This is a genomic window from Providencia sp. wls1914, from assembly GCF_009706645.1.
Taxonomy (GTDB): domain Bacteria; phylum Pseudomonadota; class Gammaproteobacteria; order Enterobacterales; family Enterobacteriaceae; genus Providencia; species Providencia zhijiangensis.
The window spans coordinates 1,038,087-1,095,757 of record NZ_WLUN01000016.1 but is presented as its reverse complement, the minus strand read 5'-3'; the positions used below and the strand labels follow the sequence as shown (position 1 = coordinate 1,095,757).

At 43.0% G+C, this 57,671-nt stretch carries 48 protein-coding genes and 19 pseudogenes (2 of these 67 cut by a window edge); 51 read left to right on the top strand and 16 right to left on the bottom strand.

The annotated features are described in order from the left end of the window. From rdgC to GKR74_RS15910, 4 genes are all read right to left on the bottom strand, one after another. Positions 1-164, bottom strand: the 5' portion of a protein-coding gene (gene rdgC / locus GKR74_RS15920) for a recombination-associated protein RdgC (RefSeq protein WP_154604314.1). It extends 739 nt beyond the left edge of the window; only the first 164 of its 903 coding nucleotides appear in the window; the start codon lies at positions 162-164; its stop codon lies off the left edge, out of view. Between the two features lie 143 nt (positions 165-307). Next, positions 308-493: a carbon storage regulator CsrA gene (gene csrA, locus GKR74_RS15915; protein ID WP_154604313.1), complete on the bottom strand. Its 186-nt coding sequence runs from the start codon at positions 491-493 to the stop codon at positions 308-310. Between the two features lie 25 nt (positions 494-518). Continuing rightward, positions 519-695, bottom strand: coding sequence for a hypothetical protein (locus tag GKR74_RS18260; protein ID WP_195848778.1), 177 nt, complete (start codon positions 693-695; stop codon positions 519-521). 132 nt (positions 696-827) lie between these two features. Further along, positions 828-1,460, bottom strand: a complete 633-nt coding sequence (locus GKR74_RS15910) for a LexA family protein (protein WP_036979513.1) — start codon at positions 1,458-1,460, stop codon at positions 828-830. A 103-nt stretch (positions 1,461-1,563) separates the two neighbouring features. On the opposite strand from GKR74_RS15910, the gene GKR74_RS15905 reads away from it, so the two are divergent. The 15 genes and pseudogenes from GKR74_RS15905 to GKR74_RS15840 all read left to right on the top strand — a co-directional run bounded on the left by GKR74_RS15905 (position 1,564) and on the right by GKR74_RS15840 (position 9,886). After that, positions 1,564-1,749 carry a Cro/CI family transcriptional regulator gene (locus GKR74_RS15905; RefSeq protein WP_036979515.1) on the top strand — a complete coding sequence of 62 codons (186 nt, stop codon included), beginning with the start codon at positions 1,564-1,566 and terminating at the stop codon, positions 1,747-1,749. A 57-nt stretch (positions 1,750-1,806) separates the two neighbouring features. Continuing rightward, positions 1,807-2,274: pseudogene (locus GKR74_RS15900) on the top strand (YmfL family putative regulatory protein). A gap of 73 nt (positions 2,275-2,347) precedes the next feature. Next, positions 2,348-2,515 carry a hypothetical protein gene (locus tag GKR74_RS18255; protein WP_179897968.1) on the top strand — a complete coding sequence of 56 codons (168 nt, stop codon included), beginning with the start codon at positions 2,348-2,350 and terminating at the stop codon, positions 2,513-2,515. Further along, a pseudogene (locus tag GKR74_RS15895) lies at positions 2,512-3,657 on the top strand (replication protein 15). Before GKR74_RS18255 ends, GKR74_RS15895 begins: the two are co-directional and overlap by 4 nt. Beyond that, positions 3,638-3,886 carry a hypothetical protein gene (locus GKR74_RS15890; RefSeq protein ID WP_230089172.1) on the top strand — a complete coding sequence of 83 codons (249 nt, stop codon included), beginning with the start codon at positions 3,638-3,640 and terminating at the stop codon, positions 3,884-3,886. The pseudogene GKR74_RS15895 and the gene GKR74_RS15890 overlap by 20 nt, the downstream one beginning before the upstream one ends. Then, positions 3,886-4,530 carry a phage N-6-adenine-methyltransferase gene (locus GKR74_RS15885; RefSeq protein ID WP_154604311.1) on the top strand — a complete coding sequence of 215 codons (645 nt, stop codon included), beginning with the start codon at positions 3,886-3,888 and terminating at the stop codon, positions 4,528-4,530. Before GKR74_RS15890 ends, GKR74_RS15885 begins: the two co-directional genes overlap by 1 nt. A gap of 49 nt (positions 4,531-4,579) precedes the next feature. Beyond that, a complete protein-coding gene (locus tag GKR74_RS15880) occupies positions 4,580-4,762 on the top strand; it encodes a hypothetical protein (RefSeq protein ID WP_154604310.1) in 183 nt (60 codons plus the stop codon). After that, on the top strand, positions 4,755-5,138 hold the full coding sequence (locus tag GKR74_RS15875; RefSeq protein ID WP_154604309.1) for a hypothetical protein: 384 nt from the start codon (positions 4,755-4,757) through the stop codon (positions 5,136-5,138). Before GKR74_RS15880 ends, GKR74_RS15875 begins: the two co-directional genes overlap by 8 nt. After that, positions 5,123-5,479: pseudogene (locus tag GKR74_RS15870) on the top strand (RusA family crossover junction endodeoxyribonuclease); the annotation flags it as partial. The gene GKR74_RS15875 and the pseudogene GKR74_RS15870, both read left to right, overlap by 16 nt. Before the next feature lie 181 nt (positions 5,480-5,660). Beyond that, positions 5,661-6,485 (top strand): annotated as a pseudogene (locus GKR74_RS15865) (KilA-N domain-containing protein). After that, entirely contained in the window at positions 6,464-7,006 is a 543-nt protein-coding gene (locus GKR74_RS18325) for a DUF968 domain-containing protein (RefSeq protein ID WP_154604306.1), read from the top strand. The pseudogene GKR74_RS15865 and the gene GKR74_RS18325 overlap by 22 nt, the downstream one beginning before the upstream one ends. A 32-nt stretch (positions 7,007-7,038) precedes the next feature. After that, positions 7,039-7,434, top strand: coding sequence for an antiterminator Q family protein (locus GKR74_RS15855; protein WP_154604305.1), 396 nt, complete (start codon positions 7,039-7,041; stop codon positions 7,432-7,434). Positions 7,435-8,931: 1,497 nt separating this feature from the next. Beyond that, positions 8,932-9,252 (top strand): hypothetical protein, encoded by a 321-nt coding sequence (locus tag GKR74_RS15850; RefSeq protein ID WP_154604304.1) that lies wholly within the window; start codon positions 8,932-8,934, stop codon positions 9,250-9,252. Between the two features lie 8 nt (positions 9,253-9,260). Continuing rightward, the gene (locus tag GKR74_RS15845; protein WP_154604303.1) at positions 9,261-9,599 is read left to right on the top strand and encodes a hypothetical protein; all 339 of its coding nucleotides are present in this window, start codon (positions 9,261-9,263) and stop codon (positions 9,597-9,599) included. Between the two features lie 107 nt (positions 9,600-9,706). Continuing rightward, positions 9,707-9,886: a hypothetical protein gene (locus GKR74_RS15840; protein WP_154604302.1), complete on the top strand. Its 180-nt coding sequence runs from the start codon at positions 9,707-9,709 to the stop codon at positions 9,884-9,886. Here the strand turns inward: GKR74_RS15840 and GKR74_RS15835 are convergent. After that, complete coding sequence (locus GKR74_RS15835) at positions 9,873-10,100, bottom strand: hypothetical protein (RefSeq protein ID WP_154604301.1); 228 nt, start codon at positions 10,098-10,100, stop codon at positions 9,873-9,875. The genes GKR74_RS15840 and GKR74_RS15835 overlap by 14 nt on opposite strands. A gap of 491 nt (positions 10,101-10,591) precedes the next feature. Here GKR74_RS15835 and GKR74_RS15830 point away from each other — a divergent pair. The 4 genes and pseudogenes from GKR74_RS15830 to GKR74_RS15815 all read left to right on the top strand — a co-directional run. Beyond that, positions 10,592-10,831, top strand: a pseudogene (locus tag GKR74_RS15830) (hypothetical protein); the annotation flags it as partial. A 68-nt stretch (positions 10,832-10,899) separates the two neighbouring features. Next, positions 10,900-11,103, top strand: coding sequence for a phage holin family protein (locus tag GKR74_RS15825; protein WP_154604299.1), 204 nt, complete (start codon positions 10,900-10,902; stop codon positions 11,101-11,103). Beyond that, positions 11,084-11,653, top strand: coding sequence for a lysozyme (locus GKR74_RS15820; protein ID WP_336431345.1), 570 nt, complete (start codon positions 11,084-11,086; stop codon positions 11,651-11,653). The genes GKR74_RS15825 and GKR74_RS15820 overlap by 20 nt, the downstream gene beginning before the upstream one ends. 58 nt (positions 11,654-11,711) lie before the next feature. Then, positions 11,712-12,089, top strand: a complete 378-nt coding sequence (locus GKR74_RS15815; protein WP_154604298.1) for a hypothetical protein — start codon at positions 11,712-11,714, stop codon at positions 12,087-12,089. A 685-nt stretch (positions 12,090-12,774) separates the two neighbouring features. Here GKR74_RS15815 and GKR74_RS15810 read toward each other — a convergent pair. Next, a complete protein-coding gene (locus GKR74_RS15810) occupies positions 12,775-13,008 on the bottom strand; it encodes a DUF1161 domain-containing protein (protein WP_154604297.1) in 234 nt (77 codons plus the stop codon). Between the two features lie 130 nt (positions 13,009-13,138). On the opposite strand from GKR74_RS15810, the pseudogene GKR74_RS15805 reads away from it, so the two are divergent. The 25 genes and pseudogenes from GKR74_RS15805 to GKR74_RS15685 all read left to right on the top strand — a co-directional run bounded on the left by GKR74_RS15805 (position 13,139) and on the right by GKR74_RS15685 (position 34,988). Continuing rightward, positions 13,139-13,525: pseudogene (locus GKR74_RS15805) on the top strand (hypothetical protein). Then, entirely contained in the window at positions 13,482-13,835 is a 354-nt protein-coding gene (locus GKR74_RS15800; RefSeq protein WP_112860034.1) for an HNH endonuclease, read from the top strand. The pseudogene GKR74_RS15805 and the gene GKR74_RS15800 overlap by 44 nt, the downstream one beginning before the upstream one ends. Next, complete coding sequence (locus GKR74_RS15795) at positions 13,759-13,941, top strand: hypothetical protein (protein ID WP_154604295.1); 183 nt, start codon at positions 13,759-13,761, stop codon at positions 13,939-13,941. Before GKR74_RS15800 ends, GKR74_RS15795 begins: the two co-directional genes overlap by 77 nt. Positions 13,942-13,991: 50 nt before the next feature. Then, positions 13,992-14,462 (top strand): annotated as a pseudogene (locus GKR74_RS15790) (phage terminase small subunit P27 family); the annotation flags it as partial. Positions 14,463-14,468: 6 nt separating this feature from the next. Continuing rightward, the gene (locus GKR74_RS15785; RefSeq protein ID WP_154604294.1) at positions 14,469-16,199 is read left to right on the top strand and encodes a terminase large subunit; all 1,731 of its coding nucleotides are present in this window, start codon (positions 14,469-14,471) and stop codon (positions 16,197-16,199) included. After that, positions 16,199-17,518: a phage portal protein gene (locus tag GKR74_RS15780; RefSeq protein WP_154604293.1), complete on the top strand. Its 1,320-nt coding sequence runs from the start codon at positions 16,199-16,201 to the stop codon at positions 17,516-17,518. The genes GKR74_RS15785 and GKR74_RS15780 overlap by 1 nt, the downstream gene beginning before the upstream one ends. Positions 17,519-17,523: 5 nt before the next feature. Further along, positions 17,524-18,378: a head maturation protease, ClpP-related gene (locus GKR74_RS15775; protein ID WP_154604292.1), complete on the top strand. Its 855-nt coding sequence runs from the start codon at positions 17,524-17,526 to the stop codon at positions 18,376-18,378. Positions 18,379-18,389: 11 nt separating this feature from the next. Beyond that, a complete protein-coding gene (locus GKR74_RS15770) occupies positions 18,390-19,604 on the top strand; it encodes a phage major capsid protein (protein WP_154604291.1) in 1,215 nt (404 codons plus the stop codon). Between the two features lie 47 nt (positions 19,605-19,651). Next, positions 19,652-19,936: a DUF7210 family protein gene (locus GKR74_RS18030; protein WP_154604290.1), complete on the top strand. Its 285-nt coding sequence runs from the start codon at positions 19,652-19,654 to the stop codon at positions 19,934-19,936. Further along, a complete protein-coding gene (locus GKR74_RS15760; protein WP_154604289.1) occupies positions 19,936-20,262 on the top strand; it encodes a head-tail connector protein in 327 nt (108 codons plus the stop codon). Before GKR74_RS18030 ends, GKR74_RS15760 begins: the two co-directional genes overlap by 1 nt. 9 nt (positions 20,263-20,271) lie before the next feature. Then, positions 20,272-20,604 (top strand): annotated as a pseudogene (locus GKR74_RS15755) (phage head closure protein). Then, positions 20,591-21,067, top strand: a pseudogene (locus GKR74_RS15750) (HK97-gp10 family putative phage morphogenesis protein). Before GKR74_RS15755 ends, GKR74_RS15750 begins: the two co-directional pseudogenes overlap by 14 nt. After that, entirely contained in the window at positions 21,037-21,372 is a 336-nt protein-coding gene (locus tag GKR74_RS15745; RefSeq protein ID WP_154604286.1) for a hypothetical protein, read from the top strand. The pseudogene GKR74_RS15750 and the gene GKR74_RS15745 overlap by 31 nt, the downstream one beginning before the upstream one ends. A gap of 60 nt (positions 21,373-21,432) precedes the next feature. Next, positions 21,433-21,921 (top strand): phage tail tube protein, encoded by a 489-nt coding sequence (locus GKR74_RS15740; protein ID WP_154604285.1) that lies wholly within the window; start codon positions 21,433-21,435, stop codon positions 21,919-21,921. Next, entirely contained in the window at positions 21,921-22,301 is a 381-nt protein-coding gene (locus GKR74_RS15735; RefSeq protein WP_154604284.1) for a phage tail assembly chaperone, read from the top strand. The genes GKR74_RS15740 and GKR74_RS15735 overlap by 1 nt, the downstream gene beginning before the upstream one ends. A 23-nt stretch (positions 22,302-22,324) precedes the next feature. Then, positions 22,325-22,612, top strand: coding sequence for a phage tail assembly protein T (locus tag GKR74_RS15730; RefSeq protein WP_154604283.1), 288 nt, complete (start codon positions 22,325-22,327; stop codon positions 22,610-22,612). Between the two features lie 39 nt (positions 22,613-22,651). Further along, entirely contained in the window at positions 22,652-23,245 is a 594-nt protein-coding gene (locus GKR74_RS15725; RefSeq protein ID WP_154604282.1) for a hypothetical protein, read from the top strand. Positions 23,246-23,304: 59 nt separating this feature from the next. Continuing rightward, on the top strand, positions 23,305-26,613 hold the full coding sequence (locus tag GKR74_RS15720; RefSeq protein ID WP_336431344.1) for a phage tail tape measure protein: 3,309 nt from the start codon (positions 23,305-23,307) through the stop codon (positions 26,611-26,613). 5 nt (positions 26,614-26,618) lie between these two features. Further along, positions 26,619-26,960: pseudogene (locus GKR74_RS15715) on the top strand (phage tail protein). Beyond that, positions 26,951-27,709: pseudogene (locus GKR74_RS15710) on the top strand (phage minor tail protein L). Before GKR74_RS15715 ends, GKR74_RS15710 begins: the two co-directional pseudogenes overlap by 10 nt. Beyond that, a pseudogene (locus GKR74_RS15705) lies at positions 27,691-28,407 on the top strand (NlpC/P60 family protein). Before GKR74_RS15710 ends, GKR74_RS15705 begins: the two co-directional pseudogenes overlap by 19 nt. After that, complete coding sequence (locus GKR74_RS15700) at positions 28,398-29,003, top strand: tail assembly protein (protein WP_154604278.1); 606 nt, start codon at positions 28,398-28,400, stop codon at positions 29,001-29,003. The pseudogene GKR74_RS15705 and the gene GKR74_RS15700 overlap by 10 nt, the downstream one beginning before the upstream one ends. Before the next feature lie 56 nt (positions 29,004-29,059). Further along, positions 29,060-32,437 (top strand): annotated as a pseudogene (gene gpJ, locus GKR74_RS15695) (TipJ family phage tail tip protein). Then, positions 32,356-33,372, top strand: a complete 1,017-nt coding sequence (locus GKR74_RS15690; RefSeq protein WP_154604276.1) for a DUF6453 family protein — start codon at positions 32,356-32,358, stop codon at positions 33,370-33,372. Before gpJ ends, GKR74_RS15690 begins: the two are co-directional and overlap by 82 nt. A 65-nt stretch (positions 33,373-33,437) precedes the next feature. After that, on the top strand, positions 33,438-34,988 hold the full coding sequence (locus GKR74_RS15685) for a phage tail fiber protein (RefSeq protein ID WP_154604275.1): 1,551 nt from the start codon (positions 33,438-33,440) through the stop codon (positions 34,986-34,988). Here GKR74_RS15685 and GKR74_RS15680 read toward each other — a convergent pair. After that, positions 34,939-35,280 (bottom strand): annotated as a pseudogene (locus GKR74_RS15680) (DinI-like family protein). The gene GKR74_RS15685 and the pseudogene GKR74_RS15680 sit on opposite strands and share 50 nt — an antisense overlap. A gap of 657 nt (positions 35,281-35,937) precedes the next feature. On the opposite strand from GKR74_RS15680, the pseudogene clpS reads away from it, so the two are divergent. Next, a pseudogene (gene clpS / locus GKR74_RS15675) lies at positions 35,938-36,255 on the top strand (ATP-dependent Clp protease adapter ClpS); the annotation flags it as partial. A 34-nt stretch (positions 36,256-36,289) separates the two neighbouring features. Then, positions 36,290-38,581, top strand: a pseudogene (gene clpA / locus GKR74_RS15670) (ATP-dependent Clp protease ATP-binding subunit ClpA). 64 nt (positions 38,582-38,645) lie between these two features. On the opposite strand, the pseudogene infA reads toward clpA, so the two are convergent. The 6 genes and pseudogenes from infA to trxB all read right to left on the bottom strand — a co-directional run. After that, positions 38,646-38,861, bottom strand: a pseudogene (gene infA / locus GKR74_RS15665) (translation initiation factor IF-1); the annotation flags it as partial. Positions 38,862-39,000: 139 nt separating this feature from the next. After that, positions 39,001-39,723 (bottom strand): leucyl/phenylalanyl-tRNA--protein transferase, encoded by a 723-nt coding sequence (aat, locus tag GKR74_RS15660; RefSeq protein WP_154604272.1) that lies wholly within the window; start codon positions 39,721-39,723, stop codon positions 39,001-39,003. Continuing rightward, positions 39,711-41,474, bottom strand: a pseudogene (gene cydC, locus GKR74_RS15655) (heme ABC transporter ATP-binding protein/permease CydC). Before cydC ends, aat begins: the two are co-directional and overlap by 13 nt. Then, positions 41,450-43,243, bottom strand: a pseudogene (gene cydD, locus GKR74_RS15650) (heme ABC transporter permease/ATP-binding protein CydD). Before cydD ends, cydC begins: the two co-directional pseudogenes overlap by 25 nt. Before the next feature lie 321 nt (positions 43,244-43,564). Beyond that, positions 43,565-45,238: a DUF7057 domain-containing protein gene (locus GKR74_RS15645; protein ID WP_154604269.1), complete on the bottom strand. Its 1,674-nt coding sequence runs from the start codon at positions 45,236-45,238 to the stop codon at positions 43,565-43,567. Between the two features lie 219 nt (positions 45,239-45,457). Beyond that, positions 45,458-46,420: a thioredoxin-disulfide reductase gene (gene trxB, locus GKR74_RS15640; RefSeq protein WP_154604268.1), complete on the bottom strand. Its 963-nt coding sequence runs from the start codon at positions 46,418-46,420 to the stop codon at positions 45,458-45,460. 553 nt (positions 46,421-46,973) lie between these two features. On the opposite strand from trxB, the gene lrp reads away from it, so the two are divergent. The 5 genes from lrp to serS all read left to right on the top strand — a co-directional run bounded on the left by lrp (position 46,974) and on the right by serS (position 54,980). After that, positions 46,974-47,468, top strand: a complete 495-nt coding sequence (lrp, locus tag GKR74_RS15635; RefSeq protein ID WP_004918089.1) for a leucine-responsive transcriptional regulator Lrp — start codon at positions 46,974-46,976, stop codon at positions 47,466-47,468. Between the two features lie 412 nt (positions 47,469-47,880). Further along, positions 47,881-51,507 (top strand): DNA translocase FtsK 4TM domain-containing protein, encoded by a 3,627-nt coding sequence (locus GKR74_RS15630; RefSeq protein WP_154604267.1) that lies wholly within the window; start codon positions 47,881-47,883, stop codon positions 51,505-51,507. Positions 51,508-51,593: 86 nt separating this feature from the next. Then, positions 51,594-52,214, top strand: a complete 621-nt coding sequence (gene lolA / locus GKR74_RS15625; protein ID WP_154604266.1) for an outer membrane lipoprotein chaperone LolA — start codon at positions 51,594-51,596, stop codon at positions 52,212-52,214. 24 nt (positions 52,215-52,238) lie between these two features. After that, on the top strand, positions 52,239-53,582 hold the full coding sequence (locus GKR74_RS15620) for a replication-associated recombination protein A (RefSeq protein WP_181478275.1): 1,344 nt from the start codon (positions 52,239-52,241) through the stop codon (positions 53,580-53,582). A gap of 105 nt (positions 53,583-53,687) precedes the next feature. Then, complete coding sequence (serS, locus tag GKR74_RS15615) at positions 53,688-54,980, top strand: serine--tRNA ligase (protein WP_154604265.1); 1,293 nt, start codon at positions 53,688-53,690, stop codon at positions 54,978-54,980. Between the two features lie 137 nt (positions 54,981-55,117). Here serS and GKR74_RS15610 read toward each other — a convergent pair whose 3' ends face one another. From GKR74_RS15610 to pflB, 3 genes are all read right to left on the bottom strand, one after another. Further along, complete coding sequence (locus tag GKR74_RS15610) at positions 55,118-55,969, bottom strand: BPSS1780 family membrane protein (RefSeq protein ID WP_154604264.1); 852 nt, start codon at positions 55,967-55,969, stop codon at positions 55,118-55,120. A gap of 223 nt (positions 55,970-56,192) precedes the next feature. Continuing rightward, on the bottom strand, positions 56,193-56,927 hold the full coding sequence (gene pflA, locus GKR74_RS15605; RefSeq protein ID WP_154604448.1) for a pyruvate formate lyase 1-activating protein: 735 nt from the start codon (positions 56,925-56,927) through the stop codon (positions 56,193-56,195). 172 nt (positions 56,928-57,099) lie between these two features. Further along, a protein-coding gene (gene pflB / locus GKR74_RS15600) for a formate C-acetyltransferase (RefSeq protein ID WP_154604263.1) crosses the window boundary here: on the bottom strand, positions 57,100-57,671 show its 3' portion. The gene runs 1,711 nt beyond the window's last position; 572 of the gene's 2,283 nt are visible here — the last part of the coding sequence; the start codon falls outside the window, past its right edge — the gene reads right to left on this strand; the stop codon is at positions 57,100-57,102.

Sequence of the window (57,671 nt, the reverse complement as noted above, 5' to 3'; positions counted from 1 at the left end):
GTGACTAATTCACCAGTTACTTTATTTGGAATAAAGCCATAACTAAAAGAGTGTGACTCAAGAATGTCAACAAAAGGTAATTCTTTTAAATGATTTTCTAGCGCTTCAGCATTTGGTAATTCAGCCTTAAATACAACTACACTGCTAATTGGAAAACGTTTCATTTGCTAATCTCCGCATAATAATTAACTCCACAATATAAATAAGACCACTGGCAGTAATTAAGTACATATTTACCCGTATGGACTGACGCCAATGGTCTTATTTATATTTAGAAAAAGAGGCGGCATGGCACCGCCAAAAACTACTAACTAGCAACGGCATTATTATTTTCAGCTTGGATCCGAAGATAAATTTCTTCGCGATGAATACTTGTATCTTTTGGTGCTTCAATACCAATCCGCACTTGGCATCCTTTAATTCCCAAAACAGTGACTTTGACATCATCACCAATAACAACGCTTTCACCGATACGACGAGTTAAAATAAGCATTCCACTAATTACTCCACATAGTTGATTAGTTGCTTGCTGGTAGGCCTAGACCTGCATTGCAGATCTCAGTTTGCTCGTAAATATCATCTTCGATTCTTACCAGCTTTTCTTTGAGTTCTGCGTAGGTAGCGTTAAGGCTTTCAAGTTTTTTAAGTGCAGCAGCTTTCTCCAAAATCCACGCATGAATTTCATCTGTGGACATTGGGTTGTTAAAAGTAACGATTGGTTTGTGTGCATGACCACCTCCTAAGTTGTCTTCGATATAAATCTAATCCAGCTTAGGGAGTGTGTCAATACAAAATCTAAATAATCTTAGAGTTTTTATTTGGAAGGGTTAGAGTTCGAACTGAACACTTCTAACAACGCCAACGATTTCACAGTTCCCATTGATGGGAATGCTTGGGTAGCGAGGATTTAAAGGTAATAAAAACTTGCTTGGGCCATCAATAACAAGCTTTTTAACGGTTACTTCGTTTGAACCGGATAGCCTAGCAACGACAAATTTACCGCTAATAGGCTCTACGCTAGGGTCTACAATAATATGGGCACCCTCTGGTATTGACGGCATACCTAGAGGGTTGGTCATTGAGTCGCCCTTTACTATTAATGAAAATGCTTTTGGAGAAACCTTTATACTAGTTTCAACATATTCAAGATCTTCATTAAAAATTTCTTCTGGTGGGTAATCAGTAAACATCCCAGCTTGAACATATGATAGAACAGGGATTCTTTGTATTGTTGTTACTACAGAATCAGATTCCCTAGTTGGAATTCCATACAGAATGTAAGACTCTGATGTATTAAAGAATTTAGCTAATTTAATCAATGCATCGCCATTGGGTAAGTTAAGATCTCTTTCCCAGTATCCAACTGCCACATCGGAAACACCACAAAACGCCCCTAAATCCTTCTGGGATGTTTTAGATATTTTCCTCATTTTTTTAATCCGCTCTCCTACAGTCTCCATTACATCTCCAATTAGTCATTAAAACCTAAGTTATCTTATTTTTTATTGACCAACATAAAATTCGGCCTTAATATCTAAGTATTCTTCGGGTTAAGGGGGTTATATGACTACAGATCAAGTTGAAAAATACTTTGGAAGCGGAATTAAGGCAGCAAATTTCTTCGAAATCAGTCCAGAGGCTTTTTATCAATGGAAAAAAAGACCAAACCAATTGATACCAAAAAGTAGAGCCATTGAAGCTGATTACAGAACGAAAGGCAGACTTAAATTTAATCCATCGCTTTACTAAAAAGTACCAAAACCAACTAACAGAGTTAACTACAAACAAAACAACGGAATTGTAGATATGTGCAAACAAACACTAAAAGAAGTCGTGAAAGAGATGTGTAAGGCATTCCCCGGTGGTCGTTCAGCGATGGCGGGTGCTTTGGGTATTTCTGAAACAACGTTCAACAACAAGCTGTATGAGAAAAACGGCTGTCGCTTTTTTGAAATTGATGAGCTGGAAGCGATTGAAGAGTTATCCGGTACTGATCTGCTGGTGGCTTATCACATGGAACGCCACGGGATTACCCCGTCAGTAAAAATTGAAGCTGAAAGTTTAGACAAGGTTGAATTGTTCGATATTCAAATGCGCTTGGGTGCAATGCAGGGGGCGTTAAGCGTTTTAATCAAAGACTGTATTTCTGACGGCGTTTTAACACCAGATGAAATTACAGCCATCTATCGAAAAATGGAGAAAGTCTTTGCTTATGCGTTGGGCTTCGTGGGTTCTTTAGAAAGCGTTTATGGGATTAAACAATGATGAGCATAGCTAGAAAGGTTGACGCCCCAGATATGCGGTCCGAGGCGTCGGGGTCGCTAAAAACATTTGTGGAGTAATTAGCATGAGTAGCTTAGCAAATTTAACGAGTCGTCCGCAAGTACGAGCATCAATGCGCGGTAACCGTTTCGTCTATGAGATTAAATTATCAAATGGTTACCAAGAAACCAACTACAAGTTTGTTGAGTGGTTGGTAGGTGATTTTAACGCAAGCAAGCAGGTGAAGGCATGACAAATACATTTGACATCGTTCAGGCTATGTCAGGACATAAAAACGTAATTGTTATTCCTGTGCCTTATCTTGAGTTCTTCAAAGGGGATCAGCAGGCTCACGCGTTAGCGGCTGTGCTTAATCAACTTGTGTTTTGGTCTGGAATCTCATCCAGTGCAGGCGACGGTTGGTTTTATAAGAGTCATGAGGAACTGGCTGATGAGATTAAAGGCTTATCGGGTGAAGAGCAATCACGCCGATTGGTGGATAAACTGCGTAAAAAATACTTCCCCGGCATCATTGAAACGAAAACCAAAAAGGTTAATGGCACTCCGGTGACGCATTATAAATTAGATGGAAATGCGCTTATCTCAATGATTTTCCCATCAATTTCTGAAACGTCGAAAGTGCGGAATGAAAACGTCGAAAGTGACGATTCCAATCGTCGAAAATGCGGAATGGAAACCGCAGAAATGCAGAATCATGGAAACGTCGAAAATGCGGATTCCTATCTTTATACAGATCTTAACTCAGATAAAAACTTACAGATCAATAAAACCCCTTCGTCGCAGAATTCTAACGAATCCAGCGACACGGCTGAGAATGATATTTCTAATAAAAATTTAAGTTCAGCGGTATCGAGTGCGAATGGCCAGTTGTGGGGAACGCTTGAAGATTTAGAGACAGCCCAGTGGATGTTTAAGCGGGTTCAAGTGATTAACCCAACTCAGAAAGCCCCTAAGTGGTTTGACTGGGCTAACGATATTCGCTTGATGCGTGAAATTGATGGTCGCACACATGAGCAAATCTGTGCGTTGTTTGACTGGGCTAGCCGAGATTCCTTTTGGCACAAAAATATTTTAAGCACGAAAAGCCTGCGCAAGCATTTTGACACCCTTACAGTTAAGAGCCAAGAAAGCCCACACACTGCGAAACAGCAAGCCGCAGCCCACAATCCGGAATGCGACAAAGCTTACAAGCGTTTTTTAAGTCAGTCGTTGCCAATCAGAAACCCATCGGAACTGGAGATATTGGTTTGTAGAGAGGCAAGCAATGCGGGTGTTAAGCGTATGCAACCGGATTGGGCGCAAAAGAAATGGGTAAGTATTTGGAATGAATGTGAACAGCGCTTAGGGGGACAGCATGATGCGCAGTGAAGCTAAAAAAATCTACGGCACTAACGTTTTTTGCATCGTTGCCATGTTGCATCAGATGTGCCGTTCGCTTGCTATCCGTGACTTACGTAGTTGTTGGAATGATTCTCGTGATGGCTTGGTGATTTGCAGGAAACACAAGCATTTAAACCACTATGTTGATTATTTTCAAGTTCAGCAGCGTTATTGCCGTATTCGTTTGTATATGAAAGCATACCAGAGTAGAGGTGTTATTTAATGAGCGAATACGTCACAAAGCTTAACGAGCTTAAAACCAGATCTACCCATGAACTGAAAGAAATTGGTGATCAATGGTGCACACCAAGTGCTTTGTATTGGGGAATTAGCTCAATATACGGGATTTTCAAACTGGATTTGTTTACTGACGGAAAAAATAGCAAGGCCCCTTATTTCTATACTGCAGAGGATAATGCACTGACGCAGGACTGGTCCGCTAAGTTGGCAGAGGTTGGCGGAGCTGCTTTTGGAAATCCGCCATATTCCCGTAGTTCCTATCACGAAAAACAGCCCATCACTGGCGTTGGTCACATTATGAATCATGCAATGACGATGCGAGAGAAAGGTGGTCGCTATGTGTTTTTACTAAAAGCTGCAACTAGTGAAACATGGTGGCCTGAGCATGCTGATCATGTTTGCTTTATTCGTGGTCGTATTGGTTTCGATGTCCCCCTATGGTTTAACCCAGTTAGTGATAAACAGAAGCCAAGTGGTGCATTCTTTGCCGGTGCAATAGTCGTTTTCGATAAAACATGGACTGGCAAGGCATTTGATTATATTCAGCGTGAGGAGCTGGAGGAGCGTGGACGGGTCTTTTTGGAACAAGTGCAGTGGCTATCGAAAACCAAGGGAGTAGCAGCATAATGGATGGCACATACATTCGATGCATTGAGCTTATCAAAGGAGTTCGAGCATGAAAGACAATATGCCTGAAATCCATCAATGTAAATGTGGCAGTGAAGATCTACACATCGAAACTCTTGAGTATCGAACTTGGTTTTATGTTTATTGCCACGGCTGTGGTGCCAACGGTCCAGCGATAAATGACAAGCTAGAAGCCGTAAGAATCTGGAATAAGGTGGTATCAAATGGCTAGCAACAAATGCATGTTCTGTGGCGGCAATGCTGATTTGCATTGCGATGGGGTTATTTGCTACATCGGTGAGAAAAATGATAGAGGCGTATTATCCAGATTCTCATCGGCTTACACTTGCGATGCTCCTATGTGTGCAAGTTGTTCAACCTTCCATGGCAATTTTCATTGGCGCAAGGGACGCTCTGGTGGTTGTGAATCAATTGATTATTGCCCTATTTGCGAAAGTCAGGAAATAGGTTTTGGGCGCCATTATATTTTTTATGAAATTGGTCAGGTCAAAGTCTATCGTCAAGCTCACTACGCTAAGTTCAATTCAGCTAAAGGCAATCATCTATCTGCTATTCGAGGTGGAGGTCAAATATGTCTGGATCTATAACTTTAACATTACCATTTCCGCCAAGTGTTAACGCTTGCTGGCGGACTGTTCGCGGCACAATGATTATCAGTGAAAAAGGTCGCGCATTTCGGGCTAATGCAATAGCAGCGGTGTATCAGCAATTACGTAAAAGACCTGTGGCAATAGAAGAAGATGTATCAGTCATTGTGAAGATGTACCCTCCAACTAATCACAGAAGAGACATAGATAATTTTTTAAAAGCCCCATTTGATGCTCTTACCTATGCGAACGTATGGAAAGATGACAAGCAGGTTAGACACGCAGATATATGGTGGTGTGAGGTAGTAAAGGGCGGTCGGTTTGAAATAACGGTCATTCCTGAGCCTTGATTGTGTTACTGCGGGGAATTCCCGTAGTTAAAAGCACTTCAAAGCTTAACAACAAAAATTCAATTGTTGGTGCAATATGGCTCAAACTATGTATTCTAATAACCTGTACGTTGATCCAGTGATATGCGGACACTGGTTCAATGAATTTAAACAATTTGTGGAGTAATACATCATGAACCAATTGGTAATTGATGGCGTTAGTGTACGCCAAGATTTTAACGGTCGTTTTTGCTTGAATGATTTACATCGTACAGCTGGTGGTGAAAACAAGCATAAACCAAGCTATTTTCTGAATAATGAGCAAACAAAAGCGTTAATTAATGAATTGTTATTCACTGGCGGAAATCCGTCATCGGAAGAAAATCAACCTGTTATAGTTATTAACGGTGGTTCTGAACGAGGCTCTTATGCATGTAAAGAGCTGGTTTATGCATATGCCATGTGGATCAGCCCGGCATTTAGCCTAAAAGTCATTCGTACTTTCGATTCTACTGTCCAGCAACGAATTCAAGCAAAATTAAGTGACAAAGTTCAAGCGGGAACCATCCTGCTGGAATCGATGGCTAAAACTCTCAACTTATCTAATTCGTCAAAATTAGGCGGGTACCAAAAACTACAGCAAATGGCTGGCTTGCCTAATCTATCTCCTACTTATGCAATTGACGCTCCTAGCGATGCTGTCGATGGCTCAAGCCGTACAACGCATTCACTAACTGAATTTATCCGTAAGAATGGACTTAATATTTCCGCACAAGCGGCTTATAAACGCTTATCTGAATTAGGGCTGGTGGAGCGAAAATCTCGCCCTAGCACCAAAGGCATTGATAAAACTAAACACTTCTGGTCGATCACATCTAAAGGACTTATCTACGGGAAAAACATCACTAGCCCTAACAACCCGCGTGAAACACAGCCACACTTCTACGAAAGTAAAAGCGCTGATTTAGTAAAACTAATGATGGTGGGTAAAGTTGCATGAGCAATCAATGGATACTAACGCCGATCCCTGTACCTGAAATTAGCGCTGTGATATTCAGACCAGGAGTTAGCGAACTGCATAAATTCACTGGTCGCATGTTAATTATCCCGGTACCGGAATCGTTAAGCGATAAATCAGCAGGGCCTATCTCTCTATCTCAATCATTCCTCAGCGACGAGTTAAAGGATATTGAAGAGATAAAGCAGGTATTGGATTTAGCTGTAGATCCTGAGCCACCAGCAAGCTTTATGAAGTTTCCAAAGCTTCAGCGCTGGGAGAGTGTGAGATATCTGCAATGGGTTAAATCACAGCCGTGTTGTGTTTGTGGCGCCACAGCTGATGATGCCCATCACATTATCGGCCACGGGCAGGGCGGCATAGGCACAAAGGCCCATGACTTGTTCACTATTCCATTATGTCGAGTTCACCACAGCGAGTTACACAAAGATCCAAAGCAGTGGGAACAAGAAAACGGTAGCCAGTTAGTTTTGTTATTTAAATTTCTCGACCGTTCAATCGGTTTGGGCGTATTCGGTTAATGTGTTGTGCGGAACGCAGTGGAGATTATTGCATGAGAGATATTCAGTTAGTTTTAGAGCGCTGGGGTGGTTGGGCTGCCGAAGGTAAAAGTCGTGTTGGTTATTCACCAATTGCTGCAGGGTTTAAAGGCTTACTCCCTAATGTGAATGGTGAGCGACTTTCTTGTTGCGATGACGATGGAATACTTATCGATTCAGCTGTTGGGCAGCTAATTAAAGCTGGTAAAAAAGATGAGTATGACCTGATAGAAAAACATTACATCAAGGACATATCAAAATCAGCAATAGCAAGGGACATGAAGTGTTCGGAAGGCAAAATTAGACAAAAGCTTATGATAGCTGAAACCTTTATTGATGCCTGTTTAATTATGTCTGGTGCAGTTTTGGAAATGGATGAATGGACAAATAAATCAACAATTGATAGTTAAATACTTTTCGTTACGAATTTTGGGTGCTAATGTGATAAGAGTTAACGTTTGGAGCCTAGCTTATAGGATGGTTTATTGCCCTTGAATGGGTTTTTATTATTTATAATTGTGAACATGGAAAAAACCGAAAATAAATTATTATTTCCGGTTTTATGGATTGCTATTTATTTACTTTTAGCTCAACAGAGAGTGAAAGGCTAAGGCTACGAAGTTTTAAGCCGAGTCTGCACTTTGTTAAAATACTCTTGTTTAATAACGTTTTAAGCATTTTAAAATTCCTAAGAATGTAAAGTTTGCCAGCTAGCCTTTACAACGAACTTATTGATGCTTAGTATTACAAGTGTCTAATTTGAAATACAGTCAACATTTAAATTTGTCATAAATTTTAGTTGGCTCCGAGGAAAGGCTAGAAAGCATTTGTTTTCTAGCCTTTTTTCTTTAACAGCAACATCAAGATAATGTTAATGTTTGATTTGATCAAGTGTGCGAATCAGGCTGTTTTGCTGGATAAGTAGTTGATAATAAAAATTGATCATTTTGGTAAGCCGCACGGGGTGCGAGTTCGTTAAATATTCACTTACTGACATTAATCTAAAAATAATTTTGTAAAGTTGAGACCGTTTGCTGTTTTCTTAACTAACCTGTATTAACAATGGACTAACTTGCATTAGTAGTTCTGCGGAAACAAAAAGGTAGATAGTGAAAAATATTAGCACGCTACGCAAAATCGATGCTAGTGTGGTAAGAGTGAATACGTTGTCACCTAACTTATAGAATGAAACCTCGCAATTGTGCGGGTTTTTTGCTTTCTGGGGTATCAAAAATGAAGTAATTAAGCGGATACTCAAGAGGCTAATGGTATTTTTTGGGTGTTGATGTGCTCAAGGATTAATTTTGGGCAAAAAAAAGCCAAGCAGAGAGGCTTGGCATGAAATTACAACAAAACTAGTTAATTTAGGACATGAGGGGGAAGTGTTGTTTCACCCTTTAAAGCAGTCTAGCGTGTTAAGTGTAGTGTAAATATAAATAAAATGTAAGTGAAATTAACAATAAACATTTAAATGTATCGTGTTGTGTCTAGCGCTCATCTTATATTTACTGTGAATTTTACTTTCCATGTTATTAATTTTAATGTGTGATTTTCTTTACATTATGCAGGTAATAGCTACATTTAAACAACAAAAGGCTATTAAATTGGATGATGATACATGGCAATATTCAGCGCACTTCAAAAAATCATGATATTAACTGTATTAGCGTTGCTGTTTATCGCATTTCCGTTTTGGCTAAGGTAGTCAAGAGAGTAATATGACAAAGGATATTCTAGGGCTAATTAAGCCTAATTTTTACACTACAAAATACCTATACGCTAATCTATTATCATAGAAATAATAAAGTAATTTTATAATTATACTTGATTTTATTTGGTTATTAAAAGAATTGGCTATTTACTTAGTGATTAAACTTAAAATTTATTAATGTAAAAGGTGTTTAATCATGAGAAAGTCACTTCTAATTGCTATGTTACCATCGTTTTTTCTTGTTGCTTGCGCAACAAAGCAGTACCCCCAAGCGGCATCATTAACTCCAGAAGAATCTTCCGTAATGACTTGTAATGATATTAAAATCGAGATTGCTAAGACTCGTGGTGTTCACAATGAAATTGAACGAACGGGTGAGTTTGATGGAAAAACAGTTTTGGGCTTTCTTGGTGATTTCGGTATTGGCAATGGAATGGCAAAAGAGGATGCTAGAAAAAAAGTTCAATCCCGCCTGACTCAATTAGAAGGGCTAAAAGCAGTAAAATGTAGTGGGTAGGGTATAAAATGAAACTCTCTATATTATCTCTTTCCATTTTATTGCTTATTGGGTGTACAAACTTTACCGCGAAGCAGCCATATAGAACGATTGATGGTGAGCAAATGCTAATTTCTGCTGATATGCCGAACGGATCTTTAAAAATAAGATTCAATGAAGACATTGTCATAAATGAAAGCATGATTAATCAAGATAAAAGTATATCCGGAGTATTTAGCACTAAATATACTAATGTTTACACATCAACATACAAAGGGAAAAAAGTGATGGTCCGCTGTCATTTTCCTGAAAAAGAATGCGATGTATTCCTAGATAGAGATTATGCTGCCAACTTAGTTTTACGTTAAAGTAAAGTCGCCTTGTGCGGCTTTTTTGTATACGCCATTAGTTAGATATACTTACTAAATTGCGGTAAAGTTAATTTGCTGGTAGCTTTCCATTTAGAGGAACTGTTATGTCGAAGAATAAAGAGCCTAATAATGAACAATTAACACTGGAAGAGAGGGTAGCGCTGCTCAGTAATAAAGTTTTAGAGCTTGAGAAACAGTCATTGCAAATAATTTCGGCAACCTCTCAAGCTCAAACGTTTAATGATCACGCTATAAATGAGCTTCGTTTACTTATTTTGAAGTAGATGGAAGCCCCTTCAAAAACTCACTGTAGGCTATTTCTCTTATCTCGCTCAGCGTCTTGTTTTTTATATCGTGTGATATTGCATCCAGACCAATGATTGTGGTGATTCCATTTACACTCAGGCTCACATTTACAACGTAATTTATACCCAGCACAGGGTTAGCAATAAAGACACGTGATAAATCGTGGATGCCAATAAGACTGTAATTTTCCATATAAATCTCACTCCGAAGTTAATCAGCCATCCCTTCGGTAAGTCACATAGGGCTGAACATCTAACTTATCTCAAATACTGATTAAATTCATTAATCTAAATCTAGCTGCTATTGCTGGTGGCTTTTAAATGTAAAAAATGTGAATTTCGCTTAAGTATTATTTACTGTTCCATGTATTATTTCCTTGCGTACGCAACAATAGGAGATATGCATGAATTACTATGTTCACACATCTAAAGATGCACAAGGCGATTACGAAGTTCATAGAGATGGGTGTAGTCATATGCCTACAATCTTGAATAGAAGGCTTCTTGGTAATTTCTATACATGCACGGCTGCGGTTCAAATGGCGAGAAGCTTAGGATATACCCCAGCAAATGGATGTTATTGGTGCAGTAGAGAATGTCATACATCTTAAGTTATTAAGTGTGAATTAACTAAAGGTCACTTCGGTGGCCTTTTTTGTTGTCTAAAAACTAAGGAATATAACTATGTACGCACTTAAATTAATGACAGAACGTAATGGTCGTAAAGTCGAAGAAGTTCACCATATTGGTAGTATGTACCGGCTGGAGTTTTATCCAGTATCTGAAAATACTGATATTGTGGCTCGGCTGGAGTACACCGCAAAGGACTCTGTTCCTTCATTTGATATCAAGCGAACCGACCACGCCTACATCACGACAGTAACTGGCGATACAGTCCGGGTTATTAGTCGGGGATTGAAATCAAACTGACATAAGCTGCTTATGCAGCTTTTTTATCAACTCAACATCGGAACACTCCGCAGGGGGTGGATATGCGTATGCCTGAAAAGTATTCAAGCCCCGCTGCAATCATATGGGGTGTTCTAACATCCATATTTGGTATTTTCACGCTAGATCAATGGGCTGTAATCGTAGGTATTTTGTGTACGGTTGGCACTTTTGCTGTGAATTGGTACTACAAGCGGAAAGAATTCAAATTAAGAGAAGGGGGGGCTAGTGGCAAAAATACCAAATAAAATCAAAAAGGCTGCCGCTGGTGGCTTAGTTGCTTTGACTGTAAGCATGATTGCTTACTTTGAGGGGATGGAAACCAAACCTTATAAAGATGTTGTGAATGTCACTACTGTTTGTTTTGGGCATACGGGTTCTGACATTATTCCTACAAAAACATATACAGAATCAGAATGTTTAGCTTTGCTTGAAAAAGACCTCAGCAAAGTAAGAAAGGGCGTGGATCCTCTAATTAAAGTTGATATCGACGATAACACCCGAGCCGCTATTTATTCCTTTGCTTACAACGTGGGCACAGGTGCTTTTGCACGTTCTACGATGCTAAAGAAACTGAATGCAGGTGATATCGCTGGTGCTTGCAACGAACTTAAACGCTGGACATACGCAGGGGGTAAAGAGTGGAAAGGCCTGATAACACGCAGAGAGATAGAAAACGCCGTATGCCATGGCAAGTTTGCTTATGCGTATCCGCTTTCATTATCGGAATCCCCGTCTGTTTGGCAGCTGGCGTATACGCACTCAATGACAATACCTGCGGTGGCACTGACAAGGTAAGTTTAGAAAAACGCTGCCAAAGTGCGGTTAATTACAACAAAGCCCGGCAGGTTAAATTATGAAGATAGATAACTCGTTTTGGCTTTTTTTAATGTTAGTTGCTGTTAGCTGGTTGGCATTAACGCTTTATGATAACAACACTGCAGTTAAGAGCGACAACGACAAATTAAAGCAAGATAACATCAAACAAAGTGCAGTCATTGCCCGTCAGTCATTTCAATTCAATCGCTTCAATCAGATAGCAACAACAGCATACCGGAACGGCATTCAAGCTGATGCGAAAGCACAGGAGAAAATCATTGAATATAAAACGATACTCAAAGCAGAGTCTTCTTGTGATTCTCTTGTGCCTCAGCTTGTTACTGATGGCTTGTTCGAGTATACAAACGAGCTACGAGAGCGCGCAATGCGTTCCAATACCCTCGACGTTAACTAATTCTGTGGTACCGCCATTACCGCCTGACAGTGACGGTAAAACCCTATCATTCAAAGCGTCTGTACTGTGGAACAGATTATTGCTAGGAACGATAGAGAATGCGAATGCGCAGCTTGAAGCCATTCGAGAAATTGAGGCAATTAGAAATAAAAATGCCCCAGATATCGGGGCTAAGTAGAGAATAATAGTTTATGAATGTGACGTCACTATACGTTAACCATGAAAGACTACAACCTTCAAAAGGTAGCAATCTCAAGCGGATATTACAAATATGAGCTTCCGATTAGGGGTTTTTTAATAGGCAAAAAAATAGCCCACAGAGATTTGGGCTAAAAAAACAGTATTAACATTTAATATGATATCCATGCAAAGCATAGTAAGTAATTTTAAATTAGCAAGTTAATATAATAAATCTACGTACAAACAGAACAATTCTGTGAAGAGTTGTATGAATATATTCAGAAGTGATAAAAAAAATCCCCTTCTATTAAAAGGGGAGTGTTCAAGAGAAACTCATAATTATTGTAGGTCCAGTCATCCTTGACCGGCGATAAGATGGTATCACTATTTATTTCTTAATCCAATATGAAGGTCTGATTGCTTATTCAGGTTCTGATGAGCATTGCGTTCTGCAACTAGAATAATTGCGTGAGGGCTTAGCTACAAACCCTCTGTGTGGTAGGGATTATTTTTTTGTATAAATAATTTTCTGTGTTTCATTAGAACAGTTACCCACAACAGCACCTTGTTGTGAAGCCGCTTCTTCATTTGAAACGACAGTAATGGTAAAGCTCTCTTCAGGCACACCATTGTTAATGATTTTTTGCGTAATCTCTTCAACAACAGCTTCGCATGAAGCATTTGCAAGAACAGGAGTAAGTAGCGCAACGAACGCAGCAATAATGATTTTTCTTTGCATTTTTATGCCCTTAATTAAATTTTAAAAAGTAAGTAAAGAAATTTATTATGAAGCATTGTGAGTATACTTAAATAAAATATTCATAGCCATCAGCTAATCACTGGTGGCTTTTTCATTTGTGGAGAAAGTTATGTCAGATAAAAAAGAAGTTACTGAGTTATGTATCAAGGTATCAGTTGATACTACTGAGTTGGATAAGCTAGAAGCACAACTAAGACGAATTAGCGCTCTGATGGTTAATGTAGGTCTAAAGAAACCAGCAAGCGGTGGCTTTGTTACTCAATACATCAATATCGATAATGGGCAAGCGTATTTCAATGGAGCCTCACTGAAATCTGCTAGTGATGCTTGCGGCGCACTTCAAAGAATTGAAGAGCTATCCCGAGCACACAACGATTCTAACAGAGCGTTTGCTGAGCAAATACGACAGCTTTCTATTGATGCCCTGCGCAACAGTTCAGGCTTCGCTTGATATGCCTCCTCGCATACCTCGCGCCTGCCGCAAGCATGGCTGTAGTAAAACAACCACTGACCGTAGTGGCTACTGTCAAGAGCACATGAATACAGGATGGGAAAGCCACCAGCAAGGTAAGAGCAGGCATGAGCGCGGTTATGGATCTAAGTGGGACAAGATACGTGCTCGCGTTTTGCATCGTGATAAACATCTATGTCAAGAGTGTTTGAAGTCAGGTAGACCAACTGAAGCCAAGACAGTGGACCACATCAAACCCAAGGCGCATGGTGGTACCGATGATGATAACAACCTGCAATCGCTGTGCTGGCCATGTCATAGAAGTAAGACAGCAAGCGAACGAACCAGAAGATAGCCGCTATACGAGCGACAACTCACAAGGGGGAGGGGCGGGTCAAATCCCTACCACTCTCGCCCTAAAGTACCGCCGCCTTACCTTTTGTTATATCGCCGCAGGTTAGAAAACTTTTTTATGGGGATCCCCAGCGTTAATTAATAGGAGGTTTCTATCATGGCTGGACCACCTAAAACCCCGTCACATCTGCAATTAGTGAGGGGGAACCCATCAAAACGCCCCATTAATAAACAAGAACCAAAACCGCCGTCAGGGGTACCCCAAACACCAAAGTATTTTGATAAGCGGGGTAAGTATTGGTTCAAGAAAATGGGTGAAGAGTTAGATGCACTGGGTGTCATGAGCACACTCGATGCAAAAGCTCTGGAATTATTAGTTGAGGCATATGTTGAGTACCGGCATCACTGCGAAGTGCTCGATACTGAAGGTTATACCTACAACACCACGTCAATGACTGGCGACATTATCAAAAAAGCACATCCAGCGGCTGCAATGAAAGCCGATGTTTGGAAGCGAATTCGAGCTATGCTCAGTGAATTTGGCATGACACCTTCAGCAAGAACAAAAGTCAGTGTCAAAGGCCCTGAGCAGGAAGATCCACTAGACGTATTTCTGAAAAAGCGCAAATGATGAATGGCAACCGTAGCAGATGGAATTCAGTACGCCGAGCAGGTCGTGGCTGGAGAAATTGTTGCGTGCGAATTGGTACGTTTAGCGTGCCAGCGTTTTTTAAATGATTTAGAGCATGGTCCTGAGCGTGACATCTATTTCATTGAAGATCGCGCACAGCACATACTCGACTTTTACAATTTTATCCCGCATGTCAAAGGGGCATTGGCTGGAAAGCCGATTGATTTAATGCCGTGGCATGTCTTTATCTTGATTAATATTTTCGGGTTTGTGATCCCGTTAATTGATGAATTAACCGGTGAACAAGTTCTTGATGATGATGGTGATGCCATCTTTGTTCGTCGTTTTCGAACCGCATTTAATGAAGTGGCTCGTAAAAATGCAAAATCAACGCTCTCCAGTGGTATCGGTTTATACATGACTGGGGCTGATGGCGAAGGTGGTGCTGAGGTGTATTCAGCAGCAACGACTCGTGATCAGGCTCGCATCGTGTTTGAAGATGCCAAAAATATGGTCAAAAAAGCGAAAGCAACGTTAGGTCGCTTATTTGATTACAACAAGTTAGCCATTTACCAAGAGCGAACGGCGTCTAAATTTGAACCACTTTCAAGTGATGCAAATAACCTCGATGGCTTGAATATTCATTGTGGGATAGTCGATGAACTCCATGCTCATAAGACTCGTGATATGTGGGATGTTCTTGAAACAGCAACGGGTGCGCGATTGCAGTCGCTTTTATTTGCAATCACAACGTCGGGTTTTAACAAAGAGGGGATCTGTTACGAGTTACGGGATTACGCAATTAAAGTTTTAACGGGTGTTGTTGATGATGACACTTTCTTTGCCATTATTTATACCCTCGATGATGGAGACGATGATTTTGATGAATCCGTTTGGATAAAAGCTAATCCTGGTCTTGGTGTCTGTAAGCGTTTCGATGATATGCGACGTCTGGCCAAGAAGGCTAAAGAGCAAATCGCTGCTCGTCCTAACTTTCTCACTAAGCACCTTAATAAGTGGGTGAATGCTGAGTCAGTATGGATGGACATGAGCAAATGGGAGGCTGCCCCAGCTAACGCCACTGATGCTGAGTTACAGCATTATCCAGTTTGGGTTGGCGTTGACTTGGCTAGCAAAATTGACGTCGCTGCAGCGATAAAAATGTATGAAGACGGGCAGGGGAAAACACACATTAAATGCAAGTTCTGGTTGCCCGAGGATCGCATTGACACTGCACCAAAACACATCGCAGAGCTTTACCGGAAATGGGCTGATGCAGGTTACTTGGAATTAACCGATGGCGAAGTGATTGATCATGACATTATCAAAGATGACATTCTGAAGTGGTGTGATGGCGATGATGTACGTGAATTAGGGTTTGACCCATGGAGTGCAGTTCAGTTTTCCCGCCGGCTGGCGGAAGAAGGCGTTCCGCTGGTTGAGGTTGCTCAAACAGTTAAAAACATGTCTGAAGCCATGAAAAGCGTTCAAGCTGATGTATATTCAGGTAAGTTTCATCACGATCACAATCCCATGATGGCTTGGATGTTGTCCAACGTCACAGTAAAACCGGACAGAAACGAAAATATCTTCCCCAACAAATCCACACCAGAAAATAAAATCGATGGTCCAGTTGCCATGTTTACGGCAAAAAGCCGTCAATTGGTTGGTGGTGGGAATGATAAACCGGATATATCAGGATTTATAAACAACCCAATCATAGTAGGTATCTAATGAAACATAACAAGAAACCGGGGCGTATTAAGAGCGCGCTTCTTAATTGGTTGGGCGTCCCGATCTCGCTAACCAATGGAGGTTTTTGGCAGGAATGGAGCGGAACAAGTAGCAGCGGGAAGTTAGTCACCGCAGACAAAGCGATGCAGCTTTCTGCAGTCTGGTCATGCGTTCGATTATTGAGCGAGTCAATATCAACATTGCCAATCAAAATTTACAAGAGTGAAAGCGATGGGTCGAGAAGTTTAGCAAAAGACCATCCAGTCTATAGATTGCTTTGCAAACATCCGAACATAGAAATGACCCCATCAAGATTTATGCTGATGGTTGTTGCTAGCCTATGTTTGCGAGGAAATAGCTTTATTGAAAAGCTATACATTGGTCAAAAACTAGTTTCGCTTAATCCATTGCTACCACAAAACATGGTCGTAAAACGCAATGATTCTGGTGTTCTTGAGTATGAATACACAGACCCAACAACTAAGTCCAAGAGAAATATTTCGCTGAAACACATGATGCATATTCGTGGTTTTGGTATGGATGGAATTTGTGGAATGATCCCCGTTCAAGTGGGAAGGGATGTTATTGGGTCAGCACTATCTGTTGAAGAGTCAGCGGCTAAGATATTTGAAAATGGATTGCAAAGTTCTGGTTTTTTATCGTCAGATCTTCCTCTTAATGACGAACAACGAGAACGGATCAGAAGCTATCTGTTGAGTTTTGTTGGTTCAAAAAATGCGGGCAAAATGATGGTTCTTGAAGGCGGCATGAAATACAACAATGTCACCATGAATCCTGAAGCCGCTCAAATGCTGGAAAGTAGAACATTCAGTATTGAAGAGATCTGCCGCTGGTTCAGAGTTCCGCCATTTATGGTTGGACACATGGATAAACAAAGTAGTTGGGGATCCAGCGTGGAAGGTATGAATATGCAGTTTCTTACGAATACACTGCGCCCGCTATTAGTCAATATTGAGCAAGAAATCAGCCGATGCCTGTTAAATGGCGATGATGATTATTATGCGGAATTCTCTGTTGAAGGGTTGCTTCGTGCAGATAGTGCAGGTAGGGCGGCATACTACACAACATCGCTACAGAATGGCTGGATGAGCCGCAATGATGTTAGACGGTTGGAAAATTTACCTCCGATTGATGGCGGTGATATTTATACTGTTCAACTCAACTTAACACCGCTTGATCAGCTTGGATTAAGTGACACAGGCAATGAAGCTGAAAAGCTAAAAGCCCAACTGGCCAACTGGCTATTCCCAGAAACACAAACATCCACTCACTCTAATAAACCTCATTCCGAGGAGTAAATTTAATGAAGAAAAGCCATTTGCCGGTTGCGCTGGCGGATCGCCCCTGCGCGTCGATTAACTATGAGCTAAAGCCCAAAGCCTTGGATAAATGGAATAGCGGTATTCGCGCAGCCAGTTCAGATAACACTATTTCAGTTTTAGATGTGATAGGTGAGGACTTTTGGGGTGAAGGCGTTACCGCTAAACGTATCTCTGCCGCACTTCGTTCGATGGGCAACAATGATGTTGTCGTCAATATCAACAGTCCTGGTGGCGATATGTTTGAGGGGTTAGCTATCTATAACTTGCTCCGAGCTCACAGTGGGAAAGTTACTGTCAACATTTTAGGCATTGCAGCTTCAGCCGCATCCATTATTGCAATGGCAGGTGATGAAGTGCAAATGGGTCGAGGTTCATTCCTGATGATCCACAATTGCTGGGCATTCGCAGCAGGTAATCGCCATGACTTTGCGAAGCTCTCTACAGACTTGGCTCCATTCGACCAATCTATGTCAGATATCTATGTTGCCCGAAGTGGACAGCCTAGTGATGTCGTCAGTCAAATGATGGATAGCGAAACCTACATTGGCGCCAGTGATGCGATTGAAAAAGGGTTCGCAGATGGCCTGCTCGCTGCAGATTCACTTGATGATGGTGACGAAAGCCCACAGGCGGCTATTCGAAAACTGGATGCTTTATTGGCGAAAACCAACACGCCTCGCTCTGAGCGTCGAAAACTCATTAGTGCGTTAACACGAAGTATGCCGAGCGCTACTTCTGATCCCGATGGTACGCCAAGCGCTACCTTAAATATCAATCTTGAATCCCTTTCGGAACTTGAGAAGGCTGTTGATGCCTTCGCAAATCTATCTAAATAATTGGAGTTATTATGTCTGATACAAATGAATTACTGAAAAACCTGTCTGCTAAAATCGAAAAAGCGAACAGTGAGTTTAATGCAAAGGCAGAAGAAGCATTAAAAGAAGCGCGAAGTGTTGGTAGCCTAAGCACTGAGACTAAAGCGGCCGTTGACCAGATGGCTACGGAGCTTAACGCACTGCGTGATGCAGAAAAAGCACTGAAAGCGTCACTGGATGAGCTAGAACAACACGTTGCCCAAATGCCACTGAACAACGCAATTCAAGCAGCTAAAACTATTGGCCAGCAGGTGATTTCTGCCGAAGTACTGAAAGATATCAACTCAAGCATGCAGGCCAGCAAGCGCATTTCCATTCCTGTTCAGGCTGCTTTAACGTCAGCTGGTGTTGCCGATGGGGTTGTCGAGCCTCAACGCTTGCCGGGCATTGATGTTTCGCCGAAACAGCGCTTATTCATCCGTGACTTAATCGCACCAGGGAAAACGACTTCGCCAGCCATCTTCTGGGTGCAGCAAACCGGATTTACTAACGCGGCAAAAGTGGTACCGGAAAATACCACCAAGCCGTACAGTGACATTCAGTTTGCAACTAAGATCACTCCAGTGACCACAATTGCGCACATGTTCAAAGCCTCTAAGCAAATCTTGGATGATTTCTCTCAATTGCAATCGCTAGTTGATGCTGAAATGCGCTACGGATTGAAGTTTGTCGAAGAGCAGGAAATCTTGTTTGGTGACGGCTCCGGTGCTCATTTACACGGCATCATTCCTCAAGCATCGAAGTACAAAGCAGAGTTCGATGTTGATAAGCAAAACGGCATTGATGACCTACGTCTCGCTATGTTGCAGGCTCAATTAGCGCGTTTCCCAGCAACGGGACACGTTCTGCACTTCATCGATTGGGCGAAGATTGAGCTGCTGAAAGACTCGCTGGGTCGTTACATCTTAGCTAACCCATCAGCATTAACGGGACCAACTTTATGGGGCCTGCCAATTGTTGTCACCGAAACAGCAGCATTCAAAGGCAAATTCCTGACTGGTGCATTTAATGCTGGCGCTCAATTGTTTGACCGCGAAGAAACCAACGTGGTCATCTCTACTGAGAACGCCGACGACTTTGAGAAAAACATGATCTCAATTCGTTGTGAAGAGCGTCTTGCATTAGCGCTTAAACGTCCAGAGGCGTTTGTTTATGGTGATTTCACAGCGCCTACCTCGGGTGAATAATCCACACAAGCGGTCATTATGACCGCTTTTTATTTGGGTAAAAGAATATGAAACTAATCGTATTACGTGCCATTTATTTTGGTGGAAAAGTTGCTGTTGAAGGCGAAACCATTGAAACGCTGGAGCTACATGGGCGTGAATTAATTCAAAAAGGCTATGCATCTGAATTAGTTATCGAACACACTACCGAACAGCAGGAACAGCAGGAACAGCAGGAACAGCAGGAACAGCAGGAACAGCAGGAACAGCAGGAACAGCAGGAACAGCAGGAACAGCAGGAACAGCAGGAACAGCAGGAACCAAAGAAATCCAAACCTAAAAAGGAGAAATAATGCTTTCTCTAGAGGTAGTTAAGTCTCATTGTAACATCGACCCTGAGTTTACGGATGATGACAAGATCCTCACGATATACATTGGTTCTGCCATTAAGTATGTAGAAAACTATACACGCCGAACCTTGTATGAAAATGAATCATCAGAAGGTTATCAGGATGACTCTGATCCGCTGTTGTTAAGTGATGATGTCAAAAACGCCATGCTATTACTGATTGGTCAATGGTATGAAAACCGCGAAGCCACTAACATTGGTAATATCACCTCAGCGTTACCGTTTGCGACCGAAGCACTGCTTCAACCTTACCGTATTTATGGGCTATAGGGAGGCTGTATGCAAGCAGGTAGATTACGCCACAAAGTAACTTTTCAACGTAGTGAACTGGTTAAATTACCTTCTGGTGCTCGTGAGAATCAGTGGGTTGATGTAGCCACGACACGCGCTGAAGTTAAGCCAATATCAGGGCGTGAGCTTCTTACATCAGGCGCCGAAATGTCCGAGGTAACCGTACGTGTTTGGATGCGCTTTCGGCCTGATATCAATTCAACCTGCCGCATGGTTTTTAACGGGCTCAATTATGATATTCAGTCCGTGATTCCTGATGTGAAAAATACCCGGCTTGAATTACTGTGTAAACAGGGGGTTAAGGCTGATGGATGATTTTAATATTGATTTCAGCGGCTTTCTTGATGTGAGTAAAGAGCTTGAGGAACTCAGTAAAGCAGAGAGCACCAAAGTATTACGGCAAGCCACTTATGCTGCAGCCGCTGTATTACGTGATGAAGTAAGAGCAAAAGCGCCAAGGCGTACTGGTAAGCTGGCTCGAAATATTATGGCCAGTAGCCAACGCAGCCGCAAAGAGGGTGAAGTCTCAGCGGGTGTTTATGTACGCGGCAGTAATAAAGAGGGTACCAATAGCGATAATTCCATGAAGGCTAAGGATCCGCGCAATGCTTATTACTGGCGATTTTTGGAGGAGGGAACTTCAAAGATGCCACCGGTACCGTTTATTCGACCTGCGTTTGATAGCAAAGCGGATGAAGCTGCCAGTGCTGCAATAGAAAAGTTGAATAAAGCCATTGATGAGGTGCTCAATAAATGATTGATATCGATTTGCTCAAACTCTTAGATCCTGTATTGCCTGATAAGGTGTTCTCGCTCGTTGTTCCACAAGTCGCACCCGCCATCAGTCCACCATGGTTAATATTTTCATTCTATGAGGTTGACGAGGATGTGTTCGCCGGCCAGGCTGAAACAATGACTAATATTCAAATCGATGTTTATGCAAAAAGCCCTTATAAAGCTAGCGAAATACTGGATAAAGCATTTATGTCCATAAAGGTATTAGCACCAACAAATGTCTCTCGAAAATCCGATTATGAGTCCGACACGGCTCTGTATCGTAAAACGCTAGAATTCCAAGTCTGGAATTAAACCTCCACTCACGCCATCAGCCACCTACGGGTGGTTTTTTTATGTCTATAGGAAACTGATATGACGAGTAAACATGAAAAAACGCAAGGTACAAAAATCAGTGTTTCTAAATTGGCTGCAACAGATATTACTGCAGTCGAAACAGATTCATTGCCAATTGATTGCACAACGAAAGAAGTTAGTTTCACGGGGGGGCAAAAAGCGGATATTGACATCACTACGCTATGCTCAACAGAACAGGAAAATATAAACGGTCTTGCGGCTCCAGCGGAAGTGACTATCGGTGGTAACTTTGCGATTGATGAAGGTCAAGATGTGTTACGACAAGCTTATGACAGTGATGCGGTCCATGCCTTTAAAGTTGTATTTCCATCTGGAGCCGGTTTCGCCTTCCTTGCTGAAGTTCGCCAAAATAGCTGGTCAGCCTCAACAAATGGCGTTGTGAGTGCATCTTTCACCCTTCGCCTTAGTGGTAAACCTACACCATTGGTGAAAGGTAAAGTGGTGGCTCCAGCAACGCAATCATTACCAACAGGAGGCGGTAAGTAATGGCTAAAGCTAAAAAGTCTAGTTTGCGTGAATTAGCCCTCAGCGCTTCACAATCATTTCGGACTAAAAAAGTGATTGTTCCTGAGTGGGGGGGGCTGGAGGTGACCGTCCGTGAGCCATCGATTCAGGCGCGTATTCAATGCAGTGAATTGGTTGAAGTAAAAGAGGGTGAAGAATTAACATCTACCCAAAAATCCTTACGCAATATTGAAGGTGATGTTGCTTTATTTATTAACATTCTTCTTGAAGATGATGGTACACCCGTTTTCACTGAAGAAGATACTCCTGCTTTGTTGGAAACATACGGTCCAGTTCATGCGCGATTATTATCAGAAGCGTTTGCGCTAACTATTTCAGTATCAGAAGCTGAAAAAAAGTAAAAGAACCGGAAACATTCTTTTTAATGACGCTAGCGCTCAGATTAGGGAAAACACTCAAAGAGTTAATTCAGGATCTGGATGCTAGCGAGTTAAGAATGTGGATGGCATACGACAAAATCAGTCCTATTGGTGATGGTCGTGGAGATATTCAAACAGCAATGCTCGCCTCTGCAGTCATGAATGCTGCTGGTGCGAAAGTCTCACTACGAGACATGATTCTGGTTTGGGATCAGGAAGCAGATAACGAATCTGTCAGCGATAGTAAGAATCAAGAGCCGCTTGAGGCATGGTTGAGTAGTATGTCTGAATAGTTATATAGTAGGCCCATCATTCATTAATGGGTCAATGAAATGCAAAAATTAATATCTAGGGTCATGGTAATAATTGCTTCGTTAATTATCCTTTGGAGTATTTATATTGGCACGAGGGAAATAGTATCACTATTTATGATTATTCCACTCAACTTGGTGGTTGCAATTATATTTATCAAAATAAATGAGAAGTTATTAAATGATGAGGTTGGTGGAAAGAATGTTAATACTCTGTCGCTTATAAACTCCGCTATTTATTTAGTTGTAACAATGGTTTTGTGTTGGGCTATTTTATCATATGTAAATAGTGGGACATCTCTTTTTGGTGACGCTTATAAAGAAAGAGTTGAGTTAGAAAATATAAAGAAAAAATCATGGCAAAATTCAGCATCTGAAATGAATCATGTGTCCATTGCAGAAAAGAGACTTAAAGAAAACCTTAAAGATCCTTCCTCTGCGGATTTTAAAGATAGTCGAATAGGGAGTAACGGAACTGTTTGTGGCCAAGTGAATTCTAAGAATGGCTTTGGTAGCTATACTGGGTATAAAAAATATATTCAAGTCGGGTCATTGACCATGATCGATGATGGGTCCGATGATTTCAAGAAACAATGGGTATCCTACTGCAATTGAGCATTAATAATTTCACAAAACCTCGCTAAAAGCGGGGTTTTTTAATTTAAGGAGCAAGTGTGGCTACTTTACGTGAATTGATTTTAAAAATATCTGCTAATTCAAGCAGTTTTCAGGCTGAGGTCAGCAAAGCTTCTCGAATTAGTAATGATTTTTATAAAAGCGCGGCGGGTGGTAGCCGTCAATTACGGCAAGAATTAGCTCAGCAAAAAAAAGCGCTTTCGGAAATTAATAGCCAATTATCCAGCGTTGCCATGACTGCAAAAATGAGTGCTGGTGCGCTGGCTGGTTTTTTCTCAGTATCCGCAGCAATCTCAACAGTTGATGAATGGGGGCAAATGTCAGCCCGCATCACTATGGCACTAAAATCAGTTGAGGGTTCAGCGCAGCGATATGATGAAATACAGCAGCGATTTTTAACTATCAGCAATCGAAACGGTAAAGCTATAGAGACGACTCAAGAGTTGTATATTGGGACTGCATCAGCAATGAAGGAGCTTAATTACAATACAACTCAAACAGTGGATTACATTGAATCAATGTCATCAGCATTTACCGCCAATGCTACCAGTGCTCAAAAAACAGAATCAGCCCTTAATGCAATAAACAAAGCCACGATTGAAGGTAAGGTTGCTGGTGAAAATTGGAAGGCAATCCTAAATGCCACCCCTTCGGTACTGATGGATATCGCTCATGAGTTAGAGCGCACCAATGGCGGAATGAAGGTTACTGAAAGCCAAGTTAAAAAACTGGCTGCAGAAGGTAAAATATCCTTTAAGTTATTTGCAGATGCAATGATAAATGCAAAGAATGCAAATAATGCCATGGCTGATTCGATGGATAATACTGTCGCTGATGGCTTTATGCGAGTTGCTAATTCAGCAAAAAGCTATTTTGGTGAGCTAAATAGAGGTGCGGGTGCAACGAAATCAATAGCTGCTATTTTGGCTAAACTAGGCGATAACTTTGATAAAGTTGCACTTGCGGGTAGCTTAATTATTGGTGTTGGCTTGTCTCGATACTTTGGGAATTTAACCCTAAGCGCTAAAAATTTAGCAAAAGAAACGGTTAATAGCTACCTATCCCTAGTCAATCAAACAAAGGAGCAAATCCGCAGCCTTCAGGTAACTCAAATGCGGATCAAGGACGAAAGGCAACTGCTTCTTGATATGCGCCAGTCGCTAGTAACTAAAAAGATGGTGGCAGCAACTGACAAGGAGCGATTAATTTTAGATGGTCAGTTAGCAAAAAATACCAAGGCATTAACAGTGCTTAGTAATCAAGAGGCTGCGGCGAATACAAAGCTTGCAGCATCACGTAGGGCATTGAGTAGCATGACATCAGTTACATCCACAATAGGGCGTGGGCTTTCTGGTGCACTGTCTTTAGCTGGAGGACTGCCTGGTGTGGTAATGCTAACTGCAGGTGCGTGGTATTTCGTCAATGAACGGCAAAAAGAAGCACATAGAACATCTCTTGAATACGCTAAATCTCTAGATGGTATTGCGGAGCGTACAAAGAACATGTCACTTTCCGAATCATCTGATGAGTCAAAAAAAGTTAAGGAAACGTTTGAGGCTCAAACAAAGGAAATTGAGAAGCAGCTCGAGTTGATTCAAAGAACACGATCCGGTCTTAATGAGATGAGAGGTGCGGCGGAGAAAAACTTCCCTGACTTGCCAGAAATAGCGAAAGAGGGAGCGTTAACTAATTACCAATCTGCATTGGAATCTCTTTCTGTTGAAGAAGATCGTCTTAAAGCATTAGAGCAAGATCGTGAAAAAACATTAAGTGTTCTTAATGGGCTGACCGAGCAATCAAATAAACAAATAGAAGCTGGTAATACTGCGAAAAATCAGAAGCTAGCTGCGATGGCGAAAGAGATCGCTCAAGAGTCAGAATTTAATCGACTACTTTCTCTTGGTAACAATTTACTGTCTAACCGTAATTTACTGACTCAAGCTCCTATGTTAGTTGGTAATCGTCCTGAATTAACTGATAACCAAAGACAGATGTTATGGGGCGCTGAGCAGGAGCGTATTCTTGCTGGCATGAAGCAGCGCGACCAGGTTGAGCAACGCGCCATATGGGAGGCAGAAAGTGCATTTTCCAATGACGACCACAAGAAACAGTATGTTAACGATAAACTAAAAGCCTTTGACGATCGCGAAAAAATGAATAATTCGCTTAAGTCTGGCGCGTCTTTAATGAAAGAAACGGAGCGAGTCGCTGAGCGCTACAAAGATAAAATGGCTGACCTTAGTGTTGCTACGGAGGTTCAGCGTGTTCGTGCCTTGCAGGGCGAAAAAGCGGCTGCACTTTATGCCGCTGCGCATGAAACCGGAGCTAAGTGGACGGATGAACAGCGGAAATCTATTCAATCATCTGCAGTTGAGCTGGCGGAATGGACGCAAAAAGCCGATGAAGCCGTGCGTAAGCAACGTGAAATGACGGATGCATTGAAAGAACTGAAAGACGCAACGCGCAAATATAATGATGATGCGGCATTAGCCAGAAGTACCGTGGGTATGGGTAATCGTCGTCGCAGTCTTGAGGAAGAACATCAGCAAATTGAGCGGGTATTTAGCAAAACGGATGGCGGTAAGGAGGCATTACAAGAGCGCCAAAATGCCTTGGATGCATTGAACGGTAAATATAGGGATGCCATTTTAGCCGAAGCGGATTGGCGTTCTGGCGTTAAAGCTGGTTTGGAAAACTGGGTTGATGATGCGAGCAACTACGCGGGGCAGGCAGCAAGCGCAACACAATCGGCAATGTCAGGGATGGTGAATAATATTTCCGACATGTTGGTTGGCAATAAAGCCGATTGGAAAAGCTGGGCAATCGACGTCCTGAAAAGTATTGATAAGGTCCTTATTAATATGGCGCTTGTTCAATCAATGAAAGCGGCGGGGAGTTATTTCGGTGGGGGATTCGGAAGCTTAATGAGCTCCATTGTCCCGAATGCGAAAGGGGGTGTTTATGATTCACCTAGCTTAAGTTCTTACAGTGGACAAATTGTTAACTCGCCAACTATGTTTGCTTTCGCTAAAGGTGCTGGTTTGATGGGAGAAGCGGGGCCTGAAGCAATCATGCCTTTAACCCGAGGCTCTGATGGTTCATTAGGCGTACGCGTTCTTGGCTTGGAAAATGTTCAAAATGGCACAACAGCAATCACATCTAATAATGCTATCAATATCGATGTTGGCGATATCAACCTGATCAGCGATGGCTCTAAAGAGCAGCAGCCAATAGGTGACGTGAGTGGTGCTAAGCAGCAACTCAAAAACGAAATTGTTAATACCGTCAATGAGCAGGCATCGAGAGAGGGAACGCCGCTTTGGCAGCTAATTAACAGAAGAAGGTAAACTGTATGGTAGAAACGTTCACTTGGTGTCCCCGTATTAATGCGCAAAGTGATACAACATTCAGAGTCAAAAAAGCCCAGTTCGGTGATGGATATACACAAACCGCGGGCGATGGGTTAAACAACCGCTCTGATAGTTGGCAACTTGAGTTTGTGGGTGAAGAGGCAATGATCGAACAGATTGTTGCCTTTCTTGATCGCCACGGTGGGTATAAGTCTTTTATTTGGAAGCCACCACTCCGACCACAAGGGCTATTTCGATGTGAACAATACAAGCCTAGTGCGCTGGGTGGCGGTAAATATTCATTAATGACGACATTTATTGAGGCATTTAGCTCATGAAAATAACTGCAGACGTTCAAATGCTGGAGCCGGGAAGTCGAATACAGTTAGTTGAAGTGGATGCCAGTGCGTTTGATGGTCCTATTCTGCGCTTTCATGCCTATAACTTACGTTATACCGAGAAAGAGCTTAAGGGGGGAGGTGATGAACTTGCCCCGCGTTCCATCTGGTGGCAAGGCAATGAATATGGGGCGCACCCTTATCAAATTGAAGGAATGTCCAAAAACAGTGACGGTGCGCAAGCTAGACCGAAATTTAGAGTCTCAAACGTCAATAGTGTTATTTCATCATTATGTTTGCAGTTTGATGATATGGCGCTAGCAAAAGTCACTATTTATGAAACCTTCGCTCATTATCTCGATGCTAAAAATTTTCCTGATGGAAACTCTACGGCTAACCCTGAAGAGTGCTTTACGCAAGTTTATTACATTGATCGTAAAAACAATGAAGTGGCAGGTGAAACGGTTGAGTTCGAGTTATCTAGCCCGTTTGATTTGCAGGGAATTATGATCCCCGCTCGACAAATCCATAACCTTTGCTCCTGGTGCATGAAAGGTGATTATCGAAGCGGGCGAGGCTGTAATTATACGGGTAATAAATATTTCGATGAGCGTGGTGAACCGGTTGATGATCCGGCATTAGATAAATGCGGCGGGCTAATTAGCGACTGTAAAAAACGCTTTGGTGAAAATGAGCCTTTGGATTTTGGAGGGTTCCCAGCAGCGGGATTAATACGATGATCACAAAGAAATTAACGGAGGCGATATTTCAGCATGTAAAAGCGGAATATCCCAAAGAAGTGTGTGGTGTGATTTGCCAAAAAAGCCGAGTCAAAAAATACTTCCCTTGCCGTAACCTCTCCGATAATCCTACTGAACACTTTGAACTTTCCCCTGAAGATTATGCCACAGCTGAAGATTGGGGCGATCCAATAGCGATAGTCCATAGTCATTGTGGTGATGGCGTGACATCTCAGCCGAGTGAAATAGATAAGTTGCAGTGTGATGCGACGGGGTTGCCATGGGTAATAGCATCATGGCCAGAAGGTGACATTCGAACTATTCATCCTCGCGCAGAACGTGAATTAGAAGGGCGCCCATTTGTGTTAGGTCATGCCGATTGCTGGTCACTCATTATGGATTACTACAGACAGGCACACGGTATTGATCTGCATAACTACAGCGTCGAAAATCACTGGTGGGAAGATGGCGGAAACCTGTACATGGATAACTGGCAGCAAGAGGGCTTTGTTGAGTTCTCTGGTGACTTGAAAGAGGGCGACATGGTCATCATGCAAGTGCAAGCGGATGTCCCTAATCATGCCGGGGTGATAGTGAATGGCATGCTTCTCCACCATCTTTACGGGCAGCTAAGCCGCATTGTTCCATACAGTGATTACTGGCGAGACAGAACAGTGAAAATAGTCAGACGCAAGGAGTTGGCATGAGCTTAAAAACAGTGCGTCTCTATGGTGTTTTGGGTACCTACTTTGGACGCGAACATCGGCTTGCAATTGATTCCCCCCGTGAAGCGATTAAAGCGTTATCGGTACTCTATGATGGCTTTGAACAATTCTTAGCAAGTTCTCACCTTAGAGGACTGGAGTTTGCCGTGTTTAAAGGTAAGCGCAATATTGCAGAAGATGAGTTGCATCTTGATACCTGTGAAGAAATTCGCATTGCTCCGGTGATCAAAGGTAGTAAGCGTGGTGGTTTCTTTCAGACTATTTTAGGTGTGGCCATGATTGGGGCTGCAATGATGTTAGGTCCTGCTGGCTGGGCTGCATTTGGTGCGGGTGGTTTTGCTGGTGGCGCATTGGCACTCGGTGGTGCTGCCATGGCATTGGGCGGTGTTATACAAATGCTATCACCTCAGCCACAAGGATTATCAGTGCGGCAAGATTCGGATAACAAACCTTCTTATGCCTTTGGTGGCGCCGTGAATACGACAGCGCAAGGTAATCCGGTACCGCTTTTATATGGGCTAGATCGTCGAGAAGTTGGCGGCGCGATTATTTCAGCGGGGATTTATACCGAAGATCAGAAATAGCAAAACGAACACGTTAACACGAGCGGCTTAATTGCCGCTTTTTTTATGGGTGAAATATGGAAACGATATACGGCGCCAAAGGCGGTGGTGGTGGCGGACATACGCCAGTCGAATCAAAAGACAGTTTGCTATCCGAATCTACCGCAAAAATTCTGTTAGCGATTTCGGAGGGTGAAATAGCCGGTGGGTTGGATGATACCCGTATTTTCCTCGACGATACACCGATTGGTAACTTAGACGGCACCAAAAATTTTGAGGGTGTGACGTGGGAGTTTAGATCTGGCAGTGAACAGCAAGAATACATTCAAGGCATTCCCTCCGTGGATAATGATATTGCTGTAGGAATGGAACTGAAAGACGATCAGCCTTACGTCAGAACTATTAACAACACTCAGTTATCTGCTATTCGTGTTCGCTTTTCGGTACCGCAATTAATGCGCCAGCATGACAACGGAGACACGACAGGCTACCGCATTGATTATGCTATTGATTTATCCACGGATGGAACAGGATATAAAGAGCTTGTTAAGTCTGCATTCGATGGAAAAACAACAAGCGAATACCAGCGCACCCATCGTGTCGATTTACCCAAAGCCACAACAGGTTGGCAATTGCGTGTTCGCCGGCTCACTAAGAATCAGAATACTGCCCGTATTGCTGATAAAGTAACGATAGCAGCTGTGACGGAAGTCATTGATGCAAAGCTACGTTATCCAAACACGGCACTTTTGTTTATTACCTTCAATGCCCGTCAATTTAATAATCGCATCCCTAAAATTAGTGTTCGTCCTAAAGGTGGGATACTTGTCAAAGTGCCGACTAATTATGATCCAATTAATAGAACCTATTCAGGCGTATGGGATGGGACATTTAAGCTTGCAGCTACTAATAACCCTGCATGGGTTTATTACGATGCATCAATTAATAATCGATATGGTTGTGGTGAGAGAATAAAACTCCCAAATATAAGTAAATGGGACCTTTATAAAATCTCACAAGATTGCGATGAATTAGTGCCTGATGGTCGTGGTGGTGATGGTAAAGAGCCCCGCTTCCTGTGTGATGTGTATATCCAATCGCAAGAGTCAGCTTACACAGTACTACGTGACATCGCGGCGATATTCAGAGGTATGACATTCTGGGCTGATAACAAAGTGAATGTGGTTGCTGATATGCCTGCGAGCATCTTCCGCACATTTACCAACGCCAATATTATTGGTGGCAAACCATCATATTCAGGTGGCAGTATCCAGAATCGCTATACACAAGCACTGGTATCTTTTACTGATACAGATAATCACAGTAATGATGATGTTGAAGCCGTTGCTGATCTAAAACTTCAGCGTCGATACGGCGTACGTAAAATCGAGTTATCCGCGATTGGCTGCACCCGCAGAAGTGAAGCTAACCGTCGTGGCCGCTGGGCATTACTCACAAATGCGAATGACCGCATGATCACTTTCGCTACAGGACTTGAGGGTGCGATCCCTTCTCCTGGCCACATCATTGCCGTAGCTGATTCAAACTTAGCTGGGCGTGATAACGGTGGACGCATATCTTCCGCTAAGGGGCGTAATATTACACTCGATAGAGTCACGTCAATTAAAGCAGGCGATCGTCTGATCATCAACTTGCCTGATGGGAACTCAGAGGGGCGAACCGTTACCTCAGTAAATAAAAAAGTGGTTACGGTTTCTGTCGAATACTCGCAGGTACCGCAAAAAGAGGCGGTGTGGGTTGTTGATTCTGATGATTTGGCTGTCCAGCTATATCGAGTGATTAATATCAGCGATAACGTGGATAACACTTACACCATCAGTGGCGCCATTCATAATCCTGATAATTATGAACACATTGACTCCGGCGCCCGAATTGATGAGCGTCCTATTACAGTTATTCCTCCAAGTGTTCAGCCAGCTCCGAAAAACGTAAAAATCTCATCTTATTCTAGAGTGGATCAGGGCATTGCTTTTTCTACGCTGAGTGTCAGTTGGGAAGCGCCAGAAAGTGCGATTGCGTATGAAGCGCAGTGGCGTCGCGATAACGGTAACTGGATCAATGTGCCTAGAACTTCATCACTCGGATTTGATGTTGATGGAATTTATTCTGGTCGATATCAGGTGCGTGTTAGGGCGATCAACGCTTCCGAAATTTCCAGTATTTGGGCGAATGCGCCAGAAACAACACTGACAGGGAAAGTAGGGAACCCACCTAAGCCTGTAAACTTTAGGTCTTCGCCGCTTGTGTTCGGTATTAAGCTTGATTGGGGTTTTGGTGATAACACAGGCGATACGTTAAAAACAGAGATTCAGTACAGCAAAACCAATGATGGCAATGGACTTATGTTGCTTGCAGATGTCCCTTACCCATCGCGTTCCCATGAGTTAGCCGGTTTAGCTGCGGGCATTGCTTTTTACTTCAGGGCGAGGCTGGTGGATAAATCAGGCAATGAGTCGGAATGGACCTCATTTGTTCGCGGGGAGTCTGAGTTTGATGTGAATACTATCATGCCTGCTCTCAATGAGCATTTCATGACTGCAGAAGCAGGTAAGCAACTTGATAAAACACTCGATTGGCTTAATGAAGCATGTCTAATCAACATGGCTGCTACCTATGAGCTTCAAGAGGATTTATTCGTTAAACATGGACAGTCGCAAGCTCAAATTAAAGAGCTATGGCGTGTGTATGCGGACAGTGAACTGGCTTGGGCTGAGAAGTACACGACGGTCAATGCCTCCATTAACGGCGTGAAATCTGAGGTTGCTACGCTAGATAAGGCTGTTGCGAAATTAGATAGCGCATTTGCAGAATCCCAAACTCAACTACAGGTGAAATTTAATGAGCAAGAGGCGTTAATCAATACCAAGATGCAGGCTGAGTTTAAGCAAGGTGCAGGCTATGCGATGCACAGTACCAATATCACGATTGTTGTGGATGGTAAGAAGTATAACGCAGCTGGAATGGTGATTAGCGCTGAATTGAAAAACGGTAAAATCGAGTCATTCATCGGTTTTAATGCGAATAACTTTGCTTTCTATAATCCAGTTAATGGAAAAATGGAGCCCTTCTTATACATGAAAAACGGTCAAGTTTTCATGAATGAAGCATTTATTAGCAAGGCATGGCTTAACGAAGTTGTTGTAACTGATAAAATGACGTCAGCAAATTACGTTCCCGGTAAGATGGGTTTCAATATTGATGCTAAAACGGGAGAAATTGAGTGTCACAGTATCCTTATTAGCGGCGATTTTAGAATCGTTAGTGATGATGGGCAATTACTGGTTGATAACACTGGGGTCGCTGTGTTTGACGAAAGCAAACGATGGGCTGTAAAACTTGGGAGGCGTCCGGTATGAGCGATGATTATGGATTGTTTATTAACCCTAAAGACGGCGGGAAGCCGATTGAAATCACCAACAACTCTTATCCGCTAACCTTCCTAAAGCATATTGTTATTCATCCACTCAGCCCACAGCCGTATCAAAAAAATAAGTCTGTTAATGTACCGGGTATGTCAAAATACAATGTGGTTATTGTGCCTTCTGCGTTATGCCACTTTCTGGCTTATGGTTCGGTGCAGGGCGTGAGTATCGGAAGCTATTGGGTGTCTGGCGATACATTCTATTGTAACTATGACTGGTGGGGCGGTGATTCAGGTTGGTTACCGGGGAGTGATGGTAATTCCCACTTTTTCTTATACGGTGTACTGAAGGAAGCCCCGCAAGACTCTTATGGGCTTTTTATTAACTCGCAGATAGATGCTGCCGTTGATAACTTTAGAGCTATCACCCAAGAATCTACGGTTTCCTATTGTGTGTTTCGGCAAAAAATATTTATACAAGCGGATAAGAATGGGCGGGGTTATTGGAGTGTTCCGGATTCTATCCCGAACCGTAGCTCGGTTTGTGTATTTATTAGACCTGAAAATACAAGCCAAACGATACGCTACGACAGGCCTAATAACCGGATAATTTCGCTAGAGTCTGGTTGGGTATATGTTGTGATATTTGCGTCCGGGTTAAATCTTCAACCTTCCGACGGACTGACAATTTGGAACAGAGAGGGCAAGGTAGTCTTCAACTCCGAGTACACACCGTTTTATAACAATGGGCAGATAGTTAACACGAGCAATAATGTTGCCACGAGTAAATTCGATGTTCCGATGTTCACGATGGATAGCCCCAATACATGGCTGGAGAATGAGGGAAATACCGTTAACTGTTACATGTCTGGATTTAGGGTATCAGGGAAACAGCTTATAGCGAAAAGGATGTGGACCATTGGTGATTACCCCACGTATGCCAACTACATGTACAACAAGATAGTGTATGCCGGCAGCTACGCCATAGACTTCAACGACTACTTCTAAATACTCAACTCAACGATAAGCCGATTAATTGCGGTTTTTTTGCGTCCAAATTTTGGAGTTAAAAAATGATTTATCAAACAGGCACCATCACAACCACGGCAGGCCAAACAAAAATAAAAGGTACCGGAACGCGCTGGAAAGATAACTTAAACGGCATCTCAGAAGGCTGCCCAATCTCTTATCTCATCAATAACGTTGTGTACATGAACACAGTGTTATCCGTGAATTCAGACACAGAGATTAATCTTACTTATCCTGTACCTGTTGCAGCTTCGGCGGCTAAGTATCAGATTGCCACATTCGTTCTAGACAGCATGAGCGATGGCGTTCGCAAGATGCTAGCGAATCAGCAGTATATCCAGTATTTCCTCCGCAATATGGATACATGGATGACTCAGGACGGCATTGTTGAAATAAAAACACCGACTGGGGAGACGGTCAAACTCGAAAGCATCATTGCACTGAAAAAGCTGATTAATGGAAAAGCAACGCTAGCAACAAACTCAGTTCAGTATTTTGACGGTGAAATCAGAGACAAAACATCAATTGGCGTATGGTCGGCTGATAATAAAAATGCACTAATGGTGTCACTGGTTAGAGGCACCCCTGATTTTTATTATCGAGTCAATGACGTGACATATTATATTACAATGCCTTCAGGTAGTGGAACATTGATGAAAGTGGGTGATTTTGGTTTAGGGAATAGTGGTATCTCAGGAGAGGGGGCGGTCGACAACTATACATCACCGGTAGGCTTTTATCACATGCAAGAGAATATGGGAACGCCCCCTCAAAATATTAGTGGGTCTTGGGCGTTCATACAAGCTCCTGCCGCCTATCCTTCATATCGAAGCCAGTTGGCATTTTCAGATAGAGGAAGTTCATCAGGAACACTATTTATTCGTTCGTTTAATGCTGGGAAAGCTGGGGATTGGGCTAAATTCTATCATGACAAGAATACAACAAAAGACGCTAACGGAAATCTAAAAGCCGCATCACCAATCATTAAAGTCTTCGCAGACCATATCGAACTTAACGACGAATCAGATGGCGTAACACTCAAAAAGTTGCACACTGGAATCTATCAACTGCATGGGGTTCTTGGTATGCACCCTGATGCTAGCTGGGGTGGAGTTCATGGTGGTATTACTATCCCATGCGGTATTAACCAGCTTCCACTAGTATATGCGCTTTATGATGTACTGGAGAAAGGTAAGCCACATCCATTTGACGGCCGTATCGTTGAACCTGAAGAAAATGGCGATATCGTACTTTATACGACATATCGCAAGCATGACTTGCCGCAGAATATTCAATATGAGCGATTCAAGCTTTACCCTGAATTTCTTAAAGAAGTTGATGGGGAAATGGTTGAGTTAACTCCGGGTGAGCCTTGTGATATTCCCAATGGTCACTGGATTGATGTTCGTGTGAATATGCCGAGTGATTCTATCTACAATCAGAAGCTAGCTGAAGCAGAGAGGCTTGCTAAACTAGAAGCGGAGCGATTAGCTGAAGAAGAAGCTAAACGAGCAGCAGAAGAAGCGGAAAGAGCAGAACAGGAAGCTACGGAACGTAAACAATATGACCTTGGTGATAATGACACATTGCTATAATTAAAAAATAAATGCGCCAGCTTGAGTAGTTGGCGCACTCTAATCATTTATCGAAATACTCTACTTCCTCAGTTTCTTTCATTTCAGGCATCCAATCTCCATCATTCCAAATTTCTTCCAGCGTTTCTTCAATGTAGGTTTTCTTTTCGTTCTTACCAAGGCCATCAATAGAAACATTAGCTTGAGATCCCCAACTAATATCGATATTTAAATCAGGGTATTTGGGGTTCAATCTTTTTGTAATCTCATTTCTCAATGCGTCGAAAGTCCCCACAGGTAATTTACCTTTCATGCTTGCAGCGAAGCGAACTTTAATAGTAACCATCGTACATTCTCCTTGCATAAAGCGCTGTATATAAAAACAGTTAAATAATAACTGTGATTATATACAGTAAAATATTAATGGAGATCAAGAAATAAGGTAAAATTTATCTTATGGCTAAGAAAATGACTTCCCCAAAACCATTTAAAGAATATCGTTAAATCAAGAGGTTAAATGATAGTTGAAAATGGCATAAAACCAAGGGTTAATGCCATTTAAATAATTATTAATCAATAAGTTAAGTTATTATTAAGCGCATGAATAAAATACACATGCAAACTAGGTATAAATACGAAGTTAATCGCGCGCATTTTATACTGTATTGAATAGGGATATCTGGTCAAGAGTCGGATTTTGGCTTTTTGAATAAACTGAAAATAATCCGATGAGCGTTTTTCGTGAATTTTTAAATTATTTGATGTGCGTCACAAAATTTAGGTGCTATAAGTTAGTCATCAGCCCATGGTACACTGAGATAAATTGAGAATTCAGTACCAAAATGAAGATAAAATATTTTTAATGGCTTAGCTTTATTGAATTGCTATTTAGTGAATAGATATCATTGATAATAAAGGCTATGCTTAAATTGAATTTCCACACTGAGTAATACGACTGAGCACGAAAGTAATGAGTGATTTTCTGGGCACATTTAAAACTGACACAATTTTTAAAGATGAAGTTGAAAAGACGCTACAACCACCATCGATGTATAAAGTACTGTTAAATAATGATGATTATACGCCGATGGATTTTGTTGTTGAGGTGTTACAAAAATACTTTTCTTTTGATGAAGAACGCGCTACACAGATAATGTTAGATGTGCATTTTCAAGGTAAAGGTATTTGCGGTGTTTATACTGCTGAAGTTGCAGAAACTAAAGCCGCCCAAGTCAATGCTTTTGCAAGGGAACATGAATATCCTTTATTGTGTACTATAGAAAAAGTCTGAAGAGTCTTAATATCAATTTTGGGAGGTGCTTATGCTCAATCAAGAATTGGAGCTTAGTCTAAATGTTGCTTTTACCAGAGCGAAAGACAATCGCCATGAATTTATGACTGTGGAGCACCTATTGCTGGCATTATTGAGCAATATCTCTGCGCGTGAAGCTTTAGAGGCTTGTAAGGTCGACTTGGTTGCCTTGAGACAAGAACTCGAGCATTTTATTGCCCAAACCACGCCGCTATTGCCTGAGAATGATACGCGAGACACTCAACCGACTTTGAGTTTCCAGCGCGTACTGCAACGTGCTGTTTTTCATGTTCAATCATCAGGGCGCAGCGAAGTGACTGGCGCGAATGTGCTAGTGGCGATTTTTAGCGAACAAGAATCCCAAGCGGCTTATTTATTACGTAAGCATGATGTTAGCCGCCTCGATGTGGTTAATTATATTTCCCACGGTACCATTAAAGGTGAAGATTCTTCTTCATCGGAGGATGATGCCGCAAACAATACACCACCAAGTGAAGAGCAGCCGGTCTCAGAAGACCATATGGACAACTTCACCACCAATCTGAACCAACAGGCCAAGAAAGGGAATATCGACCCGCTGGTGGGACGTCAGGCTGAATTAGAGCGTACCATTCAAGTGTTGTGCCGTCGCCGTAAGAATAACCCACTATTGGTTGGGGAATCCGGCGTAGGTAAAACGGCGATTGCTGAGGGTTTAGCGTGGCGTATTGAGCAAAATGATGTGCCTGAAGTGATGAAAGATTGCACAATCTACTCACTGGATATCGGCTCATTGTTGGCTGGCACTAAATATCGCGGTGATTTTGAAAAACGTTTTAAAGCGCTGCTGAAAATGTTGGAAAAAGATCCGAAAAGCATTCTGTTTATCGATGAGATTCACACAATTATTGGTGCTGGTGCGGCATCGGGTGGACAGGTAGACGCCGCAAACTTGATTAAGCCGCTGTTATCAAGTGGTCGTATCCGTGTGATTGGTTCCACGACCTATCAAGAATTCAGCAATATCTTTGAGAAAGATAGAGCGTTGGCTCGACGTTTCCAAAAAATTGATATTGTGGAACCTACCCCTGAAGAAACCGTGCGTATCATTAATGGGTTGAAACCGAAATATGAGTCTCACCATGATGTTCGCTACACCGCGAAAGCCATTCAGGCTGCGGTGGATTTATCGGTGAAATACATTACCGACCGCCATCTGCCGGATAAAGCCATTGATGTTATCGATGAAGCGGGAGCAAGAACCCGTTTAGTGGCGCCAAGTAAACGTAAGAAGACCATCGGTGTACCTGAAATCGAAACCGTGGTGGCGCGTATTGCGCGTATTCCAGAAAAAACCGTTTCCTCGAGCGATAAAGATCGTTTGAGAACCTTAGACTCACGCCTGAAGATGTTAGTCTTTGGACAAGATAAAGCGATTGAGGCGCTGTCTGAGGCGATTAAAATGAATCGCGCAGGCTTAGGGTTAGATCATAAGCCCGTCGGCTCCTTCTTGTTTGCAGGGCCAACTGGCGTGGGTAAAACGGAAGTCACCGTGCAGCTGGCAAAAGCGTTAGATGTGAAACTGCTGCGCTTTGATATGTCTGAATATATGGAACGCCATACGGTTAGCCGACTGATTGGTGCGCCTCCGGGGTATGTAGGTTTTGACCAAGGTGGATTGCTGACCGATGCCGTCATTAAGCATCCGCATTCCGTCGTGCTATTGGACGAAATTGAAAAAGCGCACCCAGATGTGTTTAACATTCTTCTGCAAGTAATGGATCACGGTACGCTAACGGATAATAACGGTCGCAAAGCGGACTTCCGTAATGTGATTGTGGTCATGACCACCAACGCAGGGGTGCAAGAAACTCAGCGCCGCTCGATTGGTTTTGCAGAGCAAGATAATAGTACGGATGCGATGTCTGAAATTAAAAAGACATTTTCACCGGAATTCCGTAACCGTCTTGATGGCATTATTTGGTTTAATGCGCTGTCGATGGATATCATCACGCAAGTGGTGGATAAATTCATTGTTGAACTGCAAGCACAGTTGGATGAGAAGGGCGTCTCGATCGAGGTAAGCCAAGCGGCTCGTCGTTGGTTGTGTGAGAAAGGGTATGACAAAGCAATGGGTGCCCGACCTATGGCGCGTGTCATTCAGGATAACCTGAAGAAACCATTGGCAAATGAACTGTTATTTGGTTCGTTAACGAATGGCGGCTCGGTGAGTATCGGGCTTGATGAAAAGAGTCACACACTGACATACAGCTTCAGTAGCGTACACAAGGCCTCTCCAGAGGATGCTGTAATCTGACAATAGCTAGTACCACAGGTGTCTTAGGCACCTGTGGTCTTGTCAGGCCTTGCCTGAAAATCGAAAATCAGCGGCTACGGAAAATGATGCGGCCTTTGCTCAGGTCGTAAGGAGTTAACTCTACAGTTACCTTGTCGCCTGTCAGAATGCGGATGTAGTTTTTACGCATTTTACCAGAGATGTGCGCAGTCACGACGTGACCGTTTTCCAGTTCAACGCGGAACATTGTATTTGGCAGGGTATCCAAAACCGTTCCCTGCATTTCAATATTATCTTCTTTGGCCATCTAATCCTCTAAGTCTAATAACCGTGATTTTTTACGGGCAAGATAATGCCCAAAAACCCACACTAAGTAAAGAAGTGTCGCATTTTAAAGCGATCTTTCTTTAAAATAGTTGGGGATAAAATTACTGTATTGCCACTTTCTATCGCTTAAAAAGTGGTGATTTTTCAAATGATTGAGGTAAATCAATTGACTGTGGTAACCAGCATGCTGGGTCAATCCGCAGGTCACGCCACCGATAAAGAATATGCAGAAAATCCCTGCGGGAGATCTCCGTCGCGCCAAGTGAAGCGGTGTGGTGGTTAAGTACCTGACAATCAAAAAGTTGCCCATTATAGCGCAAAAAATGAAAATAGAATGTAATAAAAGCACATTTGGACGCATCATTCATTCTACTGAACATTGACTCCCCACAAAACAGGTGTCCCATGTTCACGCCATACAAACCGCCCACCAGCTGATCACCATGCCACGCCTCAATAGAGTGGGCGAGTCCCTCTTGGTGTAGTGCGAGATAGCCCGCTTGTACAGAGGGCAGGATCCACGTGCCTTCTTTGCGTACAGCACAAGCCGCTATCACCTCTTTGAACGCATGATTTATGGTAATGCGATAAGGAGATTTTTTTAATGTTTTGATCATGGAACGGCTGATATGCAAGTCGCCCACTCTCAAGACGGCTCGCGGATCGGGTGACCACCATAAAGGCACTTCACCAGGGTTAAACCACGGGAAAATACCATCATAGTAAGCCGCTTGTAAGCGTCGAGATGATAAATCACCGCCGATCGCCAGTAACCCATTAGGTTCCCGCATCGCTTCAGACACGGGCGGGAACAGGTATGAATCATCGTCTAATTGGTACATGGTGCACCTCAGCGAGTTTGCTGAACCAAATGACGTTGACGGAATTGATAATAACGACCTTGCTCAGCTAACAATTGCGAGTGTGAGCCTTGTTCGATAATTTCGCCATTATCCATCACACAAATGGTATCCATCTGCTCTAAACCTTGCATACGATGGGTGATTACCAGCAGGGTTTTATCGGCACATTTTTGCTTGAGCAGGCTGAGAATTTGCTGTTCAGTGTGGGCATCTAACCCTTCTGTTGGCTCATCCATTAATACCAGCGGCGTATTGTGCAGAAGGGCGCGAGCGATACCTAAGCGGCGCTGCTCTCCTCCTGATAATTGACGACCGCCTTCACCCATCCATGCGTTTAATTTTAGCTGATTATCCAACAAATTATCTAAGCCAACTTGAGTGAGTACATCGCAAAGTTGCTCATCTGAGGCTTGTTCGTCGGCTAATAATAAATTGTTGCGCAGGGTATCACTGAAGACATGAACACGCTGAGGAACCACGGACATCACGCCACGTAGCGCTTCTTCGCTGTAAGCTTGAATTGGCTGGCCATTAATCGATATCACGCCACTGTCCACATCCCAAGCGCGGGTGAGCAATTGCAGTAGAGTTGATTTACCGCAGCCCGTTTTTCCTAATAACGCGATGTGCTCGCCTTGTTTGATCGACAAAGTGACATTTTTTAGTACGGCGAAAGGCTGTTCTGGATAAGTGAACGTGACGTTATCAATGATTAAATTTTCCAGCGATTTTAGTTCATTACCTTGATTGACAAAGTTCACTTCCGGTTTCGCATGCATTAACTGAGAGACGCGGGTAGCCGATGCAATCACTTGCCCCATGTGTTGGAATGCGACGGCAACAGGCCCTAAAGCCTCAAACGAAGCTAATGCACAGAACACAAATAAGGCAATCAGCGCACCGGGTTGTGTGTTTCCGCCAACATGTTCAGCAGCCATCCATAGAAGCAAGGTTGCGGTAAGTCCTGATGCACACAGAATGATGGCTTGAGATAAACCTGTCAGTGCCGCTTGTTGCTGCTGGCGACCTTGCCATGAGTTTTCGATGCTTGATAAGTGTTGACGAAAACGTTGAGTCGCGCCAAATAAGGCTAATTCGGCTTGGCCTTGTAATGCGGAAGTTAATACAGTGCGGTAATTTCCACGTAACTCAGTAAGCTCACGTCCAATCGGTTTACCAGCACGATAAAATACAAATGGCATCGTAAACAGCAGGAACAGCATGACGCCGCCTAACGTCCATGCAAGGCGAGGGTCAAGGAAGCTTAAACCAATAATCAGGACAAACGTGACAAAGAAAGCACTGACAATCGGGGAGAGAACGCGCAAGTAAAGATGGTCTAGGGTCTCGACATCCGCCACCAGTCGATTTAATAGATCCCCTTGGCGGAAACGGCTGATCCCACCGGGAGATAGTGGTAAAACCTTACTGAAGGCGAAAACTCGCAGATGGGCTAAGACTTTGAATGTCGCATCGTGGCTGACTAAGCGTTCGGCATAACGTCCCGCAGTACGGAAAATAGCCGCACCACGAACTCCAGCCGCAGGGAGCATATAGTTAAAGAAAAAGATCCCCGGCGCACCAACGATAGCAGCACCGGCTAAGAACCATCCCGATAACGTGAGAAGGCCAATACTGGAAAGCAGCGTGACAATCGCCAGAATGATCCCTAAGGAAATCAAAAACCAATGACGGCGATAGAGGGCTAAGAAGGGGAGTAATACTTTCATTTTCAAAGCTCCTCTTGGCGATGAGCGAGTAATTGGGCAAAGGCACCTTCAGACTGGCTCAGTTGTTGGTAGTCACCACGCTGGATAATTTTCCCGTTAGACATCACCCAAATTTGGTCGTAATCCATGGTTTCTTCAAGTAAATGGGTCACTAATAACGTGGTTTGCTGCTCAGATAATTGATTCAATGTTTCCATCACGCGTTGCTCGCTGTGCGCATCTAAGCTGGCAGCTGGCTCATCTAATAGCAATAAGCGAGAAGGTTTTAAGAGTACGCGAGCGACAGCGACACGTTGGGCTTGCCCAACAGAAAGACGTGCGGCGAAATCACCTAAGCGAGTATTTAACCCATCCGGTAAGTTGGGCAGAAATTCCGCCACATAGGCTTTTTCGATAGCAGATTGAATTTCTGATTCAGTCGCATCGGGTTTACCTAGGCAAATATTTTCTTGCAACGTTTGTTCAGGCAAATGCGGGTTTTGCCCAACCCAGCCAACCAAAACACGCCATTGTTCAGGGCATAATTGATTGAGCTCATTGCCATTAATAGTAATGGAGCCGCGATAAGGCAGGAAGCCAAGTAATAAGTTTAATAGGGAACTTTTACCTGCACCACTTTGACCAACTAAGGCAATGCGTTGCTGCGGTTCAATGGTGAAATCGAGAGGACCTGCGAGAATAGTGCCATCATGGGAAAGAACTTCCAGTTGTTTGGCTTCAATGCGAATAGGTTGCTCATCAATCACCTTGTCGCCTTGTGGTAATTGTTCATCACCTTGGCTTTCGAGTAAGGTCACCAGCGATTCCGCGGCGCCCACAGCTTGGGCTTTTGCGTGATAGTAAGTGCCTAGGTCGCGCAGAGGTTGGAAAAATTCCGGGGATAAAATCAGCGCAAGGAAACCAGCAAATAGTGTGACAGGTAGACCATAACTACCGAAACTTAACTCTCCAAGATAAGAGAATCCGAAATAAACAGCGACCACCGCAATGGAGATTGACGCGAAAAATTCTAAGACTCCCGACGATAAAAATGCCATACGCAGCACTTCCATGGTGCGAGAACGGAAGTCTTCAGTGGATTCACGAATTTGGGTGACTTCTGCTTTGCCACGGAAGAACAGGCGTAGGGTGTCTAATCCACGTAAACGGTCGAGGAAACTGCCACTCAAACGGCTTAAAGCAAGGAAGTTACGGCGGTTAGCATCGGCAGCACCCAGCCCAACCAGTGCCATGAAAATCGGAATTAACGGTGCGGTTGCAAATAAAATCAGCGCAGCTGCCCAGTTAAAAGGGAAGATGGCAATCAAGATCATGATTGGGATGATGGTGGCTAAATACATTTGCGGAAGATAGCGAGAATAGTAATCTTGCATATCTTCAATCTGCTCAAGAATAATCGTCGCCCAGCTTCCTGCTGGCTTACCTTTGACCCAAACAGGGCCTAATTCTTGCAGTTTATCTAACACCATGCCGCGGACTTGCTGTCTGACAACTTGTCCACAACGGTAGCCAGCGCGTTCACGAAGATAATGAATAACACCGCGTAAAATAAAGACACTAATTAATAACGCAAAGTCGGTGAGGAGTTGCTCGCGTGGAATACTCTCCATCATGAGCGCTTGTAGGATCACAGCGAGGAACCAAGCCTGCGCAATAATTAATAAACCGCTGACTATGCCTAATAGCATAGAAATTCGGAGCCAACGCTTAGCAGGAGCGCTGTGTTGCTTTAACCAACGCACCAATTCAGTCTGTCTTGATTTATCCATAATGATTTAGTTAGCAGGTGTAGTTTTCATGTTATTGAGTGCAGTTAAGATAGTTGACTTTGTCATCAAATCTAACCGAATTTTTGCCTATCATAACAGCTTCCATCAGATATGTTACATAATAAAAGCCAGTTATTTGAATAGAACAATTTTTGTTATCGATATGTTTTATAAAGGTAAATTATATTGGGCGTAATATAATTAAATTTGAACGAACAGAGGATGTTACCGTTATTACAAAGAAAAAATAAGGTGGCTTAATTTATAATTGTTAAGCCACCTGCATTTTAGGTTGAAATAATTTTGGGGGAATTTTGTGTGTTATTCAGGAACAATTTGCAACCAGGTTTTTGGTTTCAATATAAACTGGTTGTTAAGTAGCTTATCCCATGCCGCTTTTTTGGATGACATATCGTCGAATACCTCTCGTTGCGTATCGACTAATTTCCATGTGTTATCCACGGACTGCCAAATAGTACATTCATAATCAAGGGACTCGGGAATGGAGTAGCACATCACCACTTCGTTTGTTCCATCGTGGTTTGCATCGGCCATAAATCCAAGACATTCATAATTGCTGTAATAATTGGTGCAATTCCATGCGTCGCGGATCCCGTCTTCCATATCAAACCAGTTTTGTGGCAATGGTTGGCTGCCTTTGGCGATGATGAGCACATCTTTAAGCGGTTTAGGGACATCAGAGTAAGCGCCAACTTTGAGCTGTGCTTTCGTTTCAGGATCTTGCTCCAATTTTGCTAACGCTTCTTTTCCCCGCACTCCTAACTTCTCTAAGTCATAAGACAAATCGTAGTTAATTTTAATTTTGCCTTTCTCAACGGCCGCCATAATGCTGTTGACCGCAATACGTTGGAAATCACCAATAGGGCTGTTAATAACTAAGATAGTGGCGATTAAACCAAGAATAGCGACCTTATTGATAGCGCCGAGGGAGAATGCCCAGCGGTGTCGCTTTATAATGATTGCGATACTATAAGCTAAAATAATCAGGGCTAAGAATAGTGCAATAGTAAATGCATATAGCCTACTTACACTCCAGCTATATTGGCTAACACGAACGAAAATACCGTACAGAGAAAGTGCAGAAAATGCATTTAATAGAACGATGCTGATTAATACAAAGCCATTGATAATCGATTTAAATTGGAATTGTGTTGTGCCATCGCCATAAAGGGCATTAATAAAGATAATATTTAAAATCACAAAGCAGAGCATGGTGCCAGAACCCAGCTCTGAAGCTGTGTAATGCACACCAGTTAATATGGAAACCGCCAATCCGGCTAAGAAAATTACGGCGATTAAACTGAGTAAAGGCAGGAAAAACTGCGAGAAATATTTGGCGATGTTGTTCAGTTGCATCACCAATTTAGAACGCAAAAAGAGCAAGCTGGTATTAAAACCAACTAAAAAGGCCACCCAAAGGACAATGTAGTGACCAAGAAATTGGCTGAGTGTTGAAAGATTGACAATGCCGAATAAAAAGCTGGCTTGTTTGACTATCAGGGCTAATAAGCCCCCAATGGCACAGGCGAAAAGACCAAATAAGGTGTTGCGGAAATAGTGCCCAACTAAGCAGCTGTAATTAGCTTTCCAAGTTCCTGTAGCCTGACGGTTTTGCATCCAAGGTAATATAAAAAAAATCAGGACAGTGAGCGTTGTAATCGAGAGGAATGCGTCATTGTTATCAGAAGTACCAATATCAAGGCTTTGCCAAGTATTGATCCAAAAAACAAGCACAACCGTTAGGATAATATTGAGATAAAACACGGCTTGCTTGGCATTGGTAATAAGAAAGCTGATAACCGAAGGAACAAAAATAGCCAATATCATGGGTAAATAAGCCCATGTAGGGCTTAATGGGATTTCTATGGAATAATCAAGCGTGGCGGTGATGACAATTCCTTGAATAACCGATAGCAAGATAACAATAAAATATGCCAGCTTATTAATGGGCTCTTTTTGCGTTTGAGGCTCCATGTCACTTCCTTATTTGAATGAACAAGATAATTAAATGAGTATAGGCATGGGATAAAAAGAGCAAAATAAACTTGCTCCTAATTCAGGAGGGAATAGCGCTTTATTTTTGAAACAGGAATAAATAAAAAGCCCCATTCTATTTCGCTGCGAACTTAATGAACGACAACGTAAAAATGAGGCTTCAAGGAATTTCAGATTAGCGATTTTTAGATTAAAAAACTATTTCTTGCCTGCTAACCCGTCTAGGTAACGCTCGGCATCTAATGCTGCCATGCAGCCAGTGCCGGCTGAGGTAATTGCTTGGCGGTAGATGTGATCCATCACATCGCCAGCCGCAAAGATCCCTTCAACAGATGTTTGAGTAGCGTTACCGTTGGTTCCGGATTGCACTTTAATATAGCCATTATTTAAGGCTAACTGACCGTCGAAAATCGCGGTATTAGGACTGTGACCGATAGCGATAAAGGCGCCCATGACAGCGACATCTTCGGTTTTATCGGTTTTGGTGCAACGTAAACGAACGCCTGTCACGCCCATATCATCGCCCAGAACTTCGTCTAATGTGTTGTCGGTATGTAGAACGATGTTCCCATTTTCAACTTTATCCATCAGGCGATTAACCAGAATTTTCTCTGCTCTAAAGCTATCGCGACGGTGAATCAAATGTACTTCAGACGCGATGTTAGAAAGATACAGCGCTTCTTCAACGGCAGTATTACCACCACCGACGACCGCAACTTTTTGGTTGCGATAGAAGAAACCGTCACACGTTGCACAAGCAGAAACACCGCGACCTTTAAAGGCTTCTTCTGATGGTAGGCCGATGTAACGAGCGGATGCGCCTGTCGCAATGATCAATGCGTCACAAGTATATTCTGTATCATCACCAAACAGGCGGAAAGGGCGCTGCTGAAAATCCACTTTTGTAATATGGTCGTTGATGATTTCAGTTTCGAATTTTTCTGCATGGGCATGCATGCGTTCCATGAGTCCCGGGCCTGTTAAGCCTTCAGGATCACCCGGCCAGTTTTCAACTTCCGTGGTTGTGGTTAATTGGCCGCCTTTTTCCACCCCAGTAATCAGTGCAGGGTGTAAATTTGCGCGAGCTGCGTAAACGGCTGCGGTATAACCTGCAGGGCCTGAACCTAAAATGATTAACTTGCGATGTGTGGTTGTGCTCATGAATTCCTCTTTTTAGTCTCAAAAAAGCATAAGGACGATTGTAGGAGAAATAGGGGGGTAACAAAAGTGATTTAACCATTCATTGATGTGGAGGGAACAAATTTTTCTGATAGGCAATACCAATTAAGAGTTAAAAAATGAAAGGGAAAGTGCTTTAATCACGAAACGGTAATTTTAGGAATTATCTTGAATTGCGTCTGCGAAACGTTTTACTGAAAAAAAAACCGAAATCTTGTACTGATTTTTATTCATTTACTTTGACAATCGGCTGCGCATTTGCGAAAACATCTATCTAAGAGTTAATTATCTAGCAGGTCAATGGAAATGGCGCATTTTTGTTCTTACTGGAAAATTAACTTTACGTCACACATTCTGGCAATGTCGCGACGATTGTAAGCCGCTCCAAAGGTAAATATGTTTCGGTTTACGAGAACTTCAGTTATTACGAATAGAATAGGTTCCACGCCCGCTAGTCCGCTTAGGAAGACTGACGAATAGATGGTACCGTTTTATAAGATGTAGAAAATAACAATTAAAGAAAGAGAGATAAGAGATGATTGACAATAAAAAGCGTCCTGGCAAAGACCTTGACCGTATTGACAGGAATATACTGAACGAATTGCAAAAAGACGGGCGTATCTCTAACGTTGAGCTATCTAAGCGTGTTGGTTTATCTCCAACGCCATGTTTAGAGCGTGTTCGTCGTCTTGAAAGACAGGGTTTCATTTCTGGCTATACCGCACTGTTAAATCCACACTATTTAGATGCATCGCTGCTGGTTTTCGTGGAAATTACCTTAAACCGTGGAGCACCAGATGTATTCGAACAATTCAACACAGCAGTTCAAAAACTTGAAGAAATTCAAGAATGTCATCTCGTTTCCGGTGACTTTGACTATTTGTTGAAAACGCGTGTGCCAGATATGTCCGCATATCGTAAACTGCTAGGTGAAACTTTATTACGCCTTCCGGGTGTAAACGATACTCGTACCTACGTAGTTATGGAAGAAGTGAAACAAAGTAACCGTTTAGTGATTAAAACTCGCTAATTGTACTTTGAGTTCATCATTCCTGCACAGCAATCTGCATTGTTGTCGCACTGCTGTTTCAACGCTGGGTTTACTCAGCGTTGTTCCGTTTTTAAGCACTATAATTTTTCTCTTTAATTCTCCCAATGGTTCTTTTTCGAACATTCTCTCGTCACTGCCCGCGATAGACTCAAAATTAGTCAGAAATTTTCATTTCAATTTATTGATTTTAAAGCTATAAACAATTAAGAATTTTGACCTTAAATAGAGTTTGAAACCCTATTCGTAAGATGAAATACTGAGTCTTATGGTCTCTATGGTGTGATAATTTGTCTTAATCCCCTTAAAGCAGGCGCGTTTAGAGGATTAGTGTTAGAATAATCATAGGATAATCACGTATTAAGCAAGAACATCAGTCAGTAAAGAAACAATAATGAGCCAAGAATATACCGAAGATAAGTACATCAAATTTAAAAAGCTCAGTAGCGGCAGACGGCTATTAGAGGTGATTTTGTTGGCAATCTGCCTCTGTGCGATTTTTCTTATGGTCGCGCTATGGAGCTTTAATCCTTCCGATCCAAGTTGGTCACAAACTAACTGGGACGCCCCCGTTAAAAACTTAGGGGGAAGTATTGGCTCATGGAGTGCGGATATCCTATTTTCCGCATTTGGTATTCTCGCGTTTGCGATCCCGCCATTATTGTTACTCGGGTGTTGGGCAATTTATCACTATGAGAGCCAGCGGCGTTATATTGACTTTTTCTCGCTCTCTCTACGTCTCATTGGCGGTTTAGCGCTGATCCTTTCATCTTGTGGTTTGGCCGCACTCAACTTTGATGATTTACCTAACTTCGCTTCTGGTGGGGTCATTGGTAGTGTATTCAGTAATGCAATTATGCCGTGGTTTAATTCATTGGGTGCAACCTTGGCGCTGTTGTTCCTCTGGGCAATCAGTTTTACCCTCTTCACGGGTTGGTCTTGGCTGACTATTGCAGAAAAAATAGGGGCAGGGATATTGCTTCCGATCACCTTGCTAACAAACCGCGCCCGTGGTGATGAGCTTGATGACTACGATTATGATGTTGAAGAGACCGAAGAAGCGCTGCAGCGTGCTCAAATCGCTGAGCATCAAGCAAATGATGAAAGCCAACAATTTGATGCGGATGATGTACTGTTTTCCGCGCCAACAGTCTCTGAGCTCGTTTCTGAAGATGTACAGCCTGCGGTTGAACCACAGGTTATGGCTGATCCTCTGTTAGCTTCTGAAGCGCAACCTGTTATTGAGCCAGTCCAGCCAAGAGCTTCTTTGGCAGAGCAGCCCACTTTTATTGCTCAACCAACGGAAAATACAGTTTTACCGACATTTTCCGCGACAGAAGAGCCTTCCGCAACTAAAGAGCAGCAAACTTACCATTTTGAAGTGCCTGATGATTATCAGCCTCAAGTGGCACCAACGCAGGCATTTTCTCCTGCACCTGTTATACCTCAAGAACCGACATTTACACCTGAGCCCGTTTTTGCTCCAGAACCTGTTTTTGAGTCCAAACCGGCAGCTCCAACATTTACATCGTCACAGTTTGCGCCTGTAGAGCCAACCATTGATATGGGAAGCCCTGACGTGAGTGAATCATCGGTAACCAGCCGTGTCGCCGACCCTGCGGCACTAGCCGCTGCGGGCATTTCAATAGCAGCGATGGAACGCCACGCGCAAGTGAAAAAGAATCTGGAGCCAGAATTACCTCGTCCAAATCCGGTTCGCTTGCCGACTCGCCGTGAGCTGTATGGTATTCGTATTCCATCTCAGCGTGATGCGGAGCTTCAGCGTCGTCAAGAAGAGGCATCTCAGCGTGAACAGGCTTATCAGCAATGGTCGGCTACTGAAGAACCTGAAAATGAAGTGAAAACTGACGATGAGTTAGAGCAAGAAAGATTACTGCGCGTTCAATTCTTAGAGCAGCAACGTCAACGCTACGGTGAGCCAGAAACAGATATGCAGGAGTTTGACGCTGCATTCCAAGTTAACCAGCCTGCCGTTGATTCTGTTCAAGATTCTGGTGTTGCACCAGAGCCAGAAACTCCGCAGGATTATATGCCTGCGAGTACGTTTACTCAGCCAGAAATTGAACATCGTTGGGCTTCTGCTCCTGCATTTACGCCAGCTTTTGAACCTACAAAACAAATAGAACCAACTTCATCTTCAGATATCCATCGCTTTACTGCCCATGCCGATGATGAGCATGAGCTGGATAATGATGCGGATGATTTTGAACCTAAAATTGATTTAAGTACGCCATTATCGGCATTTGAGCATTTCTCGCCGGTAGATGATTTAGTTGATGATGAGCCAGCAGCGCCACTGTTTATGCCGTCATTTACCGAACCGCCAGTGCAAGCTCATTCGATAACGCAAGAACAGCCGATAGCGCCAGCACATAATGGAAATGAATTTGTTACTCATTCTGCGGGGCAGCCTCAAACTGCAGCACAGCAGCCACAGCAGCCACAGCAGCCACAGCAGGATAGCTTATTCCACCCATTCTTAGTGCGTAACGACCAACCGTTACCAAAACCGACGACGCCAATGCCATCTCTTGACCTGCTGGCGAGTCCACCGGAACAAGAAGAGCCAGTGGATATGTTCAAATTAGAGCAAACCGCAAGGCTAATTGAAGCACGTTTGAATGATTATCGAGTTAAGGCTGAAGTTGTTGGCTTCTCTCCGGGGCCGGTGATTACTCGCTTTGAGTTGGATCTTGCGCCGGGAGTTAAAGCGGCTCGAATTTCCACATTATCCCGAGATCTTGCGCGTTCATTGTCGACTACGGCGGTTCGTGTTGTTGAGGTGATCCCAGGTAAACCGTATGTTGGTCTAGAATTACCTAACGAAAAACGTCAAACCGTTTACTTGAGTGAAGTTTTAGATTGTGATGATTTTAGAAAAAATCCATCGCCATTGACGATAGTGTTAGGGAAAGATATTGAAGGTGAGCCTGTTGTTGCCGACTTGGCAAAAATGCCGCACTTACTAGTGGCGGGTACAACGGGATCCGGTAAATCGGTTGGGGTCAACGCGATGATCCTCAGTATCTTATATAAAGCGAAACCTGAAGATGTTCGCTTTATTATGATTGACCCGAAAATGCTGGAACTTTCTATCTATGAAGGGATCCCGCATCTGTTAACTGAAGTTGTCACCGACATGAAAGACGCGGCGAATGCGCTGCGTTGGTGTGTCAATGAAATGGAACGCCGTTATAAACTGATGTCAGCTTTAGGTGTACGTAATCTCGCGGGTTACAACGATAAGATTAAAGCGGCAGCGGATATGAATCGCCCAATCCCAGACCCATTCTGGAAGCCGGGTGACAGTATGGATATGGAACATCCAATGCTGAAAAAAGAACCTTATATCGTGGTGATGGTGGACGAATTTGCGGACTTAATGATGACCGCAGGGAAGAAAGTGGAAGAGTTGATTGCTCGTTTAGCACAAAAAGCGCGTGCAGCGGGTATCCACCTCGTTTTAGCTACCCAGCGCCCATCCGTTGACATCATCACCGGGTTAATTAAAGCCAATATTCCAACGCGTATCGCCTTTACGGTATCGAGTAAAATTGACTCACGTACTATTCTTGACCAAGGTGGTGCGGAATCACTATTGGGTATGGGGGATATGCTGTATCTGCCACCAAACTCATCCATTCCTGTTCGTGTTCATGGTGCATTTGTCCGTGACCAAGAAGTTCACGCAGTTGTGAATGATTGGAAAGCGCGTGGAAAACCGCAATATATTGATAGCATCACAACGTGTAGCGATGATAGTGAAGGTGGCGGAAGTTCAGATAATGGTGATGAAGATCTTGACCCGTTATTTGACCAAGCTGTCGAATTTGTTGTTGAAAAACAAAGGGTATCTATCTCCGGTGTACAACGTCAATTCCGTATCGGTTACAACCGTGCAGCTCGGATTGTTGAGCAAATGGAAGACCAAGGAATTGTCAGTGAACCAGGGCATAACGGTAACCGAGAAGTATTAGCGCCACCATCAATGGGATATTAATATTTCATGTGCTAATTGCTGGTTTAATTCAAGGGGTGTATAAAGACATACGCCCTTTGTGGTATTAATTTTAAGGTCTTTTCTCGATGAAAAAAATGATGTTGTTAGGTGCATTAGCCCTGAGTTTAAACGTAGGTCAAGTATTGGCAGATGCGAGTCAAGACCTTCAAGATCGTCTGAGTAAAGTGAATAGCTTCCAAGCGAACTTTTCTCAGAAAGTGACTAGTCCAGAAGGTGATCTTATCCAAGAGGGCGTTGGTGACTTGTGGATTGAACGCCCTAACTTATTTAACTGGAATATGACTTCGCCGGATGAAAGTGTTCTGGTATCAGATGGTAAAAATCTGTGGTTTTACAACCCTTTTGTTGAGCAAGTGACGGTGACAAATTTAGCCGATGCTACCCAAGATACGCCATTCCTGTTATTAACGCGCAATAACCCGAAGGATTGGAAGCAGTATTCTATTGTCCAACAAGGCAATACGTTTGATCTGAAACCAAAACAATCTAACGGTACATTAAAAAGCTTCTCTATTACGGTTAACCCACAAGGGACGATTGAGAAGTTTGCTGCGGTTGAACAAGACGGACAAACCAGCGCGTACCAATTAAAACAGCAGAAAAATGGCCCAGTAGATCCAAGTAAATTCAAATTTACGGTACCAAAAGGGGTCACATTGGATGACCAGCGTTCTCGCGCTCACTAATATCTAGGGGGTAAAGAGGGTCTCGTGGGTAACTTATCTCTCGATTTTTCACAAAATGAATTCCAACCTCTGGCTGCGCGTATGCGGCCGGAAACCCTTGAACAATATATCGGTCAAACGCATTTACTTGCCGAAGGTAAGCCATTACCTCGTGCGATTAAGGCGGGTCATTTACATTCAATGATCTTGTGGGGACCTCCGGGAACGGGGAAAACTACCTTGGCTGAAATTATTGGTCACTACGCACAAGCGGATATCGAGCGTATTTCTGCGGTAACTTCGGGGATCAAAGAGATCCGCGAATCTATCGAAAAAGCGCGCCAAAATCGCAGTGCGGGGCGAAGAACCATTTTGTTTGTGGATGAAGTTCACCGCTTTAATAAAAGTCAGCAAGACGCTTTTTTACCTCATATTGAAGACGGTACCATCACTTTTATTGGTGCGACTACCGAAAATCCTTCATTCGAACTCAACTCGGCACTGCTTTCTCGCGCAAGAGTTTATCTATTAAAATCCTTGGACAGCAGCGAAATTGAAAAAGTGTTATTACAAGCGCTGGGAGATAGTGTTCGAGGATTGGGTGGGCAAAATATCGTTCTCCCAGATAGCACCCGAAAATTAATTGCCGACTTGGTTAATGGGGATGCAAGGCGTTCATTAAATCTGTTGGAAATGATGTCGGATATGGCTGAAGCGGATAGTCAAGGTCAGCGAGTTCTAACCGCAGAGTTACTCAAAGAAGTGAGTGGCGAGCGTGCGGCGCGTTTCGATAATAAAGGTGACCGTTACTATGATTTGATTTCTGCACTGCATAAATCAGTTCGTGGTTCAGCCCCTGATGCTGCGCTTTATTGGTATGCGCGAATTATTACTGCGGGTGGAGATCCTTTGTATGTAGCTCGTCGTTTATTAGCGATTGCCTCTGAAGATGTCGGAAATGCTGATCCTCGAGCCATGCAAGTGGCGATTTCAGCGTGGGATTGCTTTACTCGTGTAGGGCCAGCTGAAGGGGAGCGAGCGATTGCTCAAGCTATTGTTTATCTTGCGTGTGCTCCGAAAAGTAATGCTGTGTATACCGCCTATAAAGCGGCTATCAAAGATGCTCAAATGCAGCCAGATTATGATGTGCCTGAACATTTAAGAAATGCCCCTACCAAATTAATGAAAGAGTTAGGCGTCGGTAAAGAGTATCGTTATGCTCACGACGAACCTAATGCTTACGCGGCAGGTGAAAACTATTTCCCAGAGCCGATGAAAGCGACGCAATATTATTATCCCACCGCGCGCGGGTTAGAAGGCAAAATTGCTGAAAAACTCGACTGGTTAGCCCAACAAGATCAAATTAGCACAACAAAACGCTATCGCTAATCGGGTCAATGCGGTAAGGTTATAACGCAATAAAATAATCTAAATATAACGCCGGAGCGCGTTATATTCGCTTTCACAATTGACTAACAAAATCACAGGACTAGCATGCTCGATCCAAATTTACTGCGTACGGAGCTAGACGCGGTTGCTACAAAACTGGCTCGCAGGGGTTTTACCCTTGATGTGGAAAAGCTGCGTGAATTAGAAGAACGCCGCAAAGTTTTACAAGTTGAAACTGAAACCCTGCAAGCAGACCGTAACTCGCGATCGAAAACAATTGGTGCAGCGAAAGCACGTGGTGAAGACATTGAGCCATTACGTCTGGAAGTGAACCAATTAGGCGAAAAATTGGATGCTGCTAAAGCAGAGTTAGACAAACTGCAACAAGAAATCCGTGATATTGCATTAAGTATCCCGAATATGCCTGATGATGAAGTGCCTGACGGTAAAGATGACTCTGAAAACTTAGAAGTCTCTCGTTGGGGAACACCTCGCCAATATGATTTTGAAGTTAAAGATCATGTTAGCCTTGGTGAACTGGCTGGTGGTTTAGATTTTCCAGCGGCGGTGAAATTGACAGGTGCTCGTTTTGTTGTGATGAAAGGTCAAATCGCGCGTATGCACCGTGCATTAGCGCAATTTATGCTGGATTTACACACTGAACAGCACGGCTATCAAGAGCTGTATGTTCCTTATTTAGTCAACCATGACACGCTGTATGGTACTGGTCAGCTGCCGAAATTTGGTGAGGATTTATTCCACACTAAACCGTTGGAAGAAGAAGCGGATAGCAGCACTTATGCATTGATCCCAACAGCAGAAGTGCCAGTAACTAACTTAGTACGTGATGAAATTTTAGATGAAGATTCACTTCCTCTGAAAATGACGGCTCATACACCATGTTTCCGTTCAGAAGCGGGCTCTTATGGTCGTGATACTCGTGGCCTTATCCGTATGCACCAATTTGATAAAGTTGAATTAGTGCAAATAGTGCATCCAGAAAAATCAATGGCGGCACTGGAAGAGTTAACCGGTCACGCGGAAAAAGTTCTGCAATTACTGGAACTGCCATACCGTAAAGTTCTGCTGTGTACTGGGGATATCGGCTTCGGTTCACGCAAGACTTACGATTTAGAAGTTTGGCTGCCGGCACAAAATACATACCGTGAGATTTCTTCTTGCTCAAACATGTGGGACTTCCAAGCTCGCCGTATGCAAGCGCGTTTCCGTGGTAAGAGCGACAAGAAAACCCAACTGGTTCATACATTGAATGGTTCTGGTTTAGCTGTTGGCCGTACTCTGGTTGCTGTGTTAGAAAACTACCAGCAAGCAGATGGCCGTATTGAAGTTCCAGCAGTATTACGTCCGTATATGAATGGTTTAGAATATATCGGTTAATTGATATATTTGACGTTGAAGGCTGAGCTTGGTTTTAGACTGAGCTCAGCCTTTTTTATGAGCTCAACGGTATTGGCTATAATACAAATATTTGGAGCCAAATTTTCAAAGAAAAAATGGCTCCAAATCTGTCTTACTTACATAATCAATGAACTGGTCTGTGACTGTTTAGTATCGGTAAAAAAGATACTGCGGTACGTACTGTAGTAAGTTGCGTACATAATTGGCATTGAGATAAATAATCCTAAGCCGAATGGAATAATAGAAACAAACATGAGCACCATGGCAATCAGGAAGAATAAGAAACCGGGTAATAGGTTTTTCTTCACTGCTTGTAAGCTGGCGGAGATAGAGGTGCCAATTTTGAAATCATGATTCATGATAAGCGCAGGGGCAAACCACGTTAGTGCTGTGCCAAATAAGCTGGCTAATGCCATAACAATGCCCGCAAACACAAATGTTCCCGTTGATGCAAATAAGGCTGCATCTGAAATACCATCATATTGGTCAGCTTGCATCACTAAGCTAAAAATGGCCGAGCCAGCAATCAGAAATGCAATTAACATTCCGACCATATTGGCAGCAAAGTTTATGGCGCCGATGGCAAATAGTTCACCAAATTTCTTTTGGAATCCTGAGAAAAGTAAGCCGATATCCGCTTCACCAGTTTTGCGTTGATTTTCACAAATCGCAATGATCCCCCCGACGAAAACTGGGGTAACAAAACTTACAAACATACTGACAAGTGGCAGAAAAGCCATGGCAAAGATAATCAGGAAAAAGACAACGTTAATCAGGATCCACATGCCTAATTTTTCTTTGACTAGCGCCCACGCTTGGCTTATCCATTCAACGCCTTCTCCAGCTTGAACAGCGCGAGGTTCAGGTGTAAATACAAAACTATCGACGAGCTCTTGAGGTGATTGTGTTTCAGGTGCTGGCGTTACAGGTGATATGTCGTTATCGACATGATCGTGTTCATTATTCATGGTAAATGACCTATTCGTAGTGATGAATCAGCAATGTTTATTATAGTGTTATGCTGCTATTGATTTATAAATTAAATTTAACTTGAGGATTATGCCTAAGAACTCAACATTATCAAAGCAGAGTAATCTGGTTGCGCGAGAGTAGGTAGGATTATGAAAGCTGGTAGGATGGTGTTGAAGAATAGATAATAAAGAGGCTCCCCGAAGGAAGCCTCACTTTAAATTAGTACATAACTTTTTTGCCGTAGCTTTCGAGGATGTTTTTTACTCTTTCCATTACCTCTTTTGACGGTGGTCTCACACCATCAAGTTTGTACTCTTCACCCATGGTTTCCCATTTGTGTTTACCCAGCTCATGGTAAGGGAGCAGCTCAATTTTTTCGATATTATCCATATCTTTGACAAACTCACCGAGCATATGGACTGAGTGGTCATCGTCACTCCAGCCTGGAACGACGACATAGCGGATCCAAGTCTTTTGATTACGCTTAGCGAGGTAGCGAGCAAATTCTAAGGTGCGATGATTGGAAACGCCCACGAGTTTTTGGTGGATCTCATCATCAAGCTGTTTTAAGTCAAGCATGACAAGATCAGTGACTTCCATCAGCTCATCAATGACTGGATCATAGCGACGAACAAACCCGTTAGTGTCTAAACAGGTATGGATGTTTTCTTTCTTACAAGCGCGGAACCAATCACGAACAAAATCAGCCTGTAAAATAGCTTCACCGCCGGATGCGGTTACGCCACCGCCCGTTGCATTCATAAAGTGGCGATAAGTGACGGCTTCTTTCATTAGCTCATCAACGGTGACCATGTTACCGGTATGGGTATCCCACGTATCACGGTTATGGCAATACAGGCAGCGCATTAGGCAGCCTTGGAAGAAGACAATAAAGCGGATCCCTGGCCCATCGACGGTACCACAGGATTCGAAGGAGTGAATTCGTCCAAACATCGCAGGTGGCGAAGTGGTTGAAATTTCAGTCGTTGGAATAGTCTTTTGCGTTGTTGACATAGCAGGAACTCACAGAATGTAGAATTATAATTTGTTATCTTTGACTAAGATAGAAAGGCCCCAATGGGAGGGGCCTTTTATTTATTTTACGTTATAGAATCTTAGCAAAGTCTTACAGAGTACTGGTGAAAGTACGAGTAATAACGTCTTGCTGCTGTTCTTTAGTCAGAGAGTTAAAGCGTACTGCGTATCCTGATACACGGATAGTCAGCTGCGGATATTTCTCTGGATTTTCCATCGCGTCTAACAGCATTTCGCGGTTCATGACGTTCACGTTTAAGTGTTGACCACCTTCGATAGAGGATTCATGGTGGAAGTAACCATCCATCAGACCCGCTAAGTTAGTTTTACGCACTTCGTCGTCTTTACCTAATGCATTTGGAACGATAGAGAAGGTATAAGAAATACCATCTTTCGCGTAAGCAAACGGCAGTTTAGCCACTGAAGTCAGTGATGCAACCGCACCTTTTTGGTCACGACCGTGCATTGGGTTAGCACCTGGTCCGAATGGTGCACCTGCACGACGACCATCTGGGGTGTTACCTGTTTTCTTACCATACACAACGTTAGAAGTGATGGTCAGAACTGACTGAGTTGGTACCGCGTTACGGTAAGTAGGCAGTTTCTGGATTTTCTTCATGAAACGTTCTACTAAGTCACAAGCGATGTCATCAACACGTGGGT

What these genes read in the sequence shown, in the direction of transcription:
- csrA (WP_154604313.1), bottom strand. Translation starts at nt 493, where the DNA reads ATGCTTATTTTAACTCGTCGTATCGGTGAAAGCGTTGTTATTGGTGAT.
- GKR74_RS18260 (WP_195848778.1), bottom strand. Translation starts at nt 695, where the DNA reads ATGTCCACAGATGAAATTCATGCGTGGATTTTGGAGAAAGCTGCTGCA.
- GKR74_RS15910 (WP_036979513.1), bottom strand. Translation starts at nt 1,460, where the DNA reads ATGGAGACTGTAGGAGAGCGGATTAAAAAAATGAGGAAAATATCTAAA.
- GKR74_RS15905 (WP_036979515.1), top strand. Translation starts at nt 1,564, where the DNA reads ATGACTACAGATCAAGTTGAAAAATACTTTGGAAGCGGAATTAAGGCA.
- GKR74_RS18255 (WP_179897968.1), top strand. Translation starts at nt 2,348, where the DNA reads ATGAGTAGCTTAGCAAATTTAACGAGTCGTCCGCAAGTACGAGCATCA.
- GKR74_RS15890 (WP_230089172.1), top strand. Translation starts at nt 3,638, where the DNA reads ATGATGCGCAGTGAAGCTAAAAAAATCTACGGCACTAACGTTTTTTGC.
- GKR74_RS15885 (WP_154604311.1), top strand. Translation starts at nt 3,886, where the DNA reads ATGAGCGAATACGTCACAAAGCTTAACGAGCTTAAAACCAGATCTACC.
- GKR74_RS15880 (WP_154604310.1), top strand. Translation starts at nt 4,580, where the DNA reads ATGAAAGACAATATGCCTGAAATCCATCAATGTAAATGTGGCAGTGAA.
- GKR74_RS15875 (WP_154604309.1), top strand. Translation starts at nt 4,755, where the DNA reads ATGGCTAGCAACAAATGCATGTTCTGTGGCGGCAATGCTGATTTGCAT.
- GKR74_RS18325 (WP_154604306.1), top strand. Translation starts at nt 6,464, where the DNA reads ATGAGCAATCAATGGATACTAACGCCGATCCCTGTACCTGAAATTAGC.
- GKR74_RS15855 (WP_154604305.1), top strand. Translation starts at nt 7,039, where the DNA reads ATGAGAGATATTCAGTTAGTTTTAGAGCGCTGGGGTGGTTGGGCTGCC.
- GKR74_RS15850 (WP_154604304.1), top strand. Translation starts at nt 8,932, where the DNA reads ATGAGAAAGTCACTTCTAATTGCTATGTTACCATCGTTTTTTCTTGTT.
- GKR74_RS15845 (WP_154604303.1), top strand. Translation starts at nt 9,261, where the DNA reads ATGAAACTCTCTATATTATCTCTTTCCATTTTATTGCTTATTGGGTGT.
- GKR74_RS15840 (WP_154604302.1), top strand. Translation starts at nt 9,707, where the DNA reads ATGTCGAAGAATAAAGAGCCTAATAATGAACAATTAACACTGGAAGAG.
- GKR74_RS15835 (WP_154604301.1), bottom strand. Translation starts at nt 10,100, where the DNA reads ATGGAAAATTACAGTCTTATTGGCATCCACGATTTATCACGTGTCTTT.
- GKR74_RS15825 (WP_154604299.1), top strand. Translation starts at nt 10,900, where the DNA reads ATGCGTATGCCTGAAAAGTATTCAAGCCCCGCTGCAATCATATGGGGT.
- GKR74_RS15815 (WP_154604298.1), top strand. Translation starts at nt 11,712, where the DNA reads ATGAAGATAGATAACTCGTTTTGGCTTTTTTTAATGTTAGTTGCTGTT.
- GKR74_RS15810 (WP_154604297.1), bottom strand. Translation starts at nt 13,008, where the DNA reads ATGCAAAGAAAAATCATTATTGCTGCGTTCGTTGCGCTACTTACTCCT.
- GKR74_RS15800 (WP_112860034.1), top strand. Translation starts at nt 13,482, where the DNA reads ATGCCTCCTCGCATACCTCGCGCCTGCCGCAAGCATGGCTGTAGTAAA.
- GKR74_RS15795 (WP_154604295.1), top strand. Translation starts at nt 13,759, where the DNA reads ATGATGATAACAACCTGCAATCGCTGTGCTGGCCATGTCATAGAAGTA.
- GKR74_RS15785 (WP_154604294.1), top strand. Translation starts at nt 14,469, where the DNA reads ATGGCAACCGTAGCAGATGGAATTCAGTACGCCGAGCAGGTCGTGGCT.
- GKR74_RS15780 (WP_154604293.1), top strand. Translation starts at nt 16,199, where the DNA reads ATGAAACATAACAAGAAACCGGGGCGTATTAAGAGCGCGCTTCTTAAT.
- GKR74_RS15775 (WP_154604292.1), top strand. Translation starts at nt 17,524, where the DNA reads ATGAAGAAAAGCCATTTGCCGGTTGCGCTGGCGGATCGCCCCTGCGCG.
- GKR74_RS15770 (WP_154604291.1), top strand. Translation starts at nt 18,390, where the DNA reads ATGTCTGATACAAATGAATTACTGAAAAACCTGTCTGCTAAAATCGAA.
- GKR74_RS18030 (WP_154604290.1), top strand. Translation starts at nt 19,652, where the DNA reads ATGAAACTAATCGTATTACGTGCCATTTATTTTGGTGGAAAAGTTGCT.
- GKR74_RS15760 (WP_154604289.1), top strand. Translation starts at nt 19,936, where the DNA reads ATGCTTTCTCTAGAGGTAGTTAAGTCTCATTGTAACATCGACCCTGAG.
- GKR74_RS15745 (WP_154604286.1), top strand. Translation starts at nt 21,037, where the DNA reads ATGATTGATATCGATTTGCTCAAACTCTTAGATCCTGTATTGCCTGAT.
- GKR74_RS15740 (WP_154604285.1), top strand. Translation starts at nt 21,433, where the DNA reads ATGACGAGTAAACATGAAAAAACGCAAGGTACAAAAATCAGTGTTTCT.
- GKR74_RS15735 (WP_154604284.1), top strand. Translation starts at nt 21,921, where the DNA reads ATGGCTAAAGCTAAAAAGTCTAGTTTGCGTGAATTAGCCCTCAGCGCT.
- GKR74_RS15730 (WP_154604283.1), top strand. Translation starts at nt 22,325, where the DNA reads ATGACGCTAGCGCTCAGATTAGGGAAAACACTCAAAGAGTTAATTCAG.
- GKR74_RS15725 (WP_154604282.1), top strand. Translation starts at nt 22,652, where the DNA reads ATGCAAAAATTAATATCTAGGGTCATGGTAATAATTGCTTCGTTAATT.
- GKR74_RS15700 (WP_154604278.1), top strand. Translation starts at nt 28,398, where the DNA reads ATGAGCTTAAAAACAGTGCGTCTCTATGGTGTTTTGGGTACCTACTTT.
- GKR74_RS15690 (WP_154604276.1), top strand. Translation starts at nt 32,356, where the DNA reads ATGAGCGATGATTATGGATTGTTTATTAACCCTAAAGACGGCGGGAAG.
- GKR74_RS15685 (WP_154604275.1), top strand. Translation starts at nt 33,438, where the DNA reads ATGATTTATCAAACAGGCACCATCACAACCACGGCAGGCCAAACAAAA.
- aat (WP_154604272.1), bottom strand. Translation starts at nt 39,723, where the DNA reads ATGTACCAATTAGACGATGATTCATACCTGTTCCCGCCCGTGTCTGAA.
- GKR74_RS15645 (WP_154604269.1), bottom strand. Translation starts at nt 45,238, where the DNA reads ATGGAGCCTCAAACGCAAAAAGAGCCCATTAATAAGCTGGCATATTTT.
- trxB (WP_154604268.1), bottom strand. Translation starts at nt 46,420, where the DNA reads ATGAGCACAACCACACATCGCAAGTTAATCATTTTAGGTTCAGGCCCT.
- lrp (WP_004918089.1), top strand. Translation starts at nt 46,974, where the DNA reads ATGATTGACAATAAAAAGCGTCCTGGCAAAGACCTTGACCGTATTGAC.
- GKR74_RS15630 (WP_154604267.1), top strand. Translation starts at nt 47,881, where the DNA reads ATGAGCCAAGAATATACCGAAGATAAGTACATCAAATTTAAAAAGCTC.
- lolA (WP_154604266.1), top strand. Translation starts at nt 51,594, where the DNA reads ATGAAAAAAATGATGTTGTTAGGTGCATTAGCCCTGAGTTTAAACGTA.
- serS (WP_154604265.1), top strand. Translation starts at nt 53,688, where the DNA reads ATGCTCGATCCAAATTTACTGCGTACGGAGCTAGACGCGGTTGCTACA.
- GKR74_RS15610 (WP_154604264.1), bottom strand. Translation starts at nt 55,969, where the DNA reads ATGAATAATGAACACGATCATGTCGATAACGACATATCACCTGTAACG.
- pflA (WP_154604448.1), bottom strand. Translation starts at nt 56,927, where the DNA reads ATGTTTGGACGAATTCACTCCTTCGAATCCTGTGGTACCGTCGATGGG.